Source organism: Streptomyces sp. NPDC048664, from assembly GCF_040650555.1.
Taxonomy (GTDB): Bacteria; Actinomycetota; Actinomycetes; order Streptomycetales; family Streptomycetaceae; genus Streptomyces.
Genome location: NZ_JBEZHK010000010.1, coordinates 114,906 through 172,576, shown reverse-complemented (window position 1 = coordinate 172,576; position 57,671 = coordinate 114,906). Strand labels below are relative to the sequence as shown.

Here is a 57,671-nt window from a genome sequence, read left to right as displayed (position 1 = left end):
CGGGAAACGGACGTCGCGCCGGGGGCGTGCGCTGCCGGGCGGGCCCGGTCGGGTTCCTCGACCGTAGGGATCTCCCCACACCGATCCGGCCACCGGGCGTGGAAGGATGTCCGAACCCACACATAACGAGGAGATGACCGCGTGCCTGGCACAAACCTGACTCGCGAAGAGGCTCGGCAGCGGGCGACGCTGCTCAGCGTTGACTCGTACGAGATCGATCTCGACCTCTCGGGCGCGCAGGAGGGCGGTACCTACCGGTCCGTGACCACGGTGCGCTTCGACTCGGCCGAGACCGGCGCCGAGTCCTTCATCGACCTGGTGGCCCCGACGGTCCACGAGGTCACACTGAACGGCGACACGCTCGACCCTGCCGAGGTCTTCAAGGACTCGCGCATCACGCTCCCCGGCCTCCTCCAGGGCCGCAACGTGCTACGGGTCGTCGCCGACTGCGCGTACACCAACACCGGCGAGGGCCTGCACCGCTTCGTCGACCCGGTGGACGAGCAGGCGTACCTCTACACCCAGTTCGAGGTCCCGGACGCCCGGCGCGTCTTCGCCTCCTTCGAGCAGCCCGACCTCAAGGCGACCTTCCAGTTCACCGTGAAGGCACCCACCGGCTGGACCGTGATCTCGAACTCGCCGGCCCCCGAGCCCAAGGACGACGTCTGGGCCTTCGAGCCGACGCCGCGGATCTCGACGTACATCACCGCGCTGATCGTCGGCCCGTACCACGCCGTCCACAGCAGCTACGAGAAGGACGGCCAGTCCGTCCCGCTCGGCATCTACTGCCGCCCCTCGCTCGCCGAGTACCTGGACGCGGACGCCATCTTCGAGGTGACCCGCCAGGGCTTCGAGTGGTTCCAGGAGAAGTTCGACTACGCGTACCCGTTCAAGAAGTACGACCAGCTGTTCGTGCCCGAGTTCAACGCGGGCGCCATGGAGAACGCGGGCGCGGTCACCCTCCGCGACCAGTACGTCTTCCGGTCCAAGGTGACCGACGCGTCGTACGAGCTGCGGGCCGAGACCATCCTGCACGAGCTGGCCCACATGTGGTTCGGCGACCTGGTCACCATGGAGTGGTGGAACGACCTGTGGCTGAACGAGTCGTTCGCCACCTACACCTCCATCGCGTGCCAGGCGTACCACCCGGACTCCCGCTGGCCGCACTCCTGGACCACGTTCGCCAACTCCATGAAGACGTGGGCGTACCGCCAGGACCAGCTGCCGTCGACGCATCCGATCATGGCCGAGATCAACGACCTGGACGACGTCCTCGTCAACTTCGACGGCATCACGTACGCCAAGGGCGCGTCCGTCCTCAAGCAGCTCGTCGCGTACGTCGGCATCGACGAGTTCTTCCGCGGCGTGCAGGCCTACTTCAAGCGCCACGCGTTCGGCAACACCCGCCTGTCCGACCTGCTGGGCGCCCTGGAGGAGACCTCCGGCCGCGACCTGGGGACCTGGTCGCAGAAGTGGCTCCAGACGGCCGGCATCAACGTGCTGCGCCCGCAGATCGAGACGGACGAGCAGGGCGTCATCACCTCCTTCGGCATCCGCCAGGAGGCCCCGGCCCTCCCCGCCGGCGCCAAGGGCGAGCCCACCCTGCGGCCCCACCGCATCGCGGTCGGCTTCTACGACCTTGACGAGGCGAGCGGCAAGCTGCTGCGCGGCGACCGGATCGAACTGGACGTCGACGGCGAGCTGACCGCCGTGCCGCAGGCCGTCGGCCGGCGCCGTCCGGACGTCGTCCTGCTCAACGACGACGACCTCTCGTACGCCAAGGTCCGCCTGGACGAGGCGTCCCTCGCCTTCGTCACCGAGCACCTCGGCGACTTCGAGGCGTCCCTGCCGCGCGCCCTGTGCTGGGCCTCCGCCTGGGACATGACGCGTGACGCGGAGCTCGCGACCCGCGACTACCTCTCGCTGGTGCTGTCCGGCATCGGCAAGGAGTCCGACATCGGCGTGGTGCAGTCGCTGCAGCGCCAGGTGAAGCTCGCCATCGACCTGTACGCCGCCCCGTCGGCGCGCGAGACGCTGCTGACCCGCTGGACGGACGCCACCCTTGCCCATCTGCGTGCCGCCGCGCCCGGCGGCGACCACCAGCTGGCGTGGGCGCGTGCCTTCGCCGCCACCGCCCGTACGCCGGAGCAGCTGGACCTCCTGGAGGCGCTGCTGGACGGTTCGGGGAGCGTCGAGGGCCTGGAGGTCGACACCGAGCTGCGCTGGGCGTTCGTGGAGCGGCTCGCCGCCGTGGGCCGCTTCGACGAGGCGGAGATCGCGAGCGAGCTGGAGCGGGACAGGACCGCGGCGGGCGAGCGGCACGCGGCGACCGCCCGTGCGGCCCGGCCGACCGAGGAGGCCAAGGCGGAGGCCTGGGCGTCGGTCGTGGAGTCCGACGCGCTGCCCAACGCGGTGCAGGAGGCGGTGATCGGCGGCTTCGTGCAGACCGACCAGCGTGAGCTGCTGGCTCCTTACACCGACCGGTACTTCGCGGCGGTCAAGGGCGTGTGGGACTCCCGCTCGCACGAGATGGCCCAGCAGATCGTGGTCGGGCTCTACCCGGCGGTCCAGGTCAGCGAGGCGACGGCGGCGAAGACCGACGCGTGGCTGGCCGCCACCGAGCCCGTCCCGGCGCTGCGGCGGCTGGTGCTGGAGTCGCGTGCGGGTGTCGAGCGCGCGCTCAGGGCGCAGGCCGCGGACGCGGCCGCCGGCTGACGGTGACCCCGAGGGGCGTCCGGCGCGTGCCGCCGGGCGCCCCTCGGGGTGCGTGCGCCGGGTACGTCCGTACGGGTGAACCGGCGGGCGGTGGACGGGGTACGGGGTACGCGAAAGCCGGGGGAGTCCGGGGACACCGTGCGGGTGTCCGGACTCCCCCGGCTTCGGCGCGTCAGGGGCGGGTGGTCAGCCCCGCTTCGGCTGCTTGGGGGACCTGTCCAGGACCATGACGAGACCCGCGATGGCCAGGAACAGCACGATCGGGATCACCACGTAGAGGCCCAGGGTCTGAGCCGCGCTCAGGCCGGTGCCGGGGTCGTCACCATCGTCGTGGGTCAGCGCAAGCGCTGGGGACGACATGAGCAGCATCATCAGCGTCGTACCGGCGGCCAGGGCGCCGGCGCGCAGGGCGTTCTTCTTGTCCACAGTGCCAACGTAGCGAACGGCTGAACGGGGCGCGCGTCCGGGGGGCGGTTTCGCGGGGACCCCGCGCTCCTGGCGCGTGCCTCCCGCACGTCTTCGGCCGCCCGTGCGTGGGTGGGATTGCGCAGTTCCCCGCGCCCCTGTCGGGTGTGGCCCGTGCTTCGTCAGCTGCCCGTGCGTGGGGATTCGCGCAGTTCCCCGCGCCCCCATCATGTGCGGACCGTGCCTCGTCGGGTGCCTGCGCGTGGGTGGGACTGCGCGGTTCCCCGCGCCCCCTTCAGGGCTTCAGGGGCGTTCGGTTCTCAGGACGGAGGTCAGGGCGTGCAGCCTCGGGGAGGCCGCCAGGTCTTCCAGGGTCGTCGGGCGGCCTTCGGGGTCGGCGATCGGGAGGCGCCAGTTCGGGTACTCGGCCCAGGTGCCGGGGAGGTTCTGGGGGCGGCGGTCGCCCACGGCGTCGGGGAGCCAGAGGCCGATCAGCCGGGCGGGGGTGCGCAGCAGGAAGCGGTGGACGGCTTGGATCTCCCGCTCCTCCGAGACCGCCGAGACCCCTCCGCTCGCCCCCTTCAGCAGCCCGAGCCGGGACAGCAGGGCCAGCCACTCGCCGGTGTCGGCCGCCGCGGCGGCCCGTTCCTCGTCCAGCGGGCGGGTCAGCAGTCCGAGCCGGTCGCGGAGTTCGACGTGCTCGCCGCTGAGCCGGGCGGCGGTCGAGGGCAGGTCGTGGGTGGTGGCGGTGGCCAGGCAGTCCGCCCGCCAGCGCTCCGGCGGCAGCGGCTTCCCGTTGCCCTCCCAGTCGCGCTCGAACCACAGGACGGACGTGCCGAGCACCCCCCGCTCGTGGAGCGCCTCGCGCACGCCCGGCTCCACCGTGCCGAGGTCCTCGCCGATGACCAGCGCCCCGGCCCGCGAGGCCTCCAGGACCAGGACGGCGAGCATCGCCTCGGCGTCGTAGCGGACGTAGGTGCCCTCCGTGGGCGGCCGGCCCTGCGGCACCCACCACAGCCGGAACAGGCCCATGACATGGTCGATGCGCAGGGCGCCCGTGTGTCGCAGCAGGGCGCGCAGCAGCCGCCGGTAGGGGGCGTACCCGCAGGCGGCGAGGCGGTCGGGGCGCCAGGGGGGCAGCCCCCAGTCCTGGCCGCGGGCGTTGAAGGCGTCCGGCGGGGCGCCCACCGACATGCCGGCCGCGAGGTGGTGCTGCTGGGCCCAGGCGTCCGCGCCGTCCGGGTGGACGCCCACCGCGAGATCGTGGACGAGGCCGACCGCCATGCCGGCGTCGCGCGCGGTGCGCTGGGCGGTGGCGAGCTGGGAGTCGGTCAGCCAGGCGAGCCGGCTGTGGAAGTCGACACGCTCCATCAGCTCGGCTCGCGCGCGGGCGGTCTCGGGCGAGCGGGGGTCGCGCAGCCGGGTGGGCCAGGTGTGCCAGTCGGATCCGTAGACCTCGGCGAGCGCCGACCAGGTGGCGTGGTCCTCCAGCGCCTCGCCCTCCTCGGCGAGGAAGTCGGCGTAGGCGGCGCGCCGCCCCGGGCCGAGGGGAACGTCGTGCACGAGTTCGAGCACCTGGCGTTTGAGGTCCCACACGGCGTCCCGGTCGATCAGCGCGCCCTTGTCCAGGACGGCCTCCCGCAGGCGCGCGGCACGCTCCAGCAACGTGCGCAGGCGGCCTTGGGCCTCGATGTGCGGGAACTCGGGGACGTCCTCGACGCGCAGGTGCACGGGGTCGGGGAAGCGGCGGGAGGAGGGGCGGTAGGGGGACGGGTCCGTGGGAGTGCCGGGCACGGCCGCGTGCAGGGGGTTGACCTGGACGAATCCGGCGCCGAGCGCACGGCCGGCCCAGGCGGTCAGCTCGGTGAGGTCGCCGAGGTCGCCCATGCCCCAGGAGCGCCGGGAGAGCAGGGAGTAGAGCTGTACGAGCAGCCCGTAGGAGCGGTCCGGGGGCGCGGGAAGCCTCTGCGGGGCGGCGATCAGGTGGACCTCGGCGGTGCGTCCGTCCGGGGCGCTGAGGTGCAGGACGTGCACGCCCGGCGGGAGGTCCTCGGCCGAGGTGCGCGACTCGCCCTGCTCGGTCTCGATCCGCAGCCGGGTGCCGTCCGGGAGGTCGGCGAGCGCGGCGGGCGGCCGGCCGGCCCAGGACACGACGGTCGGCGGGAGCAGCCGCTCCCGCGTCTCGCGCTCGTGCGCGTCGAGGGCGGCGCGCACCGCGTCCGGGGTGCCCGCGTCGACACCGAGCGCGGCGAGGGCGGCGGTGACGGCGGCGTCCGGGACGGCGACCGTGCGGTCCGGGGAGGGGCGGTAGGAGGTGGCGACGCCGTGCAGCGCCGCGAGCCCGGCCAGGGGCGTCGCGTCGCGCGCGGGGTCGGCCGGCGGCATCTAGTACCCCGTGGGGTCCGGGCCCGCGGCGGCGGGGGGCTCGCTGGTCAGCGGGGTGAAGTCGGCGAGCGGGGGCTCGCTGGTGAGGGGCTCGGCGTCGGGCAGCGGGGGCTCACTGGTCAGCGGCGCCTCGGCGCAGGCGCTCTCCGCGCTCAGGACGCACAGCAGGGTGTCCAGGTCGTCGAGGGTGGTCGCGGACAGGTCCGCGCCGGGTTTGGACTGGGCGGGCAGTAGCGGGTGCACCGTGGCGGTCACGCGGGGCCTCCTGGTCGTCGTACGACAGTTGCGGGTGAGAGGAGCCCTACCCCGTGGGCGCCCGTGCAGGCGTCCGGGGGCGGACAACGTGCGCCGGTTCACACACACCTCCCCGGTCGGCGTACTCGAAGCGGCCCTCCGGTGACCGACGGCACCACCATAGCCACCCTCGGTGACATCGGGGAGCCCCGCGGCGCGTCGGCCGGTCGCGGCGGGCCGGGCAGGCACACCGCCCGGGCGGCGCGGGGCGCGCCACGTGCCCGGACGGCCCGCCCGCGTCGAACGGGCCCTCCGGGTGTGCGAAAGCCCGGACCGTCAGGCGGAGATGCCGTCGATCCGGGCCAGGGCGTCGTCCGCGCCGTACGGCTGCAGATAGGGCAGCCAGCGCGGGTCTCTGTGCCCGGTCCCGATGATGCGCCAGGCCAGGCCGGTGGGTGGGGCCGGTTTGTGATGGAGCCGCCAGCCGATCTCGAAGAGGTGCCGGTCGGCCTTGACGTGGTTGCAGCGGCGGCATGACGCCACCACGTTGTCCCAGACGTGCTGACCACCGCGGCTGCGCGGAATGACGTGGTCGACGCTGGTTGCGACGCCACCGCAGTACATGCACCGGCCCCCGTCGCGGGCGAAGAGCGCGCGCCGGGTGAGAGGAACGGGCCCCCGGTAGGGAACCCGCACGAATCGCTTGAGCCGGACCACGCTGGGTGCGGGGACAGTGACGGTCGCGCTGTGCATGAAGGCGCCGGACTCCTCAAGACTTACAGCTTTGTTCTCAAGGACGAGGACGAGCGCGCGGCGGAGCGGTACGACGCCGAGTGGCTCGTACGACGCGTTGAGGACCAGGACGTGCGGCACGGATGCCTCCTTGTACGCCGGCGGCGCGTGGCTCGCGCCGGGACGATCTGCAGCCAGTCTCTCCTCATGCCTGGTGGACGCGCCACCATGTCCCGGTAACGGGCTGGGAGTGTTTTCGACCACACCTGATGCATCCCCCGAATCGCGCCCCCTTACGTCCCCGGCGCCCGACCGGGCTTCCCGGGCGTCCCCCGGGTGAGCACAGTCTCTTCTCCGAACTTCGCCATGATCCGCACACGATGCCCCGTTAGTGTGGTCCTCCTGCCCGTCCGGTGATCCATCCGTGACCTCGGCGCCACCACGTCGACGGTCGCACCGCACCGCACCTGCCGGCGGCAGCCGCACCACCTGGAGGTTTCTGCCGTGTCCCTGCCCGCCCTACTGGCCGCCGGCGCCACTCCGTCTCCGTCGCCCTCGCAGACGACGGCTCCGGCGGTACCCACGTTCCAGGACGCGCAGAAGAGCGCGACGAACGCCGCCGGCTGGGTCGAGCAGAACTGGTCGACGTGGCTCGCCATCGGCCTGAGAGTGCTGCTGATCCTGGTGGTCGCGGCCGTGCTGCGCGTGGTGGTGCTGCGGGCGATCACCAAGCTGATCGACCGCATGAACAGGACGGTGCAGGGGGTCGACGGCACGGCCTTCGGCGGCCTGCTGGTGAACGTGGAGCGACGCCGGCAGCGCTCGCAGGCGATCGGCTCGGTCCTGCGTTCGATGACGTCGTTCCTGATCCTGGGCACGGCGGCGCTGATGGTGCTGGGGAGTTTCCAGATCAATCTGGCCCCCCTGCTCGCCTCCGCCGGGGTCGCGGGTGTGGCGATCGGTTTCGGCGCGCGCAACCTGGTGACGGACTTCCTGTCCGGGGTGTTCATGATCCTCGAGGACCAGTACGGCGTCGGCGACAGCATCGACGCGGGCGTCGCGTCCGGCGAGGTGATCGAGGTCGGGCTGCGGGTGACGAAGCTGCGCGGCGACAACGGTGAGATCTGGTACGTCCGCAACGGCGAGGTCAAGCGGATCGGGAACCTCTCGCAGGGCTGGGCGACCGCCGGGGTGGACGTGACCGTCCGTTCGAGCGAGGACCTGGACCGGGTGAAGGCGACCCTGGACGCGGTCGGCGAGGAGATGAGCAAGGCGGAGCCCTGGAACGAGCGCCTCTGGGGCCCGATCGAGGTGCTCGGCCTGGACAGCGTGCTGCTGGACTCGATGGTGGTCCGGGTGTCGGCCAAGACGATGCCGGGCAAGTCGGTGTCGGTGGAGCGCGAGCTGCGCTGGCGGATCAAGCGGGCCTTCGACCGGGCGGACATCCGTATCGTGGGCGGCCTGCCGACCGTGGCTCCGGAGGAGGAGCCCGTCGACCCGACGGCCTCGGTGGCGGCCCCCTCGGTGTACGCGAACGCGGCTTCGCCCCAGGTGGAAGCGGCTTCCCCGATCTCCCCGCCCCGACCGGCGGCGCGCTAGCCGCCCCCAGGGCCTGTCTGACAATTCCTGTCGTCCGCCCGAAGGGCGGGCCGCGCGGCGCCTGGTGCGTGCGACCGCAAGGCGCCGGAGCGCCCTCGTGGCGGAGCCACGTGGGCGTTTCGGCAACGCCGCGAGCGCGCGTGCCAGACGCCGCACGGCAGGCAGGAATTGTCAGACAGGCCCTTGCGACACGAAGGAGGAGGCGGCGTCCGGGCAGACCCCGGACGCCGCCTCCTCTTGACGCTCGCGGGCGCGCGGCCCTACGTTCCTCGCACCATCCGACAGGAAGATTTCCTGACAGCGCCGAGCGGGCCGTGAACGCCCGCGTCGCCCTGGATCCGCTGCCGGCGCACGCCCGTTCAGCCGTACCCCCCTCGGCAAGCCCACCGGCCTCTTCCGACCGACCGCCTCCCCCGTCGCCGGGGTCGACCTCGCCCCCGGGCGCGTCCGGCAGCCGCCTCGCGCTGAGAGCCACCGGGTGCCCGTCCCGGGGTGTCACGTTCACCGGAGTGAAGGGCTGACGGCAATGAAGCTCACCGTGGTCGGCGGAGGTTCGACCTACACACCCGAACTCGTCGACGGGGTGGCCCGGTTGCGAGCCACCCTGCCCGTGGAGGAGCTGGTCCTCCTCGACCCGGACGCCGACCGCGTGGAGTTGGTGGCCGCCCTGGCCCGGCGGATCCTCGCCCGGCAGGGCCACCCGGGGCGCGTCGTCGCGACCCAGGACCTGGGCCGGGCGGTGGAGGGCGCGGACGCCGTGCTGCTCCAGCTGCGGGTCGGGGGCCAGGCGGCCCGGGAGCAGGACGAGACCTGGCCGCTGGAGTGCGGCTGCGTCGGCCAGGAGACCACCGGCGCGGGCGGCCTCGCCAAGGCGCTGCGCACCGTGCCGGTGGTGCTCGACATCGCCGAACGGGTCCGCCGCGCCAACCCCGAGGCCTGGATCATCGACTTCACCAACCCCGTCGGCATCGTCACCCGCGCCCTGCTGGACGAGGGCCACCGCGCGATCGGCCTGTGCAACGTCGCCATCGGCCTCCAGCGGAGGTTCGCCGCGCTGCTCGACGTCCCGCCCGCCGACGTCCACCTCGACCACGTGGGCCTCAACCACCTCACCTGGGAGCGAGCCGTACGCCTCGGCGGTCCCGAGGGCGAGGACGCCCTGCCGTCCCTGCTCGCCGAGCACGGCGAGCGGATCGCCGGGGACCTGCGGCTGCCGCGCGCCCTGCTGGACCGGCTGGGCGTGGTCCCGTCGTACTACCTGCGCTACTACTACGCGCACGACGAGGTCGTGCGGGAGCTCGCCACGAAGCCCTCGCGCGCGTCGGAGGTCGCCACGATGGAACGGGAGTTGCTGACGATGTACGCCGACCCCGCCCTGGACGAGAAGCCGGCGCTGCTCGCCCGGCGGGGCGGCGCGTACTACTCGGAGGCGGCCGTCGACCTCGCGGCGGCGCTGCTCGGCGGGGGCGGATCGCCGTACCAGGTGGTCAACGCCCGCAACCGGGGCACGCTGCCCTTCCTGCCGGACGACGCCGTGATCGAGGTGCAGGCGGCGGTGGGACCGCGCGGGCCGAGCCCGCTGCCCGTCGTGCCCCGCGTGGACCCGCTCCTGGCGGGGCTGATGGCGAGCGTGACCGCGTACGAGGAGCTCGCCCTGGACGCGGCGCTGCGCGGCGGCCGGAACCGGGTGTTCCGGGCGCTGCTCGCCCACCCCCTGGTCGCCCGGTACGGCTCCGCCGACGCCCTGACCGACCGGCTGATCGCGCACAACCGGGAGCACCTCGCGTGGGCGTGACGGGGAGCGTGCTCGCCGTGGACGCGGGGAACAGCAAGACCGACGTCGCCGTCGTGGCCGCCGACGGGCAGGTCCTCGCCGTCGAGCGGGGAGGGGGCTTCCAGCCGGGCGTCGAGGACGTCGAACGGGCCGTGGACGGGTTGGGCGAGGTCGTCGCGCGGGCGTTCGCGCGGGCTGGCGTCGACACGGTCGGGCACGTCTCGGCCTGCCTCGCGGGCGCCGACCTGCCGGTGGAGGAGGAGCGGCTGGCCGCGGCGCTGCGTGCCCGCGCGTGGGGGGCGACGGTCTCGGTGCGCAACGACACCTTCGCCGTCCTGCGGGCGGGGGTCCGCGCGCCCCGGGGGGTCGCGGTGGTGTGCGGCGCCGGCATCAACTGCGTGGGGATGCGTCCGGACGGGCGCATCGCGCGCTTCCCCGCGCTCGGCCGCATCTCCGGCGACTGGGGCGGAGGGTGGGGGCTGGCCGAGGAGGCCCTGTGGTGGGCGGCGCGGGCGCGGGACGGCCGGGGCGAGCCCACCGAACTGGCGCGCACCCTGCCCGCGCACTTCGGGTTCGGTTCGATGGACGCGCTGATCGAGGCGCTGCACCTGGAGCGGGTCGAGCGTGAGCGGCGGCACGACCTGACGCCGGTGCTGTTCGCCACGGCCGCCGGGGGCGACCCGGTGGCGTGCGCGATCGTGGACCGGCTCGCCCGGGAGGTGGTCGCGATGGCGGTGGTCGCGCTGACCCGGCTCGACCTGCTCGACGAGGTCGTGCCGGTGGTGCTGGGCGGGGGGATCCTGGCCGCGGGGCACGCGCGGCTCGACTCCGGCGTGCGCGCGCTGCTGGCCGCGCGGGCGCCGCAGGCGGAGATCCGCGTGGTGACGGCCCGTCCGGTCCTGGGGGCGGCGCTTCTGGGCCTGGACGCACTGGGCTCCCCGCCGGACGCGGCGGCGAGGCTGCGGACGCACTTCGCGCGCTGACGCGCCGACCGGCCGCACTCCGAACCGGCCGACCTCCGAACCGGCCGACCTCCGAACCGGCCGCGCTGCGAAGGGAACCGGACGTGCGCGTTCGACGTTTTCATGTGCGGGGGGCGGAATGCCGCAACGCTGCGATCTGATCAAGATCGCACGAAGCCCCGTGCGGATATCGGTACCGACGGCGATACTTGCCCCGGCACACCCACGCCCGCACCCGAACACGGGCGAAGGTGGCCGCGGGATGACCATGGGGGAGGTCGAGTGACACAGCCGCAGCAGGGCACCGGCATCGGCATCGCGCCGGCCGCGACACCCGTGGCGCCGCCCGCCCCGCCACGCCGTCCGGCCTTCGTCGAGGGCGTCGAGCACGTGCGCGCCGCCGCGACGACCGAACCCGGCCGACTGCGCCTCATGGGAGCCGTCCTCGCCCTGCTGGTCGTCGCGTTCGGCGCCGTCACCGCCTGGCAGATGGGCGAGCGGGCCGACGCCGCCGACGACGTGCTGCACCGCAGTCAGCCGCTGAGCGCGGGGGCCGCCGACATCTACCGCTCCCTGGCGGACGCCAACACGACCGCCTCCAGCGGCTTCCTGTCGGGCGGTCAGGAGCCGACGGCGACCACCGAGCGGTACGAGAGGGACATCAGGACGGCCGCCGCGGGACTCGTCACGGCGGCCGCCGGCACCGACCCCGGCTCTCCCTCCGCGCACACCGTCGCCCAGCTCAACGAGCTGCTCCCCCGGTACAAGGGCCTCGTCGAGCGGGCCCGCGCCAACAACCGGCAGGGCTTCCCGGTGGGCGGCGCCTACCTGCGCGCGGCGAACGACGTGATGCAGCGGCAGATGCTGCCCGCCGCGCAGGACCTGTACACCAAGGAGAACCAGCGGCTGCGCTCCGACTACGCGAACGCGACGCCGTATCCCTGGGGCGCGATGGCGGTGGGCGTCCTCGCGCTGGCCGCGCTCGCCCTCGCGCAGCGCCGTACCTACCGGCGGACGAACCGGGTGCTGAACCACGGCCTGGTCGCCGCCACGGCCTCCTGCGCCGTCGTGCTGCTGTGGCTGGTCGCCGGACACAGCCTGGCCCGCGCCGGGCTCGACGCGTCCTACGACCACGGCATCCGCTCGCTGGACGTGCTGCACGACGCGCGGATCGCGTCGCTGAACGCGCGCGGCAACGAGAACCTCACCCTGGTCAGCCGTGGCGCCGAGACCAGGAAGCTGCCGGACGGCACGGTCCAGGACGCCTACGACTACGCCTTCCAGCGGGAGATGAGGACCCTCTCCACCTCCCTCGACCAGGCCTCCTCGCTCGCCGACGCCCCCGAGGGCAGGAAGCCCGTGGCGGACGCCGCCGCCGACATGAAGGTCTGGCTGCAGCGGCACGGCGACGCGCGCAAGGCCGACGACGAGGGCGACTACCAGGCCGCGCTGGACAAGGTCGTCGGGACCAGGGCGGACCAGCCCACCGGCGAGTGCTTCGACGGCGTGGACGCGAGCCTGGCGCGGGCGCTGGACCGCGAGGAGAGCGAGTTCCACCGGTCGGCGACCTCCGGAAGAGCCGCGCTGACCGGGCTCCCCGCGGGCGCGACCCTTCTCGCGGTGCTGGGCGCGGCGGGCGCGCTGCTCGGCATCGGGCGCAGGCTTTCGGAGTACCGGTGAGCAGGGGAGCGGCGATGATCGCACGGCGTCTGAGGGCGAGCCTGAAGGGCTGGGGCGGGGTGGGCGCGATACTCCTCGCCTGTGTCCTCGCCGTGGGCCTCACGCTGCTGCTGCCACTGGCGCACCCCCGCCCCGGCGGCGGCTCCACGGGCACCGGCGGACCCCGCGTCGCCATGGCCGACCAGGCCAAGGCGGGCTCCTGCGGGGCGCACCCGGAGCGGTTGAGCCCGCCCCCGTCCGGTGACGAGAGCGGCCCGGCGGTCACCGCCATCAAGGCACGCGGCTATGTGTCGGTGGGCGTCGACCAGAACAGCTACCGCTGGGGCTATCGCGACCCCAACAAGAAGGGCAGCGACCTCGAAGGCTTCGACATCGACCTCGCCCACGAGATAGCGCGGCGGATCCTCGGCGACCCGGGCGCCGTGCGCTTCCACGCGATACCCACCAACCAGCGCGTGTTCGCCGTCCAGCACCACCAGGTGGACATGGTGGTGCGCACCATGACGATCACCTGCGACCGGCTCGACGACGTCGCCTTCTCCGACCCGTACTTCACGACAGGCCAGCAGGTCCTCGCGCCGAAGGCGTCGGACATCACGGGATACGACGGCTCCCTGGCCGGCAAGCGGGTCTGCTCGGCCCAGGGTTCGACGGCCGCCGCCGCGCTGGCGCAGGACCAGAGGTCCGGGAAGCTGCCCGCGTCCACGGACATCTCCACCGCCGTCCCCAACCAGCTCGACTGCCTGGTCGCGCTGCAACTCGGCGAGGTCGACGCGGTGGTCACCGACGGCGCGCTCGCCGCGAGCCAGGCCGCCCAGGATCCGACGGTCGAACTCAAGGGGAAGCCCTTCACGACCGAGTACTACGGAGTGGCGATGAACAAGGACGACGTCGACCTGGTACGCCGGGTCAACCAGGTGCTCGTGGACTACCGCGCGAGCGGCTGGGGGGCCTCGTACGCCAAATGGCTCTCGCCGACCCTGGGCGCGGACTCGGCGTCGTCCAGACCGCCGTCCTCCTGAGGACCGAACGACCTGGTACCACTGGAGAGTCACCGAGCGGCCCGGCGCACCGGACACGCGCGCGGGACACGACGAGACGAGGGGTGATCGATGGGCGCCACGGGACCCACCGGTCCGGTGCTGGACCGGGACGAGGTGGACCGTGCGCTGGCGCGGCTCGGCGCGGAGCACGAGGCCATAGAGACCTCGCTCCTCGCCCTGCAGGACCACGCGGGCCGCAGGCTCCTCGAAGGCGCCGAGCTGACCGGCGTCACCAAGGAGCGCTGGGCGTCGGCCGAAGCCTCGATCACCCTGCTGTGGACGTACTTCGACGCCTACACCGCCGCGTTGCGTCGGGCGCGGGAGATCCGTGCCCGGCGGCGCTGGTCCAGCCGCGAGGATCTGACCGAGCTGACCGAGCTGCTGCACGGCGCGGGCGTGACCGTCGCGGACGGCACGGCGGTGTCCGCGGGCGCGGTGTCGCTGACGGGCACCGGAAAGCTGAGCGAGCAGTTCACGCTGGCGCGGCTCGTGGAGCGGATGAACGAGCTGTACGCGGCCTCGCTCGACCTGGTCGTCGCGGCCGACGCGGTGTGGTCGGCGCTGCCCGCCCGGATCGATTTACTGGCCGCGGAGTTGCAGCGCACCCGCCGGCTCGCGCACTCGGTGGGGGTGCGTCCCGCGGAGCACCCGGCGGGGGACGACCTGGAGCGCATCACGCGCGTACTGACGAGGCTGCGTCAGGAGGTCGTCTCCGATCCGCTCGCGTACTGGGTTCCGGCGCAGGGGAGTTCGGCCCCGGGCGGCGGCCGTCCGGACACGGCGACGTACGACCGTGAGGCCCGCGCCCTGGAGGAGGTGCGCCGCGAGATCGACGCGGTGCTGACGGTCCGCCAGGACGCGGAGACACGGCTGGTGAAGCTGCGCGACCTGCTCAGCCGCGCGGACCGCACTCTGGCCGAGGCCCGCAGCGCCCGCGGGGAGGTTCTCGCGAAGATCGCGGCCTCGGAGGTGCCCGCGGTCAGCGGCCCGCCGACCGCGCTCCAGGAGCAGCTCGCGACGGCCGCCGAGTACCGCAGGCACGCCCAGTGGCACCGCCTGTCACCGCTGCTGGAGTCGCTGGAGCAGCGGGCGGAGGACGAACTGCTGCGGGCCCGCGAGTCGTTGACGGCCGTCACCGCGCCGCTCGCGGTCCGCGCGGAACTGCGCGGCCGACTCGACGCCTACAAGGCGAAGGTGGCCCGGCACGGTCTCGCGGAGGACCCGCTGCTGATCGAGCGGTACGACGCGGCGCGCCGCATGCTGTGGAGCGCGCCCTGCGATCTGCGGGCGGCCGAGGGGGCGGTGCTGCGCTACCAGCGGGCGGCTGCCGAGCAGTTCGGCCAGCGTGTGCCCCACCAGGACGCGCCGGACGACCGGAGGGGGGAAGCGTGAGCCAGGAAGGGCAGACCTGTCAGCGGCCCGGCTGCGAGGGGTCGTACGAGGACATGGGCGGCGGCGAGCTGTACTGCGACACCTGCGGGCTCGCCCCGGTCGTCGCGGCCAGGGGTGCCACCGGGTCCGAGCGGAGCGGGGCGTCCGAGGAGACGCGAGGGTCGCACGGCTCCAGGGAGTCGCGGGGATGGCAGGAACCGCGGGAGGGCATGATCGCCTCACCGGCGACGGGGATCACCGGGGGCGGCCCCGACTCCCGGGGTTCGTCCAGCCGTGCCTCCTCGCGCTCCTCGCAGTCCCGGCGTTCGGTGTCCGGGCGGCTGACCGGCAGGTCCACGAGCCAGTCGGTGTCGGTGCGCAGTTCGGGTTCGGCGTCCGGTGGTTCCGGGCGCGGCCGGCTCGGCCTCGGCCTCGTCCAGGTGCCGGACGTCCCGCGGCCCGATCCGCACGCCATGGCGCTGGAGAACCCCGAGGTACCCGAGCGCAAGCGTTTCTGCTCGCGCTCCGACTGCGGGGCCCCGGTGGGGCGTGCGCGCGGCGAACGGGCGGGGCGCACGGAGGGGTTCTGCACGAAGTGCGGCCACCCGTACTCGTTCGTGCCCAAGTTGCGGGCCGGCGACATCGTGCACGGCCAGTACGAGGTCGCGGGCTGTCTGGCGCACGGCGGGCTCGGCTGGGTCTACCTCGCCGTGGACCGCGCGGTCTCCGACCGGTGGGTGGTCCTCAAGGGCCTGCTCGACACGGGCGACCAGGACGCGATGGCCGCGGCGATCTCCGAGCGCCGCTTCCTCGCGGAGATCGAGCACTCCAACATCGTGCGCATCTACAACTTCGTGGAGCACCTCGACCAGCGCACCGGCTCGCTCGACGGCTACATCGTGATGGAGTACGTCGGCGGCAAGTCGCTCAAGGACATCGCCAACTCGCGCCGCGCGGCGGACGGCAGCAGGGATCCGCTGCCGGTGGAACAGGCCTGCGCGTACGGCATCGAGGCGCTGGAGGCCCTCGGACATCTGCACAGCCGCAATCTGCTGTACTGCGACTTCAAGGTCGACAACGCCATCCAGACGGAGGACCAGCTCAAGCTGATCGACATGGGCGCGGTACGCCGGATGGACGACGAGGAGTCGGCCATCTACGGCACGGTGGGATACCAGGCGCCGGAGGTCGCGGAGATCGGCCCGTCGGTGGCGAGCGACCTCTACACGGTCGCGCGCACCCTCGCGGTGCTCACCTTCGACTTCCAGGGCTACACGAGCTTCCACGTGGACTCCCTGCCCGACCCGGGCACCGTCGAGGTCTTCGGACGGTACGAGTCCTTCTACCGGCTGCTGGTGCGGGCCACCGACCCCGATCCGGCGCGCCGGTTCGCGTCCGCGCAGGAGATGTCGGAGCAGTTGACGGGGGTGCTGCGCGAGGTCGTCGCGCTGCAGACGGGCCGTCCGCGGCCCGCCCTGTCGACGCAGTTCGGCCCCGAGCTCAAGGTCACGGACACGGAGCTGTTCCCGAAGCCGGACGGTGACGTCTCGCGGCTCGGGGCCAGAGGGGTGCCGGCGCGGCGTCGGTGCGGGATCGCGGCGGGCGCCGGACGTCCGGCGTCCGGCGTCGTCATCCCGCACCAGATCGCGCCGTCGGGCGCGCGCACGGACCCGGGCCCGCACGGCGCGACCGCGAGCGCCCTCCCGGGAGCGGGCGGCGCCGGCGCCGCCTCGTCGGGTGCCGCCGTGGTCAAGCCCGTCGACACCGCCGCCGCGGCGCTCACGCTGCCGGTGCCCCTCGTCGACCCCGGCGACCCCAACGCCGGTTTCCTCGCCGGCCTCATGGCCTCCGCGCCCGCCGAGCTGATCACCGCGCTGCGGGCGGCCCCGGCGAGCTCCCCCGAACTGGGTCTGCGCGAGCTGCGCGCCCGCCTGGAGATGGGCGACACGGACGCCGCGGGCCGGGCGCTCCAGGCGCTGGCCACGGACCACCCCGAGGACTGGCGGGTCGTCTGGTACCGCGGGGTCACCGCACTGGTCACGGGCGACCACGAGGACGCCGCGCTCTCCTTCGACGCGATCTACGACGCCTTTCCCGGCGAGCCCGCGCCGAAGCTGGCCCTCGGCCTGTGCGCCGAGGTCCTCGGCCAGCTCGACAACGCCGCCGAGTACTACGGCCTCGTCTGGACCACCGACCCCAGCTATGTCAGCTCGGCCTTCGGGCTGGCCCGCGTGCAGTTCGCCGCCGGGGACCGGCGTGGCGCCGTACGCAGCCTGGAGTCGGTGCCGGAGGCGTCCATCCACTACACCGCCGCCCGTGTCGCCGCCGTGCGGGCGCGGTTGCGGCGGCGTGCGGACGCGGACCCCGACCCGGCCGTCCTGGACGACCTGGTGGCCGCCGCGGGCCAGGTACAGGCGTTGGAGTCGTACGGCCTGGACGCCGTACGGCGCGAGCGGTTGTCCACAGAGGTCCTCGGCTGTGCGCTGGACTGGGTACTCTCCGGTAGCCAGGGTCCGGCCGGCCGGGGTTCCGCGTCGGCCTCCGCGGACGGCCGGGCGCTGCTCGGCAGTCCACTGGACGAACGCGGCCTCCGGTTCGGCCTGGAGCGCTCGTACCGGATGCTGGCCAGACTCGCCCAGGGCGGCGAGGAGAGGATCAACCTGGTGGAACGTGCAAACCGTTACCGCCCCCGGACGTGGGTGTGATCGATGTCCCAGATGCCCCAGCCGACGGCGCTTTCGCGGTGCCCCAGTTGCGAGGAGCCCCTTGAGGAGGGCGACCGCTTCTGCGGCGCCTGCGGGTACGACCTCTCGGTGGTGCCCGCCCCGCCCGAGGACACCCCTACGCTCACCATGAACGGCACGCGAACGCCCGCTCCCCGGAGCGCGGAGCCCGCGGGCGCCTGGCCCACCGCCGCGCCCGCGAGCGCCGCGAGCGCGGCCGCCCCCCTGCATGTGCCGGCCGACATCCCCGGCACGGACTCCGGCGGCTCCGACCTGTCCGAGCCGGCCGACCCCCACCTCGCGCCCGCGCCCGCGCCGGACGAGTCCAGGGGCGTACGGCTGGACCGGCCCGCGGACTCCACGGGCGCCGGGGCCGAGGCGGACTACCACCTCGCGGCCCCCGAGCCCGTCGACCCGCGCACCGCCGGCCCCCTCGCGCCCCCCGCCGGCACCAGGGTCTGCGTGGCCTGCCGCGCCGGCACCGTGGACAGCGACGGCTACTGCGAGCACTGCGGCCACGCCCAGCCACGCGAACGCGACCATGTCGAGCAGGAGTCGGGCACGATCGCCGCGGTCAGCGACCGGGGTCTTCGCCACCACCGCAACGAGGACGCGTTCACCGTCTCGCAGGCGGCGCTGGCCGACGGGACGCCCGCCGCCATCGCGATCGTCTGCGACGGCGTGTCCTCGGCGACCCGCCCCGACGAGGCCTCCCTGGCCGCGGCCCGGGCCGCGAACGAGACGCTGCTCGACGCCCTCCCGCACGGCACCCACCCCCAGCAGGCGATGCACGACGCGATCATGGCCGCGTCGTACGCCGTCAACGCGCTGGCCGTCGAACCGGAGACGGCCCAGGAGCACTCCCCGCACCAGAACGCGCCCGCCTGCACCCTCGTCGGCGCCATCGTCGCCGCCGGTCTGCTGGTCGTGGGCTGGGTCGGCGACAGCCGCGCCTACTGGGTCCCGGCCGACCGCTCCGCTCCCCCGGCCCGCCTCACCGAGGACGACTCCTGGGCCGCGCAGATGGTCGCCGCGGGCCTGATGGGCCAGGCCGAGGCGTACGCCGACGAGCGTGCCCACGCGATCACCGGATGGCTCGGCGCCGACGCCTACGAACTGGAGCCGCACACCGCCTCCTTCAAGCCGGACCGGCCGGGCGTGGTGGTGGTGTGCACCGACGGGCTGTGGAACTACGCCGAGGCGGCCGAGGAGATGGCCGAGGTGGTGCCGCCCGAGGCGGCGAACCGTCCGCTGCACGCCGCTCAGGTACTGGTGGGCCACGCCCTGGACGGCGGGGGCCACGACAACGTAACAGTGGCGGTCCTCCCGTTCCCCGCCGCGCCGCAGGGGGCAGGATCCGCCTGAGGGAAGCGGCCCGGCCCCGGGCGCGGGCCGCCCACGGACCGGAGGGGACCGGTCCGCGTTCAGTCATCGCCCCACGACGTTGGGGTTCTTGAGGGGGATCGGACGAGTCATGGCCAACTTCTCGAAGTCGAGTGTGCCGCGGTTCTCGGTGGACGTGTACCAGAACGAGTACCTGCCGCAGGGCGGCAGCGAGGTCAACGCCATCGTGACGGTGACGGCGACCGGCGGCGGCACGGTCGGCGGCGCGGTCGCGGCGCCCCACCTGTACACGCCCGGGAACGGCCCGAGCGCGGCCGTGGCGATCATGGTGGACTGCTCGGGTTCGATGGACCACCCGCCGACCAAGATGCGCGGCGCGCGGGAGGCCACCGCCGCCGCCGTCGACACGCTCCGCGACGGTGTGCACTTCTCGGTGATCGGCGGCACCCATGTGGCCAAGGAGGTCTACCCGGGCGGCGGCAGGCTCGCCGTCGCCGACGCGACGACGCGCGACCAGGCCAAGCAGGCGCTGCGGGGGCTCGGCGCGGGCGGCGGCACCGCGATCGGCACCTGGCTGCGGCTGGCCGACCGGCTGCTGTCGTCCGCGGACGTCTCCATCCGGCACGGCATCCTGCTCACCGACGGCCGCAACGAACACGAGTCGCCCGAGGACCTGAGGGCCGCGCTGGAGGACTGCGCCGGCCGTTTCACCTGCGACGCGCGGGGGGTGGGCACCGACTGGGAGGTCAAGGAGGTCACCCAGATCGCCTCCGCGCTGCTGGGCACCGCCGACATCGTCGCCGACCCGGCCGCCCTGTCCGCCGACTTCACGCACATGATGGAGACGGCCATGGGCAAGGAGGTCGCCGATGTCGCGCTGCGGCTGTGGACACCGGTCGGCGCGCAGGTCGCCTTCGTCAAGCAGGTGGCGCCCGCGGTGGAGGAGCTGACCGACCGCCGGGCGGAAGCCGGTCCGCGCGCCGGGGACTACCCCACCGGCTCCTGGGGCGACGAGTCCCGCGACTACCACGTGTGCGTCCGGGTGCCGGCCGCCGCCGTCGGCCAGGAGATGCTGGCCGCCCGGGTCTCGCTGGTGATCCCGCAGGGCGAGGAGGGCGCCGCGCTGAGCCTGGGCGCGCAGGGGCTGGTACGGGCCGTGTGGACCGACGACATGTCGGCGTCGACCTCGATCAACCCCCAGGTCGCGCACTACACGGGCCAGGCCGAACTGGCGGAGGTCATCCAACAGGGCCTCGATCTTCGCAAAGTGGGCGATTTCGACGGCGCGACGGCCAAGTTGGGACGTGCCGTCCAGTTGGCCGGCGCCTCGGGGAACGCGGATACTGCGAAACTGCTTGCGAAGGTGGTGGACGTGGTCGACGCGGCGACAGGTACTGTGCGACTGAAGACAAAGGTCGCCCAGGCCGACGAGATGACTCTCGAGACCCGGTCCACGAAGACCGTTCGTGTGAAGAAGTGACCTGAACGTCCGCCGACAGCGAGCCCGGCCCGAAGGGTCGGAGAACCACACCGGTCCGAGGGGCCGGAGAAGGAGAGGGGGAAGCGCCGACATGCCGACCTGCCCGAACGGACACCAGTCGGGTTCCGACGACTGGTGCGAGGTCTGCGGTCACCGTATGGCCGGTGCCGTACCCCCGCCGCCACCCCCGCCGCCCGCCGGATACGGCTACCCGCCGCCCGGCTCTCCTCCGCCGCAGGCCGGCGGCCGGCCCGGGGGGCGCCCGCTGTCCGCCGTGCCGGACCTGGAGCCGGAGCTCTGCCCGCAGTGCCGCACGCCCCGGGAGGGCGGTGCGCCGTTCTGCGAGGAGTGCCGGTGGAACTTCCTGACCAACACGGCGACCTCCTACACCCCCGCCGCGCCCCGGCCGCCCGCGCCGGGTCCGGGGGTGCGTTTCCAGCAGGGCGGCGGGCAGACCGCGCCCGGGATCGACCCGTTCGACTACGAGCGGTCCCGGCCCTCGCGCGTGAACCGGCCCGCGGAACCCATTCCGCCGGGCCCCTTCGGCGACGAGCCGTCCGGGCTGACCGGCTTCGGCGCCTCCGCCTCGCGGCCGCCCGCCTTCGGTGAGGGCCCCTCGCGGCCGTCGCCGTTCGGCGAGAACCCCTCCCGTCCCGGGGGCTTCGGGTCGGACCCCGCCTCCGGCTTCGGCGCGGACCCCTCGCGTCCGGCCCCGCCGCCCGCGCCCACGTCCGGCGGCCCGGGTGGTCCCGGCGGCTTCGGCGGCCCTGGCGGCTTCGGCGGCCGTCCCGGCGGCCCTGGTGCTCCGGGCGGCCCGCAGCAGACCGGTGCGCCCGGCGCGCCCTCGGCGTTCCACGGCGGTCCCCCCTCGGCGTTCCAGCCCCCGGCTCCGCCGCCCGCGCAGGGCGGCGCCCAGCAGGGCTTCCCGCCCGCGCCGACGCAGCCCGGCGCTTCGGCGTTCGGCGGGGGCGACGACGACTGGCTGATCCCACCGCCGTCGTCCTCCGGCGCACCGCAGAGCGGCGGCTACGGCTACCCGGGCCCGGGGTCCGCCCAGGCCTCTGCGCCGCCCTACGAGCAGCAGCAGGCGCCGTACGAGCAGCAGTCGGCGACCTGGACCGCGACCATCGGTCCGGACCGCGAGTACTTCATGGCGATGATGCACCGCTCCGGCCCCGAGGCGGCGGGCCTCAACCTGCCGGCGTACTCCCCGGAGCAGCAGCGCACGCTCACCGGCGAGCAGATCACCATCGGCCGCCGCCGGCACTCCACCGGGGACACCCCCGACATCGACCTGGCGGTCCCCCCCGAGGACCCGGGCGTCTCGCACCAGCACGCGCTCCTGGTCCAGCAGCCGGACGGGTCCTGGGCGGTGGTCGACCAGAACTCGACGAACGGCACCACGGTCAACGGCGGCGAGGAGCCCATCCAGCCCTTCGTGCCGGTCCCCCTGCGGGACGGGGACCGGGTGCACGTGGGCGCCTGGACGACGATCACGATCCACCGCGGCTGAGACACGACTGCCGCCGCCCCTGTCCGCACCGGCGGACAGGGGCGGCGGTCCTAAGCCCGGAGTCCTCCGTCGCCCTGTCTGAGACCATGGAGCACGTGAGAGAGATTCGGCGCGGCACACTTCAGGAGCAGACCTTCTACGAGCAGGTCGGCGGTGAGGAGACCTTCCGCCGCCTCGTGCACCGTTTCTACGAGGGCGTCGCCGAGGACCCGGTCCTGCGGCCCATGTATCCCGAGGAGGACCTGGGCCCGGCCGAGGAGCGCCTCACCCTGTTCCTGATCCAGTACTGGGGCGGCCCGACGACGTACAGCGAGAACCGCGGGCATCCGCGCCTGCGCATGCGGCACGCGCCCTTCACCGTGAACCAGGCCGCGCACGACGCCTGGCTCAGGCACATGCGGGTGGCCGTGGACGAGCTCGGCCTCTCCGCGGAGCAGACGACGACGCTGTGGAACTACCTGACGTACGCCGCCGCGTCGATGGTGAACACCCCGGAGTGAGGCGCGCGCCGGGGCCGGAGTCGGGCAGGATCAGCGGACGCTGACGTCCAGGGCCCCGAGCCCCGCCCTGCGGACGGCGACCGACCCGTAGGGCATGCGCAGCCGGAGCCAGGCACCCGAGGAGAACAGACCGAGCGGCTCGACGCCCGGCGACCGGGGGGCGGGGCGCAGGAAGCCGAGCGACTGCGCCGCGTGCAGGGCCCGCACGGGCAGCCCGGTGTCCGCGACCGTGCGGGACCAGATCTCCCGGCCGATCCGGTCGAGTTCGGCGCGTGTGCGCCGCTCGGGCGCCAGCTCCTGTGTCCGGGCGCGGAACTCGGCGACGGCTGCCCCGACGGTGGCCCGCAGGGCGTCGGGCGCGGGCAGTCCCGGCTCGGGCCGCCAGCCTCCGCGCGGTGGCAGGATCCCGGCCCACGCAGGGCCCGTGACCGCCGCCGGGACGGCCGCGGTCGCCGCGCGCTCGTCCACGCACTCCAGCAACTCGCCTGCGGAGACGGTCACGTCGAGCCGGTCCTCCAGCCCGTTCTCGTACGGCTTGGCGAGCCGTACCGAACGCACCGCGAGCACCTCGAACGACGGCGGGCGCCCGAACACCGCCAGCGCGGTCCCGCTCGCCTGGAGCCGTACGGAGGCGGCGCGGTCGTAGTGGATCAGCCGGGCGAGGAAGGCGGCGAGGTCCGCCGCCTCCCCGTCGTCGGCGAGTGGGAGCACCGTCCGTCCCGTCATGCGGCGACGGCCTCCTCGTCGCCGTCCCGGTACCCGGCGAGGAACTCCCGCTCCTCGGCCGTGATACGGCGTGGCCGCTGGGCCTCGAAGTCGAACGGCACGATCACGGTCGAGGCGCGGACGTAGACCTGGTCCGGGTCCTTCACCTCGTAGGCGAGGGTGAAGGACGCGGCCCTGATCTCGGTGACCCACAGCTCGATGTCCACCGGCGTGTGCCGGTGGACCAACTGCCGCCTGTAGTCGATCTCATGGCGTGCCACCACGGACCCCTGCTGGAAATCCTTGTCCGGGCGGAACAGGAAGTCGATACGGGCCTCCTCCAGATAGCGGAGGAACACCACGTTGTTGACGTGGCCGTACGCGTCCATGTCCGCCCAGCGCAGCGGGCAGCGGTAGAGATGCCGCAAGATCGATCAGCCTCGCGTCAGCTTCTTGTAGGTGGCTCGGTGCGGACGGGCCGCGTCCGGGCCGAGGCGCTCGATCTTGTTCTTCTCGTAGGACTCGAAGTTGCCCTCGAACCAGAACCACTTGGACTCGCCCTCGTAGGCGAGGATGTGGGTGGCGACACGGTCCAGGAACCAGCGGTCGTGGGAGACGACCACGGCGCAGCCCGGGAACTCCAGAAGGGCGTTCTCCAGGGAGGACAGGGTCTCGACGTCGAGGTCGTTGGTCGGCTCGTCGAGGAGCAGCAGGTTGCCGCCCTGCTTGAGGGTGAGCGCGAGGTTGAGGCGGTTGCGCTCACCGCCGGACAGGACACCGGACGGCTTCTGCTGGTCCGGGCCCTTGAAGCCGAACGCGGACACGTACGCGCGCGAGGGCATCTCGACCTGGCCGACGTTGATGTAGTCCAGGCCGTCGGAGACGACCTCCCACAGTGTCTTCTTCGGGTCGATGTTCTCGCGGCTCTGGTCGACGTACGAGATCTTGACGGTCTCGCCGACCTTGATCGAACCGGCGTCGGGCGTCTCCAGCCCCTGGATCATCTTGAACAGCGTGGTCTTGCCCGCGCCGTTCGGACCGATGACACCGACGATGCCGTTGCGCGGCAGGGTGAAGCTGAGCCCGTCCACCAGGACCTTCTCGCCGAAGGCCTTGTTGAGCTGGTCCACCTCGACCACGACACTGCCCAGACGCGGGCCCGGCGGGATCTGGATCTCCTCGAAGTCCAGCTTCCGCATCTTGTCCGCCTCGGCCGCCATCTCCTCGTAGCGGGCCAGACGCGCCTTGGACTTGGCCTGGCGCCCCTTGGCGTTGGAGCGGACCCACTCCAGCTCGTCCTTGAGCCGCTTCTGCCGCTTGGCGTCCTTCTGGCCCTCGACCTTGAGGCGGGTGGCCTTGGTCTCCAGGTACTTGGAGTAGTTGCCCTCGTAGCCGTGCAGACGGCCGCGGTCGACCTCGCAGATCCAGCCGGCGACGTTGTCCAGGAAGTACCGGTCGTGGGTGACGGCGACGACCGTGCCCTCGTACTTGGCCAGGTGCTGCTCCAGCCAGTTCACCGACTCGGCGTCCAGGTGGTTGGTGGGCTCGTCGAGCAGCAGCAGGTCGGGCTGCTCCAGCAGCAGCTTGCACAGCGCGACGCGGCGCTTCTCACCACCGGAGAGCTTGGTGACGGCCCAGTCCCCGGGGGGGCAGCCGAGGGCGTCCATGGCCTGCTCCAGCTGGGAGTCCAGGTCCCACGCGTTGGCGTGGTCCAGGTCCTCCTGGAGCCTGCCCATCTCCTCCATCAGCTCGTCGGTGTACTCGACCGCCATCTGCTCGGCGATCTCGTTGAACCGGTCGAGCTTGCCCTTGATCTCGGCGACACCCTCCTGGACGTTCTCCAGAACGGTCTTCTCCTCGTTCAGCGGGGGCTCCTGGAGCAGGATGCCGACGCTGTACCCGGGGGTGAGGAAGGCGTCACCGTTGGACGGCTGCTCAAGACCGGCCATGATCTTGAGGACCGTCGACTTGCCGGCGCCGTTCGGGCCGACGACGCCGATCTTGGCACCTGGCAGGAAGCTCAGGGTGACGTCGTCGAGGATCACCTTGTCGCCGTGCGCTTTGCGCGCCTTGCGCATGGTGTAAATGAACTCAGCCAAGAGAAACCGTCCGGCAGCTTGAAATCTGGCAGTGGGCAGATACACCCCATCTTGCCGCACCGCCACCCCCGGGCGGAAACCCGTCCGACCCGAGGGCCCTGACCTGGGCTTTCGCTGGCGGCCCCGGGTGGTCGGAAGGTCACCTTCGGTGGGCTGCGCCGCCCCTCGGGCCGTCGGAGGCCGGTTTCAGTCCAGGGGCAGGGACACCAGGTCGTCCGTGCGGGGCGTCCCCTGGACCGGGCCGGGCTGCTGCGGGACCGGGCCCGGCTGCCGGGTGACCAGGCTGAAGGGCTGCGGGAGCCGGTCGGACGGCTGCCGCGTGGGCACAGGCGGCAGGGACGGGACCGCCGGCTCCTCGACCGAGTCGAGGTGCGCGAAGACCACCACGTTGGACTCGTAGTCATGGGCGGTGTGGTTGTAGATGCCGCCGCAGGTGATCAGGCGCAGCTGGGAGGTGGACGTGGCGCCGTAGACCCGGTCGTCGGGGAAGTTCGCCTTGCTGAAGGTCTCGACGGAGTCGACCTTGAAACGGGCGACGCTGCCGTCCGCCCGGTCGATCCTCACCTGGCTGCCCGCCTTGAGGAAGCGCAGCAGCACGAACACCGCGGGACCGGTCTTGGTGTCGACGTGCCCCACCACGATCGACGCCCCCCGCTGCCCCGGGACCACCCCGTCCTGGTACCAGCCGACCAGGTTGGTGTTGTTCACGGGCGGCGCGTTCAACTGCCCGGTGGCCGCGAGGGACAGCCCCATGAAGGGGGCGTTCACCCCGATGGTCGGGATCAGGAGCCGCTTCGGCTCCCACAACGCGCGTTGCGTCGCCCCGTTCGGCACGGGCCGCGCCGGGTTGGCCATCGGCGGGACGACGGCCGAGGGCGAGGCGCCGTCCGTGGCCGCGGGGGCGACCGCCGGCGGGGTGACGTCCACGGGGGGAGGGGTCTGGGACGGCGGGACGATGTCCGCGGGCTGGGCGACGGCCGTCGGCGGAGTCGGTGGCTTGAGGTCCTCGGGGCTGCTCAGCGAGTGGTGGATGAGCAGGGCGCCGAGCCCCACCGCCGCGGCCGGCCAGAGCAGAGCACGGCCGGTGGTGGGCCTGCTCCGGGTCTCACCCGGCACGGTCGACTGCGTCAGGGCCATCGGGCAATGCCTTTCGTCGGCGGGGGTCGGACATCGGCGGGCCGAACGGCGGGCACCTGGACCGCAGCGGCGGCCGTCGTCACCCTTCGCAGAGCGACAACGGCCGCGACCACACGGAAGCCGGTGCTCACCAGCCGGTCAGGCCCCTACGGCACCCGACGCGCCCCGGCGGCGCAGCATGTACGCACCCGCCCCGAGGCCTCCGAGCAGCAGCACCGAGCCCGCGGCCAGACCACCGCCGGACTGGGCCAGACCGCCGCCACCGGCGTGCACGCCACCGCGCGGCGAGCCCGCCTGGCCGTGGTCGTGCCCGTGGTGGTGGCGACCGTGGTGGTCCTCGTCGCCCTGCTGGTCGTCACCCTGCTGGTCGTCGCCCTGGCTCCCGTCCTCGGCACCCGCCATGGGGTCCGCGGCGCTGTCCGAGTCGGCCGACGGGTCGTACCCCGAGTCGCCGTCATCGGCCTTGCGCATGGCGAGCGCACCGCCACCGGCACGCACTCCACCGCTCGGCTGCCTCGCGTCGTGGTGGTGCCGGCCGTGCTCGCGGGCGCCCTCGTCCTCGCTCCCGCCCAGCCCCTGGTCGTCGCCACCCGACGCCTCGTCACCGCGCGCCTCGTCGCCACGACCCTCGTCACCGCGACCCTCGTCCCCACGGCCTTCGCCGCCGCGACCCTCGTCACCGCGGTCCTCGTCGCCGGCCGGGCCGTGCCTGTGCGCGCCCCTTCCCTCGTTGCCCTTCGCCTCGTCGCCGTTCGCTTCCTGGCCTCTCGCGTGCTCGCCTCTGGACTCCTCACCCCTGGACGTCTCGTGTCTCTGGCTGTGGGAAGAGCCGTCGTCAGAAGCCCGCAGCTGAACCGCCGAAGCGGCGTGCGCGACGGGCGCCGAGAACGCGACGGCCGCGGCGATCGCCACGGAGGCGAACATGGTCCGGGTCACTCTCATCAGCGGTAGTCCTTTCGCTGCCACCGCGAAGGCCGACACCACGCCGGCACAGCGGATTCGCAGCAGCACCGTGATCACCATCAACCCGATGACCACGCCCCACCACCGCAGGACACGAAAATAGTGTCGGCTCGTACTCCCTCCGAGTGCCTCCAGGCCGAAAAGTAACCCGGTCGGCGGCACCCCCTTCAGCAGCAGCCCCCACCCCGAATGGCCGTCCCGTCGAACCGCGGTCGGGCGCCGACACGCTTCACCCATACGTTCGATGACACGACATCAGTTCCTTTCGCAACTCATCGCCGCCGGACGGGGACACTCCCACCCAGGAACAACCCAGAGCCTGACACTCTGTGATGTCAGTCGTGCGTCGGCGACTGCCTGCGACGGAGCAGGACGAGGACCGCGCCACCGATGACGACCAGCGCGATGGCCGTGCCGGTGATGATCGGGGTCGTGCTCGACGTGCCCGTCTCAGCGAGGTTGGTGTCCGGGGCAGCCACCCCGCCCACCGTGGCGGGACTGGGCTGACTGAGTGTCTGCGCGGCGAGACCGCCGGTGCTGGTCTTGGTCTCGCAGTCGAACACCCCCTTGAACCACTTCTGGCCGCCGCCCGGTTCCTTGATCATGAAGTCATACGCCTGGTCCTCCTGCAACGGGATCGTCACCGTCCGGGTCCCGCCCGCCGCGATGGCGTACTCGGCACCCATCAGGGCGAACCTGAAGGCGTCGTCCCCCTTGTTCACCCCGGTGATGTCCACGCCGCCCTTGGCGCAGTCCTTCCACGCCGACAGCGCGGGTATCGCGCCCTCCTCGGCCCAGTCCGCCGTCGCCGTGGCGGAGACGGTCGACTCGCTGGAGCCCGCGAGTATCTGCGTCTGGCTGCGGGCGTCGGAGGCGAAGGCCCGGCCGACCGGCACCGTGGTCGACGCCTGCACGGTCATCTCGGCCGCGCCGTCCCGCGCGCCGGTCGGCACCGCGAAGTAGACGCGGCTGCCGTCGACCGCCGACGTGACCTTCCTGCCGTCGTTCCCCACGATCTTGACGCCCGCGGCCGCCAGGTCCGTCGGGGGGGCCACCGCGACGCTGTCGGCGTTCGTGTGCACCGTGACCGGGCCGAGGCGCTCACCGGGGTGGCCGGAGACCGCCGGCGGGGTGAGCGTCAGGGACGCCGCCGGTTCGGGGACGGCGACGGCCCGCTTCTCCAGGTAGTCGGCGAGCCTCTCCGCCTGGGGGTCGACCGCGTCCACACGCGCCCCGTCCGAGTACCGCCATATCGCCACCTGCGTGCCGGCGGCCGCGTCCTGCTCGGTGAGGCCCTTGGCCCCGGCCTTGGCGGCGAGCGCCGCCAGGTCGTTGACCTGCGGGTAGGAGTTGTCCAGGATCCAGCGGATCTTGCCTGCGTTCCTGTTGCCGTTCAGGGAGGTGCCGCTCCAGGACGTCTCGTGGTACTTGGCGTCCCGCTGCGCCGGGCTCTGGATGTCGACGCCGTACGTCTGCAGGGTGCCGCCGCCGTCCACGGACATCTCGAACAGGCCCGCGGAGACCGGCCGGTCGGTGCCGTCGTCGTGCACGACGGCGGAGCCGAACACCTTGAGTCCGTCCAGGGTCGCGCTCGCCCCGCCCTCGCTCTGCGGCACCCCGTCGGCGACGGCCGCTCCCGCGGTGGCCATCAGCCCGGCCGCGACGAGGCCGGACACCAGGGGCGCGGCGGCGAGGCGAGCGGCCCCTCGCCTGCGCACGAACCGCACAGAGAGCGAAGAAAACACAGAATTCCCCTTCGAGCAGGACCCGTTGACGTGGGGGGCGGGGTCCCACCAGCAGAATCAGAAGCCCCAAGAGCTACCTCCGGCATCCTAAGGACGCGGCGCGCCGCCCTCCCCGGTCATGTCGTCGGATAACCGATCCGACTCGGAATCGTTATCGCCCACACCGCCTGTGAACTGCGCTTATCCATGAATGACATAGGGATCGTCCGGGCGTTGAACGATTCATGGGACCCATCGGATGCATGGGGCGATAAGCGGACAGTCACCCTCTACTGGGCCGCCGGGCGGAGGAGGCGCCCCCACATGACGTCACGTCACGCCTGCGCCCTCCAGGTGCGGTTGCGGCACCGGGTCGTGCCGGTCGCCGTCGACCGGCCCCGGCGGACCGGGCGGGGCCGTCTCCCACTCGGGCTCCGGCTCTGACCGCGGCGCGACGTCACCCCCGGCTCCCGCGTGGACTCCGGACTGCGGCTCGGTCCGGTTCGCGCGACGGAAGGCCGAGGTGCCCCGCGACAGGTCGTGTCCGATCGCCGCCGCGTCCAGATCCGCCGACAGCCATCCCTGACCGTCCCGTTGCTCGGTCCGCACCCTCAACCGCCCCTGGACGACCAGCGGATCACCGACGGACACGGACGCGCCGACGTTCGTGGCCAGGGAGCGCCGCGCCCACACCGTGAAGAAGTTGGTGTGCCCGTCCGTCCACTCGTTCTTCTCGCGGTCCAGGTAGCGCGCCGTCACCGCCAGCCGGAACCGCGCCGTGGGGCCGGTCGGCGACTCCCGGTACACCGGTTGCGTCGCGACGTTGCCGACGACACACACCGTCGTCTCGTTCATGTGAGGTTCCCTCCCTCGCCCCGCCGTGCGCGCCGGGGCTCGACGCGTACGGGCCCGTCCCGTACGGATGCGTCCGCCACGGCGGTCGTGCGCCGTGGCAGACCGCCGTCCGTACGACGGGTCGTGGGCCCCACGGTCGTGAGCCCCACGGCCCGTCGCGAGATCAGACTGCCTCCGTCGGCTCGAACCCGCTGAGCCCTGTGGGCCACCCCCGGCCTGTGGACAACCTGGTCACCCGAACGATCGGCTCCGACGCCACACCGCACGGCCCCGCTCCGTCCCGCCCCCGTCCCGCCTCAGCCGCGTGCCTCACCGCCGCCGGTCCGCGCTCACGTCCCCGGACCGGCGCCTGCCACCTTCACGAACTCCTCCCGCACCTCCCCGTACCGCAGCACTTCCGCCGCCACCGGGTCCAGCACATGGGCACGTCCGCACCCGGCCGCCGCCTCTCTCAACCGCCGCCCCGCCTCGACGCCGTGTCTGCGGGCCGGACCGCGCGCGGCCATCCCGCAGCCCCACTCGACCACGGGACCCCCGGCGGTGCCCGCCGCCACCAGCAGCGCCGCGAGCGTGAACTGCGACGGCAGGAACCCGACGAGCTGGGCCACGATCCACAGCACGCCGAGGACCTGCAGCAGCGCCATCGCCGCCTGGACGACCGTGGCCGCGGTCCACCAGCCGGGGCGCGGCGGCCGCGCCTGCGGGGCGGCGGCGACCGCCGTCAGCTCGTCCAGCGCCTGCGGCAACCCGTGCGCGCCGCGCGACGCGGCCTCCCGCACCGCCTGCGCCCACGGCGCCGGCATACCCGCCGCGGCCTGGTCCGCCACCGTCCGTACGGCCTGCTCCACGCGCTGGCGGTCCGTCCCCTCGCCCTGCACGGGCATGCGTACCAGCAGCCTGCCCGTGGACGGTTCGCGCCGTTCGCGGCACCACCGCCACAGCCGCAGCCACGGAGTGCCGCACGCACGGCTCGCGTTGCGCAGCCACTCGCGCTCGGCCGCCTCACCGGCGGCGGTCGCCCCCACCGCCTCCGTGAGCCGCTCGGTGAACTCCTCGCGGGCCTCCTCGCTGAGCCCGCCGCGACCACCGGTCGCGTAGACGGACCGCAGCCGAGCGGCCGCTGCGTCCACATCGGCACGGATCCGGCGCCCCGCCGCCCCGCGATCGGCCACGAACTGACCGAGCAGTTCACGCAGTTCGCCCACGCCGTCCCCGGTGAGAGCGGACAGGGCGAGCACGGTCGCACCCGGCTCGCCGTACTCGCCCAGCGCGATGCCGTCGCCGTCGAGCAGCCTGCGCAGATCGTCGAGGACCTGCTCGGCCGCCTCTCCCGGCAGCCGGTCCACCTGGTTGAGGACGACGAACATGACTTCGGCGTGTCCCGCCATGGGCCGCAGATAGCGCTCGTGCAGGACGGCGTCGGCGTACTTCTCCGGGTCGACGACCCACACGACCGCGTCCACCAGGGCCAGGACGCGATCCACCTGGTCCCGGTGCTCGACCGCCGCGGAGTCGTGGTCCGGCAGGTCGATCAGGACGAGCCCTTGGAGCTGCGGCTCGCCGTCCGGCGTCTGCACGGGACGTCTGCGCTGCCGCCCCGGGATGCCGAGCCGCTCGATGAGCGAGGCCGCGCCGTCGCCCCAGGTACAGGCGATGGGCGCCGCCGTCGTCGGCCGACGCACACCGGTATCCGAGAGGGCCACCCCGGCCAGCGCGTTGAACAGGGTGGACTTTCCGCTGCCGGTGGCTCCCGCGATGGCGACGACGGTGTGCTCGCCGGAGAGTTCGCGGCGCGCGGCGGCCTCGTCGAGCACACGGCCCGCCTCGGCCAGGGTGTCGCCGTCCAGACGGGTGCGCGACAGGCCCACCAGTTCCCGCAGTGCGTCCAGCCGTGCGCGCAGGGCCTCCTCGTACACGAGCGGCTCGGACGTGCGCGGCCCCGGGGAGCGGGGCTCCACGATCGTGATCGCCTCCGGCGTGTCGGCCGCCTCAGGCAGGCGTCGGGCGATCAGTCCGTCGTCCCAGGCGGTCGCCGTCCCGGCGCCGCCCGTGCGGTCGCCCTCCGCGGCGCGGGCGTGTCCCTGCCCGTCGTCGTTCCTGGCGCCCGGGTCCGCGTCGTCCTCCACGCGCGCGTGGAGGACGACGTCCTGGTGGTGTTCCGCGTGGACGCGCGGTGCGTCGTACGGCTCGCGCGCGTACGGGACGTCGTCGCCCACGCGCGCGTGCGGTGCCCGTTCCGGTGATCGGGCCGCTCGGGCACCGCCCCGCGCGCCCCCGTCCCCCGTGTCCGCGGCCCCGCCGTGCGCCTCGTCACCGTCGCGGACGCCGTGCTCGCGCTCCGCGTCCGCGGGTCCGTGTCCATGTCGGTGCGCGTCGGCGGGGGTGCGCGAGGTGGTGCCGCGCTCAGCCGCCGTCCGATCGTCGGCCCGGCTCTGGACCCGGGCCTGAGCCCGGGCCTGGGCCTGGGCCTGGTCCCGGCCGTCGGCCCCCGACCGGCGCTCGCCCCCGGGGTGTTCGTGATCCGTGCGGTCAGTGACGCCAGCCACCGCGGTCACCTCTCCTTCTGCAGTACGGACAGTGCCGCGATGAGTTCGGCCTGGTGCTCGGCGTTGACGTCCAGGGCGTCCAAGGGGGCGAGGCGGCGCTCGCGTTCGGTCCGCAGCGCCCTGTCGACGTACTCGGACAGCAGCCGCAGGGCGCGGTCGCGCAACCGCAACGCGGCCTGCACCCCGAGCCGTTCGGCCAGCTCCTCACCGGCCGCCCCGGCCCGGCGCCCACCCAGCAGTGCGGTGGCGGCGAGGGCGGTCACCGACTCGGCGTCCTGCGCGCCGCTCTTGTCCAGGTCGCGCACCTGCTCCTCGGTGTACTCCTCAAGGACGCGCCGCCAGCGCCGTACCGTCACCCCGATACGGTGCTCGGCGCTCTCCGGCTCGGGGTCACGGTGCGTCAACCCCGGTGTTCCCGCGCCCGGCTCACGGCGCCACGCCTCGTCGATGTGCTCGTCGGCGGCGGTGACGGCGCACAGCAGCAGGACACCCAGGCTCTCGGTGAGAGCGTCCAGCAGTTCACCCGCGGTGGAGTCCAGGGGATAGCCGCGCCACCGCCTCAGGGCGTCGCCCGCGAGGACGGCACCGGACTTCAACCGGCTGCGTACGCGCGCGTGCTCACGGTCGTAGGCGGACTCGACGGCCGCGGTGAGGCGGAGGGCGGCGGCGTACTGCGCGGCGGCGGCACCGGCGAGTTCGGGCATCCGGGACCTGAGCGAGTCCAGGACTCCCTGCGCGGTCCGGGAGAGCGCCGCCTCGCGGGCGGCGGGGTCGTGCACCTGGTAGGTGAGCCAGGCGCGCAGAGGGGCGACGGCCGTGGCCGGCAGGAGGCCTCCTCCCCAGGCGGACTCGGGCAGTTCGGGCACCGTGAACCGGGGCACCTCGCCGAGTCCGGCCTTCGTCAGGAGGGCGCCGTACTGCCGCGACACATCGGACACGACCTGATGCGGCACGCGGTCGAGCACGGTGATCAGGGTCGCCCGGTGCGCCTTGGCGGTCCGCAGCAGATGCCAGGGCACGGCGTCGGCGTACCGGGCGGCGGTGGTGACCAGGACCCAGATGTCGGCCGCGCTGATCAGTTCGGCGGCCAGGACCCGGTTGCCGGCGACCAGCGAGTCGATGTCGGGTGCGTCCAGGAGGGCGAGGCCGCGCGGGAGGCTGTCCGCGGTCTCGATCCGCAGGACGCGCTCCTGGCTCCCGACGATGTCGTGCAGATCGTCGTCGGTCTCCTGGTGAGGAACCCAGACGCGGGTGAGGTCGGGCAGCACGCGCATGCCGCTGAACCAGTGGTGGTCCTCGGGATGGCACACCAGGACCGGCGTGCGGGTGGTGGGCCGCAGCACGCCGGCCTCGCTGACTCTTCGCCCCACGAGCGAGTTGACGAGGGTCGACTTGCCGGCACCGGTGGATCCGCCGATGACGGCCAGCAGAGGCGCTTCAGGCTCTCTCAGCCGGGGCACCAAGTAGTCGTCGAGCTGTGCGAGAAGTTCGTCGCGGTTGGCACGCGCGCGGGGAGCCCCCTGGAGGGGCAACGGGAAGCGTGCGGCAGCGACACGGTCGCGCAGGACGGAGAGTGTGTCGAGCAGCTGAGGCCGTACGTCCAAGGTCACCACATGCGAAGAATGCCCAATTTTGGCGTCTTTCTGAAGCATATGGCGGTGCCTGCGCGCCGACAGGACACATGGGATGGAAGGGATGACCGGGACACAGGCATAACGAGTGCACAACACCCGGCGCGCCGGGTGCGAAAAGCCGTGCACGATTCGCACCTGCCTGCGATTATCGGGATCGCTTCACTGAACCTCCACATCGAGCCACGGAGGCGAAGCGACAGGGACAAGGAACCCGGAGCCCTATCCTTGTGCCCGGCAAGGTCACGGCTGGGCCCACACCCGGGCACCATGACAGACCACCACACCGGCCCCCGTAGCTCAGTGGATAGAGCAGGCGCCTTCTAAGCGCTTGGCCGCAGGTTCGAGTCCTGCCGGGGGCGCCGCGTCCTCACAGCTCAGAGGAAAAACCCGTAGCCCGCCACACGACTGCTCGTGGCGGGCTCTTCGTCGCTCGGGCGGTGGGGCTCAGCGGAGGCGGCGCGTCGACTCGCCCTTCAGGAACGCCTCGAGGTCCTCCACCCTGCCCTCGACGGACGCCCGGTTCGCGGACCGCGGCGCGGAGCCCTCAGTGGCCCTTGAGCGGAAGGCCGCCGAGCAACCGGGCGGGGCCCTTCGGGCCGTTGAGGTCGTTCGTGGCGGTCTTCACGGCGCTGAGCGGCGAGTGCCTGTTCTCGGTGTCCAGGCCGTCGGACCGGTGCGAGAGGGGGTTCACGCCGAGCGACTTCTGACTGGTGACGGTCTGCAGGGCGCCGCCGACGCTGGTGGGGGCGGTGTCGAGGGCGAAGGCGGGGGCGCAGACACCGGTGACGGCGAGGGAACCGGCGACGACAGCGGCGGCCTTGAAGGACTTCATCGTCTTCCTTTCTGCGGCGACTCACGTCACCGGGAGATGGGTACCGCGAGACGGGTACGAACTGGCTAACGAGCCCCCGGACCCACGGAAACCCCGCATGGGCAGGATTCCTGCCGCCATGCGGGGTCGTCGGGTGCCGTCACGCCACGGCGGCCGGGCTCAGGCCGACTCGTTGGAAGGAACCCCCGTGACGGTCGGCATGGGAGGGAGCGGGGGCATCGGCGGCAGCGTGGGCAGGTCGGGAAGGCTCGGCACGCGGCCTCCGGCCACGCCGGACAGGACGACCTTGACCAGGGAGGTCAGGACGTTCGCGGCCGCGGGCAGGACCCGGCCCGTGTCTCCCGCGGTGACCGTCGCGATCAGCTTGTCCACGGCGTCCTGGAGGGCGGCGAGCGCATTGGCCTGCACGGGTGAGAGCGTGGGCGAGGGTGAGCCGGCGGTTCCGGAGGCCTTGGCGATGGCGTCCCTCACCGCCTTGCCGAGCTTCGCGGCCCGGTCCGCGGGCAGCCGCCCGTCGTGGGCCTTGAGCACGGCGTTGAGCAGATCGGCGACCGGGGGTACGACACCTCCGGCGTCGGCCAGATCCCGGATCCGCGCCCGGAGCCCGTCGACGGAGCCGACGGGGGCGGTCACCTCGGTGCGGCCGCGCGGCGAGGTGTCGGCGGCGACGGCGGCGGATCCGGCCGTGCCGAGCACGAGCACGGCGCAGAGGGCGGAGGAGGCAAGGCGTCGCACCGGCAGATCACGCATGGGGGTTCCCTTCGTAGTGAGCCTTCGTGCTTGCGTTCACCGTGAAAGGGGACAAAGACTCCTGCAACCGGGCGAACGCCCTCCGTAGTCGTGGGGCTCCGCGGTCTCGCGCGTCTTCCCAGGTGGGGGGCCGTTCGAACGCGTCATGGGACGCTCCGCCCGTTCGGGGTACCGCCGGTCGGCCGTACGTTTCCCACAGGCGGGTACGCCAACCGGCCGCCTCCAGGGGAGAGCGGCCGGCAGAAGGGGCGGCCGGGGTCCTTCGTTCGGATCAGACCGGACCGGGGAGCGGAGCCCCGCCCGCCCGGTGTGATCCGCACGAGAGGCCCTGAGGCGTCAGCCGTTGACGCAGGAGTTGCCGAACGCGGGGTTCAGCAGACCGACGACGTCGATCGTGTTCCCGCACACGTTGACCGGGACGTGCACCGGGACCTGCAGGACGTTGCCCGACAGGACGCCCGGAGAGTTGTCGGCGGCACCGTTGGCACCGCTGTCGGCGGCGGCGATGCCGGCGGCGCCCGCCACAGCCGCAGCGGCAACGGAGGTCAGGGCCAGGCTCTTCGCGATACGCGACATGGAGAGATACTCCTTGGATCGTCACAACAGCCGGGCCGAATGCCCGACGCAGAGTCAACTGCGGGGTGCCCGCCCGGGTTGCGCCTCCTTTGGAGTGATGTCCGACAGCCCCGCGCTTTACGCGTTCGACACTCCGCGCGCCCCTGTCCGCGCCTTGTCCGAATGTCCGGACAAGGTGTGCACGGCCGCCTCCGGCGCGGATCGCCGGCGCCCTCACATGTGTCTACGCGGAACCCGAAACCGCAGACACTGTGTCGGGCCCGCCCGGGGCGTATGCCTGGTGTGATGGACCCATGGCCGGGACCGCGCCCCGACCGCCCACGGTCCGGCGCGAGACGCACGACCGGGACGTCCCGGCCCGACGCCGCCATCTGCGAAGGAGTACTGGGCATGACGAAGATCGTCAACCACTGGATCGGCGGCAAGTCCGTCGAAGGCGCGTCGGGCACGTTCGGACCGGTGACGGACCCGGCGACCGGCGCGGTCACCACGAAGGTCGCCTTCGCGAGCGTGGAGGAGGTGGACACGGCCGTCGCCACGGCCAAGGACGCGTACCGGACGTGGGGCCAGTCCTCGCTCGCCCAGCGCACCTCGATCCTCTTCAGGTTCCGGGCGCTGCTCGACGAGCATCGCGACGAGATCGCCGAGCTGATCACCGCCGAGCACGGCAAGGTCCACGGCGACGCGCTCGGCGAGGTGGCGCGCGGCTTGGAGATCGTCGACCTGGCCTGCGGCATCAGCGTCCAGCTGAAGGGGGAGCTGTCCACGCAGGTGGCCAGCCGGGTGGACGTGGCCGCGATCCGGCAGCCGCTGGGCGTCGTCGCCGGCATCACGCCGTTCAACTTCCCGGCGATGGTCCCGATGTGGATGTTCCCGATCGCCATCGCGTGCGGCAACACCTTCGTCCTGAAGCCCTCCGAGAAGGACCCGTCGGCGGCCGTCCGCCTGGCCGAGCTGCTGGCGGAGGCGGGCCTGCCGGACGGCGTGTTCAACGTCGTCCACGGCGACAAGGTGGCCGTGGACCGACTCCTCGAACACCCGGACGTCAAGGCGGTGTCCTTCGTCGGCTCCACGCCGATCGCCCGCTACATCCACACCACCGCCTCCGCGAACGGCAAGCGCGTCCAGGCGCTGGGCGGCGCGAAGAACCACATGCTGGTCCTGCCGGACGCCGACCTGGACGCGGCGGCCGACGCCGCGGTCTCCGCGGCGTACGGCTCCGCGGGCGAGCGCTGCATGGCCATCTCGGCCGTCGTCGCCGTCGGCGCCATCGGTGACGAGCTGGTGGAGAAGATCCGCGAGCGGGCCGAGAAGATCAAGATCGGGCCGGGCGGCGACCCGTCCTCGGAGATGGGCCCGCTGATCACCAAGGCGCACCGCGACAAGGTGGCCTCCTACGTGGCGGGCGCGGCCGAGGAGGGCTCCGAGGTGGTCCTGGACGGCACCGGGTACACCGTCGAGGGCCACGAGGACGGCCACTGGATCGGCATCTCCCTGCTCGACAGGGTGCCGACCTCGGCGAAGGCCTACCGGGACGAGATCTTCGGCCCCGTGCTGTGCGTGCTGCGCGCCGAGACCTACGAGGAGGGCGTGGCCCTCATCAACGCCTCGCCGTTCGGCAACGGCACCGCGATCTTCACCCGGGACGGCGGCGCGGCCCGCCGCTTCCAGCTGGAGATCGAGGCGGGCATGGTCGGCGTGAACGTGCCGATCCCGGTGCCGGTGGGCTACCACTCCTTCGGCGGCTGGAAGGACTCGCTCTTCGGCGACCACCACATCTACGGCAACGACGGCACCCACTTCTACACCCGCGGCAAGGTCGTCACCACGCGCTGGCCGGACCCGTCCGAGGCTCCTGCGGGCGTCGACCTCGGGTTCCCGCGCAACCACTGAAGGTGACCCCGCGCCCCACCGGCGCCCGTCGGGCCGTTCGCCATGCGGACGGCCCGACCTTTTTTTGTCGGCCGCCCTTCGATTCCCGCGCAGCCGGGATCAAACGGGTGACGCAGGTCGGAAATCACAATTCCCTTCGAAAGCAAGGTCACATTCCCAACAGGCTTGATGAATGAACCAGTAGGGCTCGATGTCCTGGGAAACGGGTGTGGCCCGCGTCGCACTACGACTACGGATTCCGAAGGTGAACGGCCATTGACGGCACGGTTTTCGTCGGGGTTCCATCAGCGCCGGGAGCGGACGAGAAGACGTACGACGAGAGCCGCCGGAGGCGATAGCGCTCCCACCGCACATCTGCCGCACGAGTCGATCGGAACCGCCGCATGACCGACACGCTCCGCCCTGTCGAGAACGCCGTCATCGAGGTGTCGGACAGCCCCCAGAAGCTCAAGCGTTCCATCGGCGTCGTCGGCGGCACCCTGCTCACGCTGTCGTGCGTGACACCCGCCTCCACCCTCTTCGTGGTCGTCCCCGACCTGTTCGGCTCCCTGGGCACCGCCACCGCCCTGGCGATCGCCATCGGCTCCCTCCTCTGCGTCGCCGTGGCGTTCTGCTACTCGGAGCTCGGCACCCTGATCCCCAGCGCCGGCGGCGAGTACGCCATGGTCTCGACGCTGGCCGGGCGGCTCGCGGGCTGGCTGGTCTTCGTCCTGTCCCTGCTCGTCGTCATGATCGTGCCGCCGGTGATCGCGATGGGCACGGCGGACTACCTGGCGCCCCTCGTCCACCTGGATCCGGCGATGACGGGGGCCGGGGTCATGCTGCTGGCGACCCTCGCCGGACTGCTCGACCTGCGGGCCAACGCCTGGATCACCGGCATCTTCCTGGTCCTCGAGGTCGTGGCGGCGGGAGTCGTCGCGGTCCTCGGCTTCGCCCACGGCGAGCGCGGCGCCGGCAGCCTCGTCTCGATGCAGGTGACCGGCTCCGGGGGCCACACGGACACCGTGACGGCCATGATGGTGGTCTCCGGGCTCGCCATCGCCCTCTTCGTCACCCAGGGCTTCTCCACGGCTGTCTACCTCTCCGAGGAACTCGAGCACCCGCGCCGCACCGTCGCCCGTACGGTCCTCGCCACCCTCGCCATCTCCTCGGTCATCATCCTGGTCCCGGTCGCCGCGATCACCATGGGCGCCCCCGACCTGAAGGCGCTGACGGGCGGCGACCTCAGCACCATGGTCACGGCCTGGTCCAACTCGGCCGTCGGCACCTTCGTCAGCCTCTGCGTGGCCCTCGCCATCATCAACGCGGGCATCGTCATGGTGATCCAGAACTCCCGTGTGCTGTTCGCCTCGGCCCGCGACAAGGCGTGGCCCGAGCCGGTGAACAACGCGCTGTCCAGGCTGGGCCGGTTCGGCTCCCCGTGGGTCGCCACGCTGCTGGTCGGCGTCCCCGGCGCGCTGCTGTGCTTCGTCGACCTCGACACGCTGTACGGCGTCACGGGCGTCTCCGTGACCGGCATGTACCTGCTCGTCGCGGCGGCGGCCCTGCTGGCCCGGCGCGGCCGGCACGCGACGACCCGGGCCTGGCGGATGCCGCTGTGGCCCGCCGTACCGGTCCTGCTGATCGTGGTCCTCGGCTACGTCCTCACCCAGCAGGACACGAGCTACCTGCTGTGGACGGGCGGCATCATGGCGGTCGCGACGCTGTACTGGCTGCTCTACCTCCGTCCGCGCCGCGCCACCCGTTGGCTGGTGTCGATCCCGGACGACGCGCAGGCCTGACACGGCTGCCAGGGCCGGGGGCACTCGCGCCCGAAGAACCGTATGCGGCCGCGTGCGGCGTACCGCGGACGCGGTACGCCGCACGCGGCCGTACACCCCCGGGAGGGGCCGGAGTTCCACCGGGCGGCCGCTGAGGATGTCGGTGGCGGCCTCTACCGTGGTGCCATGAACCTTCGACTGCCCGCGATCCGGCGGCTGCTGGGGCTCGCGGCGCCGCGCCGGTGGGCCGTGGCCGCCGTGGCCGCGGTCGTCCTCGTGGTGGCCGGTGTCGGGACCTGGACGGCGGTCGCCTCGGGCGGAACGCCCGCCGTGCACCGCACCGACCGGGTCATGGACATGGGCGGCGGGGTGCGGATCGACACGTCGTACTTCACCTCCTCCGCCGCCGGCCGCCGCCCCGCCGTCCTGCTGGCGCACGGCTTCGGCGGCAGCAAGAACGACGTCAGGGGCCAGGCCGAGGACCTCGCGCGCGACGGGTACGCGGTGCTGACCTGGTCGGCCCGCGGCTTCGGCAGGTCCACCGGCAGGATCGGGCTGAACGACCCCCAGGGCGAGGTCCGCGACGTCTCACGGCTGATCGACTGGCTGGCGAAGCGGCCCGAGGTCCGGCTCGACCGGCCCGGCGACCCCCGCGTGGGCGTCGCGGGCGCCTCCTACGGCGGGGCGATCGCCCTGCTGGCCGCCGGGTACGACCACCGGGTGGACGCCACCGCCCCGGCGATCACGTACTGGAACCTGGCCGACGCCCTGTTCCCCGACGGCGTGTTCAAGAAGCTGTGGGCGGGCGTCTTCATGAACACCGGCGGAGGCTGCGCCCGGTTCACCCCCGAGCTGTGCCGGATGTACGAGCGGGTCGCCGAGTCCGGGAAGCCGGACGCGCGGGCCCGCGCCCTCCTGGAGCGGCGCTCCCCGTCCGCGGTCGGCAGGAGCATCAAGGTGCCCACGCTCCTCCTCCAGGGCCAGTCCGACTCGCTGTTCCCGCTCGGCCAGGCGGACGCGGCGGCCCGGGCGATCAGGGCGAGCGGCGCGCCCGTGGACGTCGACTGGATCGCGGGCGGCCACGACGGCGGGGACCTGGAGACGGCCCGCGTCCAGGCCCGCGTCACGGCCTGGTTCGACCACTACCTCAAGGGCGAGAAGAGCGCCGCCACCGGTCCCGCCTTCCGCGTCAGCCGATCCGGCGGGATCGACTCCACGGACGGCACCGCCCTGCTGCGCGGTGCGAGCGGCACGGCGTACCCGGGGCTGGACGGCGGGCGTCACGCGATCGCCCTCAGCGGTCCGCGGCAGAGCTTCGCGAACCCGGCCGGGGCGAGCCCGCCCGCGGTGTCGGCGCTGCCCGGCCTCGGCGGGGCGGCGGGACTGTCCCAGCTGTCGTCGCTGGGGGTCGGGGTGTCGCTGGACTTCCCGGGCCAGTACGCGCACTTCGACTCGCGGCCCGTGCGGGACACCCTGTGGATCACCGGGTCGCCGACGGCCACGGTCCATGTGACCTCCACGAGCGACGAGGCCGTGCTCTTCGGCAAGGTGTACGACGTCGGGCCGGGCGGCGCCCGGCCCGTACTGCCGTCCCAACTGGTCGCGCCCGTCCGGGTGACGGGAACGAAGGGCGCGGGCAAGGACGTCACCCTGACCCTGCCCGCCGTCGACCACGAGGTGCAGCCGGGGCACCGGCTTCGGCTGGTGCTCGCCTCGACGGACCTCGGCTACGCCTCCCCCGCCGCCCCGGCCACCTACACGGTGTCCCTGAAGAGCGCCCTGGAAGTGCCGACCGCGCCGGGGGTGACGACCGCGGCGGCCCCGCTTCCCGCCTGGGTGTGGTGGCTCCCCCTGGCCGGAGCGCTGCTCGCCCTGGCCCTGTCGGCGACCGGCCGCCGCCGCAGGACGGCACCGGCACCCGACCCGGCACTGGCCGCCGTACCCCTGCAGATCACGGGCCTGAGCAAGCGGTACGCGAAGTCCGCCGACCGGTACGCGGTGCGGGACCTGTCCTTCCGGGTGGAGCCGGGCCAGGTGCTGGGCCTGCTGGGACCGAACGGCGCGGGCAAGACCACGACGCTGCGCATGCTGATGGGCCTGATCACGCCGGACGGCGGGGAGATCCGGGTCTTCGGCCATGCGATCCGCCCCGGCGCCCCCGTGCTGTCCCGGGTCGGTGCCTTCGTGGAGGGTGCCGGGTTCCTGCCGCATCTGTCCGGCCGGGAGAACCTGGAGCTGTACTGGCGGGCGACGGGACGCCCACCCGAGGACGCCCGCCTGGACGAGGCACTGGAGATCGCCGGGCTGGGCGACGCGCTGGCCCGGGCGGTGCGCACCTACTCCCAGGGCATGCGTCAGCGTCTGGCCATCGCCCAGGCGATGCTCGGCCTGCCGGACCTGCTGATCCTGGACGAGCCGACGAACGGGCTCGACCCGCCGCAGATCAGGGAGATGCGCGAGGTCATGATCCGGTACGCGGCGGCGGGCCGCACGGTGATCGTCTCCAGCCATCTGCTGGCCGAGGTCGAGCAGTCGTGCACCCATCTGGTGGTCATGGACCGGGGACGGCTGGTGCAGGCGGGCCCCGTGGACGAGATCGTGGGCTCCGGCGACACCCTGCTCGTCGGGCTGGCGGCCATGGTCACGGACCCGCTGGTGGAGAAGGTGGCCGCGCTGCCCGGCGTGGAGTCGGCGGTCCGCGCGGAGGGCGGCCTGCTCATCCGGCTCGCCCCGGCAGCGGCGCCGGAACCGGCCCTGTCCGCGGCGGGCCCGGTGCCCCCGCCCTCCGCGACGTCCCCGCAGGACATGGCGGAACCGGTCGGCGTCCGGCCGCTCGTCGTCGAACCGCTGGTCACCGAGCCGGTGGGCGTGGAACCGGTGGCCGTGGAACCGGCCGGGGCCCTCGGGTCCGCTGCCGCCGCCCGGCTTCTGGCCGAACTCGTACGGCTGGACGTCCCGGTGGCCTCGCTCGGCCCCCACCGGAGGCTGGAGGACGCCTTCCTCACCCTGATCGGAGGTTCCGCATGAGTGCGCTCGCCGAACGGCCGGAGACGGCGGACGGATACCGGCCCCTGCGGACGCTGCCCCTGCGCGTGGAGCTCGTCCGGCAGCTGAAGCGGCGCCGCACGCTCGTCATGGGCGCGATCCTGGCCCTGCTCCCCTTCGTCCTGCTCATCGCCTTCGCCGTCGGGGGCGACCCGGGCAGCCGCAACGGCCGGATCACCCTGATGGACACGGCGACCGCCTCGGGCGCCAACTTCGCCGCGGTGAACCTCTTCGTCTCCGCCGGGTTCCTGCTGGTCATCCCGGTCGCCCTGTTCTGCGGTGACACCGTCGCCTCGGAGGCGAGCTGGTCCTCGCTGCGCTATCTGCTGGCCGCGCCGGTCCCCCGCGCCCGACTGCTGTGGTCCAAGCTCACGGTGGGACTCGGCATGAGCCTCGCGGCCATGGTGCTGCTGCCCCTCGTCGCGCTCGCCGTCGGCACCGCGGCCTACGGCTGGGGGCCGCTGCAGATCCCGACGGGCGGCTCCCTGCCGGCCGGCACGGCCGCCCAGCGGCTCGCGGTCGTCGTGGCGTACATCTTCGTGTCCCAACTGGTCACCGCCGGACTGGCCTTCTGGCTGTCGACGAGGACGGACGCACCCCTCGGGGCCGTCGGCGGGGCCGTGGGCCTGACCATCGTGGGCAATGTGCTGGACGCGGTCACCGCCCTCGGCCACTGGCGCGACTTCCTCCCGGCGCACTGGCAGTTCGCCTGGGCCGACGCCGTGCAACCCCGTCCGGAGTGGGCGGGCATGATCCAGGGCACGGCGATCTCCCTCACCTACGCACTCGTGCTGTTCGCTCTCGCCTTTCGCGGCTTCGCACGCAAGGACGTCGTCTCCTAGTTCCCTTCCGGTCGCCTCTTCAGCGATGCTCCTGTGCGCTTTCCTTATGAATTCAGGGGTGGCATTCGGGTGAAATCCGCGGCATATCGATTAGCGGAGTTGCTTCGGCCGCCCATTCCTCGTTTCACAGGGTGCAGGTCGTGCGGCGAGCTGTTCACGCCGTGCTCGCTCGGCTTCTGCCGTCACAGGGGCACGACCGCACAGAAGGGAAACTTACGTGAACCACAAGAAGAGCGCCGCGGTCGCCGCAGGCGCCATCATGGCCCTCGGAATGGCTGCCCCGGCGATGGCCGACTCGGGGGCCACCGGCTCCGCCGTGGGCTCCCCCGGCGTCCTGTCCGGGAACCTCATCCAGGTCCCCGTGCACGTGCCCGTCAACGTGTGCGGCAACAGCATCGGCCTCGTCTCGCTGCTGAACCCGGCCGCCGGAAACGCCTGCATGAACGGCTGACCACGCGGTCGCCGCGGCTGATGTCGAATTTCACCAGCCCCCCGGCCGTGTCAGGGCCGACCTTGGACCGCACTCCGCGGCTCCGGGGTCGGCCTCCCCCCTTCTTCTATCTCTACCAGCAGGAAGATCAGTAGATTGCGACAGACCCTGAGCAGGGGAATGGTCGCGGCAGCCGCCGCGACGGGCATCCTGTCCCTTTGCGGCAGCCCGGTGTTCGCGGACTCCAGCGCCGACGGCACCGCGACCGGATCGCCAGGCGTCGCCTCCGGCAACACCATCCAGGTCCCCCTGGACCTCCCCGTGAACCTCTGCGGCAACACGATCAACGTGCTCGGCGCTCTGAACCCGGCCTCCGGCAACGCCTGCGGCAACGGCTCCGACATGGAGACGCCCCCGGACACCGGCGTCGCCGGCCTCCCGGACGACCCCGACTGCCCGGACACCCCCGTCACGCCCGACAACCCGGGCACGCCCACGACGCCGGTGACGCCCAGCACGCCGAGCACGCCCACCACGCCGACGACCCCCAGCACGCCGAGCACGCCCACCACGCCGACGACGCCCAGCACCCCGGCGACCCCCACCACCCCGGTCACTCCGGCGGGGAACCCGGACGGCAGCCACCCCGTGCAGCAGGCGAGCACGCCGGACACGACGCCTCAGCTCGCCGAGACCGGTAGTGAGGGACTGCTCGCGGCCTCGGCGGTCAGCGTCGCGATGCTGGCCGGCGGACTCGTGCTGTACCGGCGCGGCCGGGCCACGTCGCAGCGCTGACGCACCGGGTGCCGGACGCATCGGCCGTCCGGCACCGTGCCCCGCATCGCGCCTCCTCCGCGGTTCGCGGCCCGAGGGTGGCACCCGTTCCCACGGGTGCCACCCTCGGGCCGTTCGCGTTGCCGCTGACCTCTCACCCTCGAACCCGCACTCGTCGCTGAGGCCGAAGCCACCGGGGCCGAATTCGACGTGCGTGTCACAAAGAACTCCCTTGTGTCACACATGTCTCGCATACGCGGGTCTTCTGTCACACCCGCTTCACAGCCCCAGTCCCCTTCGCGGACCACGTCGTTGAGGGAGCACAGGGTTCGTGATCACCAGCGCAGCGTCCGGCTCCCCAGACGGCTCACCCTGCCGCCGCCGCGATGCCGCGCGGGGAGGTGCCATTGATGACCGAAAGCCGCCTGTGGTCCTACAAGGAGATCGCCGCGCACATCCAGGTGCAGCCGGACACCGTGAGGTCCTATCGAAAGCACGGGCTACTGCCACCACCTGATCATGTGGAGAGCGGAAAGCCCTACTGGTACGCCGACACGGTCCGAGCCTGGGTGGCGTCCCGCCCCAGCAACCGGGGCCGCGCACACCCTTGAGGATCGCCATGCCCGCCGAGTGGCCCGCCTCGCCCAGGGAAGCGGGCCACTCGGTCCCTTCGCAACAGGCCCTAACCGCGCGCGCCGGCCGTGTCCCGGTCGGGTTCGCGGTTCAGGTCCACACCGCGCTCCCGGTCGTCCGGCTTCTCCTCGACCTTCTCCTCGACCGCCGCGACCGATTCCTCGTCGCGCAGGCCGAAGCGCTGGTGGAAGGCCCGCAGCGGTGCGGGAGCCCACCAGGTAGCCCGGCCGGTCATCCGCATCACCGCCGGAACCAGCAGACTGCGCACGACCATCGCGTCCATCAGGACCGCCAGCGCGATCCCCAGGCCCAGCATCTTGGTGTTGGTCACCCGCGAGGTGCCGATGGCGACCATCACCACCGCCAGGATGACCGCCGCCGCGGTGATCAGGCCGCCGGTGCGCTGCAGTCCGAAGCGGACCGCCTCGCGGTGGTCGCCCGTGCGGTCGTACCCCTCCTTGATGCGCGAGAGCAGGAACACCCCGTAGTCCATGGAGAGTCCGAAGGCCACGCAGAACATCAGGACCGGCAGGGTCGTCTCGATCGAGCCCGGGCTGGTGAAGCCGAGCAGACCCGACAGGTGGCCGTCCTGGAAGACCCAGACGACGGCGCCGAACATCGCCGTCAGGCTCAGCGCGTTGAGCAGCACCGCCTGGACGGGGATGAGGACGCTGCCGGTCAGCAGGAAGACCAGGAGGAGGGTCACCGCGGCGATGAAGCCCGCCGCCCAGGGCAGCCGATCGGCTATCGCGTGCTTGGAATCCACCAGGACCGTGGCGGTACCGGTGACGGACGCCTCGAACGGGGCGGGGACGGCACGCAGATCACCGACCAGCCGCTGGGCGTCCGCGTCGACGGCCTCACCCCTCGGCTGCACCGTGAAGTACGCCTTGTCGCCCTGGACGAGGGGTCCGTCCACGCGCACCACCTCGGGAAGCCGGGCGACCCGGTCCTTGTAGGCGGCGTACTGCGCGGCGGTCGCACGCCCTTCGGCCAGCACCTCCAGGCCGCCGCCCGGGGTCCCCGGGAATCCGTCGCGTATGTGCTGCTGCACCACATGGGACTCGGCGCCCGAGGGCAGCTGGCGGTCGTCCGCCGTACCGAACTTCACGCCCAGGAAGGGAAGTCCGAGGATCACGAGGCCGGCCGTGGTGGCCGCGGCGAACAACGGGGCGCGCCGCATCACCAGCGTCGCCACCCTGCTCCAGCCGCCGCCCGCCGCGGGCTCGCGCCGGGGACCGCGCCGGAACAACCGCCTCAGATCCAGTGCGTTCACCCGGTGGCCCAGCAGCACCAGGGCGGCGGGCAGCAGGACGAGCGCGGCTCCGGCGGCCAGCAGCACCACCGCGATGCCCGCGTAGGCGAAGGAGCGCAGGAAGTACTGGGGGAAGACCAGCATCGCGGCGAGCGAGACGGCGACGGTCAGGGCCGAGAACAGGACGGTACGGCCGGCGGTGCGCAGGGTGGCGGCGACGGCTTCCAACGGGGTCGCGTCGCCGACGAGTTCCTCACGGAAGCGGCGGACGATGAACAAGGCGTAGTCGATGGCGAGGCCGAGGCCGAGCGCCGTGGTGAGGTTCAGCGCGAAGACGGAGACGTCCGTGAACGAGGTGATCCCCCGCAGCACCGCGTTGGTGCCCAGGATGGCGACGATGCCGACGCCCAGGGGCAGCATGGCCGCGACGGCGCTGCCGAACACCATCACCAGCAGGACCAGTGTGATCGGCAGGGCGATGATCTCGGCGCTGGTCAGGTCCTCGCGGATGGTCGTCTCCATCTCGGAGCGCACCGCGACCGGGCCGCCGATCCTGACCACCACCGGGCCGCGCGTGCCCCGGTAGTGGGGGGCTATGCGGTCCAGGGTGTCGTTGGCGGCCTTCTCCTCGCCCGTGATGTGTGCCGCTATCAGCGCCTCGTGTCCGTCCTTCGCCCGTAGTGCGGGCGCGCCCGACCGCCAGTAGGAGCCGACGCCGGTGACTCCTGGCTCACCGGCGAGCCGTGCGGTCAGCCGCTTCGCCTCCGCCGCGACCGCCGGGTCGTCCACCGATCGGCTCCCCGCGTCGAGGAGGAGCAGCAGATTGGGCTGCGAGGCGGGGAACTCCCGCTCCAGTGCCTGGGTCGCGTAGGTGGACTCGGCGGCCGGGTCCTGCCAGCTGCCGCTGCCCAACCGGTCGGCGACCCCGTTTCCCGCGACCACCGCGAGGGCCGCGAGCAGCAGGGCGAGGAGGAGCGACAGGCGCGGGCGCGCCGTCACGAACCGCGTCCAGCCGCCGGGCCGCGCCCGCGGCTCGTCGCCGCCGGCCCGGTCCGGGCTCCCGCTCCCCTCCTCCGGACGTCCGGCCCCCTGGCCCGGCCCGGCCCCGGCCCCGGCCCCGACGGCCTCGCCGGTCCCCCCGGCGGCCCGGTCGTTGACTTCGGTCATGATGCGGTGTGCCCTTCACCGAGACCCCGCATCCCGTACATCCGTGCAGGCAGCATGGGTCGTCCATTGCCATAGAATGGCAAACACGAATGGTCGCTCGCGTTTCCTAAGAATGCGAGCGGTCGCTCACGTTTGTCAATCGCGTTCCGAGAGTTGGGGATAACGCGTGCCCAGGAGCCAGCAGACCGACGGACCGGCGACCGAGCCGGCCGAGCGGCGGGAGCCGCCGCGAGAACAGCGGGAGCCGCGGGAGCGGCAGGAGCCACCGGGATCACCGGAGCCACGGGAGGCGCGGGAGTCGTCCGAGGCGCGGGAGCGGGCCGAGTCGCCGGAGCAGGCCGAGGCCAGGCCGCGCCGGCGGCAGGCCCGCGGCGAGCGCCGTATCGCGCAGCTCCTCCAGGCCGCCGCGGCCGTCTTCTGCCGTACCGGCTACACCGCCGCGAGCACCAACGCGATCGCGCGCGAGGCGGGCGTCTCCCCGGGCACGCTCTACCAGTTCTTCCCGAACAAGGAGGCGATCGCCGTCGGCCTCGGGGAGCAGCTGCTCCAGCAGTGGCAGGAGTCGTCGGAGCGGGCCCTCGCCGACGCCCACCTCGCGCTCCCGCTGGACGAGATGCTGGACGCGGCACTCGACCCGCTGATCGCGTTCAACGTCGAGAACCCGGCCTTCGGTGTGCTGCTGCACGGCCCCGACACCCCCGGGGCGATCGCCCAGGAGCACAACGCCGTGCACGACGCCTCGCTCACCCGTATCGAGGCGCTGATCGCGGGCTATCTGCCGAGCGCCGCGCCCGACGAGCGCGCCCGCACCGCGAACATGCTGCTCGGCCTGTTCAAGGCCGGACTCGATCTGATCATGTCGCACGAGGGCGGGGAGCGGCAGGCGTACATCAGCGAGCTCAAGACCGCCATGCACCGGTATCTCAGCCCCCTCCAGGACGGCACCCCCCGCTGAGGACACACGCCCCGCCGACCCCGCGCGACACTCCACCCCCACCCACCATCCCTTGGAGTAATACCCCCTAGGGGTATAGTCTGGCTCTCCGCAGACCTCACACGCCCCGAGGAGTACGACATGACCGCGCACACCGACGCCCCCGGCTCCGTGACCGCCGTCTACAAGGTGAGCGGCATGAGCTGCGGGCACTGTGAGGGCTCCGTCTCGGGCGAGCTCTCCGAGATCTCCGGCGTCAGCTCGGTCGCCGCCGTCGCGTCCACCGGCGAGGTCACGGTGGTCTCCGCGGCGCCCCTCGACGACGAGGCCGTGCGCGCCGCGATCGACGAGGCCGGCTTCGAGCTCGTCGGCAGGGCCTGAACCGCCAAACACCTGCTCCCGCGCCCGGCCGTGCCGACCAGCTGATACTGGCTCCGCACGGCCCGGCCCGTTGTCTGGAGTCCGGACATGACCAGCAGCACGACGTCCACCCCGATACAGGAGACCGCGCCGGGTGAGGCCGGAGCCTCCGAGGCCGAACTCGTGATCGGAGGCATGACCTGCGCCTCCTGCGCCGCCCGGGTCGAGAAGAAGCTCAACCGGATGGACGGCGTCAGCGCCACGGTGAACTTCGCGACCCAGAAGGCGAAGGTCTCCTACGGCCCCGGGACCTCGGTCGCCGATCTGATCGCCACCGTGGTGAAGACCGGGTACACGGCCGAGCGACCGCCGCCCCCGCCGACGGCGCGGCCGGTGTCCGAACAGGCCGGCGACGGAAGGACGACGGCACCCGAGGGGTCCGCCGCGGACCCCGGGGCGCCCGAGGACCGCGAGGACCCCGAGGCGGCCGCGCTGCGCCGCCGACTGACCGTCTCCGCCCTGCTCGCCCTGCCGGTCGTGCTGCTCGCGATGGTCCCGGCCCTGCAGTTCGACAACTGGCAGTGGCTGTCGCTGACCCTCGCCTCGCCCGTCGTCGTCTGGGGCGGACTGCCCTTCCACAGGGCGGCGTTCACCAACGCGCGACACGGCGCGGCCACCATGGACACGCTGGTCTCGGTCGGCACGCTGGCCGCCTTCGGCTGGTCCCTGTGGGCGCTGTTCCTCGGTGACGCGGGCATGCCCGGCATGCGCCACGGTTTCGACCTCACCGTCTCCCGCACCGGCGGGTCCTCGGCCATCTATCTCGAAGTGGCCGCCGGGGTCGTCGCGTTCATCCTGCTCGGACGCCATCTGGAGTCCCGCTCCAAGCGGCGCGCGGGTGCGGCGCTGAGGGCGCTGCTGGCGCTGGGCTCGAAGGACGTGGCCGTGCTGAGGGACGGGCGCGAGGTGCGCGTCCCGGTGGGGACGCTGGCCGTGGGCGACCGGTTCGTCGTGCGCCCCGGCGAGAAGATCGCCACGGACGGCACGGTCGTGGAGGGGGTCTCGGCTGTGGACGCGTCCATGCTGACCGGGGAGTCGGTTCCGGTCGACGTGGCCGCGGGCGACGCCGTGACCGGCGCGAGCGTGAACGCCGGCGGCCGGCTGGTGGTGGAGGCGACCCGGGTCGGGGCGGACACCCAGCTGGCCCGGATGGCCCGGCTCGTGGAGGACGCGCAGAACGGCAAGGCGGAGGTGCAGCGGCTCGCCGACCGGGTGGCCGGGATCTTCGTACCGGTGGTGCTGCTGATCGCCGCGGCCACGTTCGCGGCGTGGATCGGCGTCACCGGTGACACGGTCGCCGCGTTCACGGCGGCGGTCGCGGTACTGATCATCGCCTGCCCCTGCGCGCTGGGGCTCGCCACGCCGACCGCCCTGCTGGTGGGCACGGGGCGGGGCGCCCAGCTCGGCATCCTCATCAAGGGGCCCGAGGTGCTGGAGTCCACGCGGCGGGTCGACACGGTGGTCCTGGACAAGACCGGGACCGTGACCACGGGCCGTATGACGCTCCAGGAGGTCGTCGCCGCCGGAGAGGCCGAGCAGGCCCCGGCGGCCACCGAGAAGGACGTCCTGCGGCTCGCGGGAGCCCTGGAGCACGCCTCCGAGCACCCCGTCGCCCGAGCCGTCGCCCAGGGCGCCCAGGAGCGCGTGGGCGACCTGCCGGCACCGGAGCACTTCGAGAACGTCCCGGGGGTCGGCGTACGCGGCCGCGTGGAGGGGCACGAGGTGACCGTGGGCCGGTTCCCGGGCCCCCTCCCCCCGACGCTGGACCGGGCGAGGACCCGGGCCGAGGCGGAGGGCCGCACGGCCGTCGTGGTCGCCCGTGACGGCGTGGCGATCGGCGTCGTCACCGTCGCGGACGCGGTCAAGGAGACCAGCGCCGAGGCGGTACGGAACCTGCGCGCCCTGGGCCTGCGGCCGGTCCTGCTGACCGGCGACAACCGGGCGGTCGCCGCCTCGGTGGCCCGCGCCGTCGGCATCGACGCCGCCGACGTGATCGCCGAGGTGCTGCCCGAGGAGAAGGCCGCCGTCGTCCGGAGGCTTCAGGGCGAGGGCCGCACGGTCGCCATGGTCGGTGACGGGGTCAACGACGCCGCCGCGCTCGCCACCGCCGATCTCGGCCTGGCGATGGGCACGGGGACGGACGCGGCCATCGAGGCGAGCGATCTGACCCTGGTGCGCGGGGACCTCCGGGTGGCCGCGGACGCGATCCGGCTGTCACGGCGGACGCTCGCCACGATCAAGGCGAACCTGGTGTGGGCCTTCGGCTACAACCTGGCGGCCCTGCCGCTGGCCGCCGCCGGTCTCCTCAACCCGATGATCGCGGGAGCGGCGATGGCGTTCTCCTCGGTGTTCGTGGTGACGAACAGCCTGCGACTGAGGAGATTCACCTGACGCGGGACCGGGAGTCCCTCTAGAGTCCAACGCGTGCCTCACATAAGCTCTTCACAAGGCTCGCGCATCTTCCTTACGCTGGGTCCTCGATCACCTTTTCGAGGCGGTTGCGTAACTTCAGGGGATATGCGAGAGACGCAGATCACATTGGTGTGAACGTAACCAGTGGAAGGGTTCGTGAGTCTAAGTTGGCGATGTCAGAAGCGTCTTGGGGGGCGTGACTGACATCTTGGGGATGTCTTGGGGGACGTTCCCGGGAACTGCGTTGCCGGGGCACGTACACCGGGGAGCTTTGAGCGGCCCTCCCGACCGTACGGGTCCCGGCAGACCGCACCGCGGTACGGCACACAGTTCGTTGTTCTGCTCGTTTTGCTCGCAGCGATTCAGGCGCTGTCCCGCAGACGCCCGGCCGGATCCCGTGGGGGGAATCCGCACCGGGACATGGGAAGGCGCCCCGGTCGTCGGCCCGTGGGGGGACCGCCGTCGGGGCGCCTTCCGCTTTTCCCGAGTCGTCTCGCGCGTCTCCCGCGCCCCGCACACACCCCGCGCCGTGGGCGCCGAGGCCTCGGCCGGGGCGTCAGGGGCGCCGCTGACGCCGTACGCACCAGGTGGGGCACGGCGCTCGCACGACCCCATCAGGCGTACGCCGCGCCACGACGGCGCACGCCTCACCTACGGGGATCCGCTCGCCGCGGATCCGCTCAGCGCTCCTCGACCGGAACGAAGTCGCGCTCGACCACACCCGTGTAGATCTGACGCGGGCGGCCGATCCGGGAACCGGGCTCCTTGATCATCTCGTGCCACTGGGCGATCCAGCCCGGCAGCCGGCCCAGCGCGAACAGGACCGTGAACATCTCGGTCGGGAAGCCCATCGCGCGGTAGATCAGACCGGTGTAGAAGTCCACGTTCGGGTAGAGCTTGCGCTCGACGAAGTAGTCGTCGGACAGCGCGTGCTCCTCCAGCTTGAGGGCGATGTCGAGGAGCTCGTCCTCCTTGCCCAGCGCGGAGAGCACATCGTGCGCGGCGGCCTTGATGATCTTGGCGCGGGGGTCGAAGTTCTTGTAGACCCGGTGGCCGAAGCCCATCAGGCGGACGCCGTCCTCCTTGTTCTTCACCTTGCGGATGAAGGTGTCGACGTCGTTGCCCGAGTCGCGGATGCCTTCGAGCATCTCCAGGACGGACTGGTTGGCGCCGCCGTGCAGCGGGCCCCACAGGGCGTTGATGCCGGCCGAGATCGAGGCGAACATGTTCGCCTGCGACGAGCCCACCAGGCGCACGGTGGAGGTGGAGCAGTTCTGCTCGTGGTCCGCGTGCAGGATCAGCAGCTTGTCCAGCGCCGAGACGACGACCGGGTCCAGGTCGTAGTCCTGCGCCGGGACCGAGAAGGTCATGCGCAGGAAGTTCTCCACGTAGGAGAGGTCGTTGCGCGGGTAGACGAACGGGTGACCGATCGACTTCTTGTACGCGTACGCCGCGATCGTCGGAAGCTTGGCGAGCAACCGGATCGTGGAGAGGTTGCGCTGCTTCTCGTCGAAGGGGTTGTGGCTGTCCTGGTAGAAGGTGGACAGCGCGGAGACGACCGACGACAGCATGGCCATCGGGTGCGCGTCGCGCGGGAAGCCCTTGTAGAAGTTCTTGACGTCCTCGTGCAGCAGGGTGTGCTGCGTGATGTCGTTCTTGAACGTGGAGAGCTCGTCGACGGACGGCAGCTCACCGTTGATCAGCAGGTAGGCGACCTCCAGGAAGGTGGAGTGCTCGGCCAGCTGCTCGATCGGGTAGCCGCGGTAGCGGAGGATGCCCTCCTCGCCGTCGAGATAGGTGACGGCGGATTTATAGGCGGCGGTGTTGCCGTAACCGCTGTCCAGGGTGACCAGCCCGGTCTGGGCGCGGAGCTTCCCGATGTCGAAGCCCTTGTCACCGACGGTGCTGTCGACCACCGGGTAGGTGTACTCACCGTCGCCGTACCGCAGTACTACAGAGTTGTCGCTCACGTCTTCCCTCACCCGACGTAGTGCCTCATCTTCGAGGTGCCCTGACTGTCTCTACCATCCCCCATTTGGCGCAGGAGAGTGCACTCGGGGTCGACCATTGGGCTCATCGGCGGCACTGAGTGCCGTCAACCTGCTCATCCTGCCGCCCATCGACCGCATCCGGAAGTACTCTGTGACCTTCGCGACTCATTTGATCGATCATTTTTTGTCGGCCGCTTCTGGAAGGGCCTACGGTTCCGGAAGGCGCCCGGTCCTCACAGCGCGCGCGGGGCCAGCCTGAAGTCCAGTGCCGTGCAGCGCCGGCCCGCCGACACCGTGCGCACCGCCTGGCCGATCGCCTTGCGCGACCCCACGAGGACGACGAGCCTCTTGGCGCGGGTCACCGCCGTGTAGAGCAGATTGCGCTGGAGCATCATCCACGCACCGGTCGTGACCGGGATCACCACCGCCGGATACTCGCTGCCCTGCGAACGGTGGATGGTCACCGCGTACGCGTGGGCCAGCTCGTCCAGTTCGTCGAACTCGTAGACCACCTCCTCGTCCTCGTCGGTCAGCACCGTCAGGCGCTGGTCGACCGGGTCGAGCGAGGTGACCACCCCCACGGTGCCGTTGAAGACGCCGTTCTCCCCCTTCTCGTAGTTGTTGCGAATCTGGGTGACCTTGTCGCCCACACGGAAGACGCGCCCGCCGAGCCGCTTCTCGGGCAGGTCGGGGCGGGCGGGGGTGATCGCCTGCTGGAGCAGTCCGTTCAGCGCGCCCGCGCCGGCGGGGCCCCGGTGCATCGGCGCGAGCACCTGCACGTCCCGGCGCGGGTCGAGGCCGAACCTGGCCGGGATCCGCCGGGCCGCGACGTCCACGGTGAGCCGGCCCGCCTCCTCCGTGTCGTCCTCCACGAACAGGAAGAAGTCCTTCAGGCCGTCGGTGAGCGGGTGCTGCCCGGCGTTGATGCGGTGCGCGTTGGTGACGACGCCGGACTGCTGCGCCTGGCGGAAGACGCGGGTCAGCCGGACGGCGGGCAGGGGGCCGCCGTCCGCCAGCAGGTCCCGCAGGACCTCGCCCGCGCCCACACTGGGCAGTTGGTCGACATCGCCGACGAAGAGGAGGTGCGCGCCCGGGGGCACGGCCTTGACCAGCTTGTTGGCGAGCAGCAGGTCGAGCATGGACGCCTCGTCCACCACGACCAGGTCCGCGTCGAGCGGGCGGTCGCGGTCGTACGCCGCGTCGCCGCCGGGCCTCAGCTCCAGCAGGCGGTGGACGGTGGACGCCTCGGCGCCCGTCAGCTCGGACAGGCGCTTGGCGGCCCGCCCGGTGGGCGCGGCCAGGACGACCTTGGCGCGCTTGGCCCGGGCCAGCTCGACGATGGACCGCACCGTGAACGACTTTCCGCAGCCGGGGCCGCCGGTGAGGACGGCGACCTTCTCGGTGAGCGCGAGGCGTACGGCCGCCTCCTGCTCGGGCGCCAGATCGGCTCCCGTGCGCCCCTTGAGCCAGCCCAGCGCCTTGTCCCACGCCACGTCCCCGAAGCCGGGCATCCGGTCCTCCTCGGTGCGCAGCAGCCGCAGCAGCTGGGCGGAGAGGGACAGCTCGGCGCGGTGGAACGGGACCAGGTAGACGGCGGTGACCAGGTCGCCGCCGTCCGGGTCCGGGACCTTCTCCCGTACGACCCCGGGGTCCGCGCCGTCCTCCGGGGGCGCGGCGAGCTCGGCCAGGCATTCGATGACCAGGCCGGTGTCGACCTGGAGGAGCTTGACCGCGTCCGCGATGAGCCGCTCCTCGGGCAGATAGCAGTGGCCCTGGTCGGCGGACTGCGACAGCGCGTACTGGAGACCGGCCTTCACGCGCTCCGGGCTGTCGTGCGGAATGCCGACGGATCGGGCGATCCGGTCGGCCGTGAGGAAGCCGATGCCCCAGACGTCGGCGGCCAGGCGGTAGGGCTGGTTCCTGACGACGGAGATCGAGGCGTCGCCGTACTTCTTGTAGATGCGCACCGCGATGGAGGTGGAGACCTCGACGCTCTGGAGGAACAGCATGACCTCCTTGATCGCCTTCTGCTCCTCCCAGGCGTCGGCGATCTTCCTGGTCCGCTTCGGGCCGAGACCGGGCACCTCGATCAGCCGCTTCGGCTCCTCCTCGATGATCTGGAGGGTGTCGGTCCCGAAGTGCTGGGTGATGCGGTCGGCGAAGACCGGGCCGATGCCCTTGACCAGGCCGGATCCGAGGTAGCGGCGGATGCCCTGGACGGTGGCGGGCAGGACGGTCGTGTAGTTCTCCACCGTGAACTGCTTGCCGTACTGGGGGTGGGATCCCCAGCGCCCCTCCATCCGCAGCGACTCCCCGACCTGGGCGCCGAGGAGCGCGCCGACGACGGTCAGCAGATCACCGGCGCCCCGGCCGGTGTCGACGCGGGCGACCGTGTATCCGTTCTCCTCGTTGGCATAGGTGATCCGTTCGAGCACGCCTTCCAGCGTGGCCAGGCGCCGCTCCCCGGCACCCGGTCGCGCCTGCCCTGCCCGACTCGCCTCCTGGGTCATGATCCGACGCTATCGAAGAGCACCGACAGTGCGTGCCGGTACGGCGGTGGACGATGGCGCGATGGACCCCCTGCTCGCTCGTCTGCCGTCCGCCTTCTGGAGCGTCCCCCACGTCGCCGCGCGCTTCCCGGGCTCACGGGACGTGCGCGAGCGCCCCGGTCTGGCGGCGGGTGCGAACTGCCAGGTGTTCGCCTACGCGGTGCTGCGCCACTTCGGCCTGGCCGCGCCCGCGCTGCGTTCCAGCGACCTGTGGACGGACACACGCTCCACGGTCCGGGTCGGGGCCGACGCCGCCCGACCCCTGGACCTCATGCTGTTCAACGCCGGCGACGACGCGTACGGCGCCCATGTCGGGGTCCGGGCGGGCGAGGGCCGGGTGCTGCACCTGTGCGCGGAGGTGGGGCTGCCGGCGCTCTGGGAGGACGCGCGGTTCGCGGAGCGGGAGCGCTACCGGGTCCTGGTGGGCGTCAAGAGGGTGACGGCACGTCACGGGAGTGCCGGGAAGTCGGATCGCGCGGCGGGAGAGGCGTACTGACGCGGCGTCATATGCGCGCGGCCTCGAAAGCGGTCGCGATCCGCGCCGAGCGGGCCGGCGTCTCCCGGCCCGCTCCCGCCCCGCCGCGCCCCTTCCGGTGACCCCCGTCACGCGCATCACAATCCGGTCTCGACGGCCCCTCCACCCCTTGCCGAACCCTCGTGTAATCGATTCCAATCGCTGCTGTCAGTCGGCCGTGTAATCGATTCCAATCGGTTCGCGGACTCGCGTCAACGGACTCACAAGGAGGTGGTCCCGGCGATGGCGAGCATCAAGGACGTGGCCGCCGTGGCAGGCGTTTCCGTCGCCACGGTGTCCCGTGTCCTCAATGACCACCCGTCGGTCAGCGCCGCCGCGCGCGCCCGGGTGCTGGCGGCCGTGGAGGCGCTGGGCTACCGCCCGAACGCCGTCGCCCGGTCCCTGCGCACCGACCAGACCCGCACCCTCGGCCTGGTCATCAGCGACGTGCTCAACCCGTACTTCACGCATCTGGCCCGGTCCGTGGAGGAGGAGGCGCGCGCCCTCGGCTACAGCGTGATCATCGGCAACGCCGACGAGCGGCCCGACCTCCAGGACCACCATGTGCGCACCCTCCTGGACCGGCGCATCGACGGGCTCCTCGTGTCGCCGACCGACGGCGGCTCCCCGCTCATGCTGGACGCCGCGCGCGGCGGCACGCCCATGGTGTTCGTGGACCGCTGGATCCCCGGCGTGGACGTCCCCGTCGTACGGTCCGACGGGCGCACCGCCATCCACGACCTCGTCGCCCATCTGTACGCGCTCGGCCAC

At 72.6% G+C, this 57,671-nt stretch carries 43 protein-coding genes and 1 tRNA gene (1 of these 44 only partly in view); 25 read left to right on the top strand and 19 right to left on the bottom strand.

Features of this window, described 5'->3' with window-relative positions:
• Positions 1-141: 141 nt before the first annotated feature.
• On the top strand, positions 142-2,715 hold the full coding sequence (gene pepN, locus AB0C59_RS13980) for an aminopeptidase N (protein ID WP_363004022.1): 2,574 nt from the start codon (positions 142-144) through the stop codon (positions 2,713-2,715).
• 186 nt (positions 2,716-2,901) lie between these two features.
• On the opposite strand, the gene AB0C59_RS13975 is transcribed toward pepN, so the two are convergent.
• The 4 genes from AB0C59_RS13975 to AB0C59_RS13960 form a co-directional block, all read right to left on the bottom strand.
• A complete protein-coding gene (locus AB0C59_RS13975) occupies positions 2,902-3,141 on the bottom strand; it encodes a hypothetical protein (RefSeq protein WP_363004020.1) in 240 nt (79 codons plus the stop codon).
• 282 nt (positions 3,142-3,423) lie between these two features.
• A complete protein-coding gene (malQ, locus tag AB0C59_RS13970) occupies positions 3,424-5,505 on the bottom strand; it encodes a 4-alpha-glucanotransferase (RefSeq protein WP_363004018.1) in 2,082 nt (693 codons plus the stop codon).
• Positions 5,506-5,706, bottom strand: a complete 201-nt coding sequence (locus AB0C59_RS13965; RefSeq protein ID WP_363004161.1) for a hypothetical protein — start codon at positions 5,704-5,706, stop codon at positions 5,506-5,508.
• 369 nt (positions 5,707-6,075) lie between these two features.
• Positions 6,076-6,612, bottom strand: a complete 537-nt coding sequence (locus tag AB0C59_RS13960) for an HNH endonuclease (RefSeq protein ID WP_363004016.1) — start codon at positions 6,610-6,612, stop codon at positions 6,076-6,078.
• A 363-nt stretch (positions 6,613-6,975) separates the two neighbouring features.
• On the opposite strand from AB0C59_RS13960, the gene AB0C59_RS13955 reads away from it, so the two are divergent.
• The 11 genes from AB0C59_RS13955 (at position 6,976) to AB0C59_RS13905 (ending at position 22,460) form a co-directional block, all read left to right on the top strand.
• Positions 6,976-8,070 carry a mechanosensitive ion channel family protein gene (locus AB0C59_RS13955; RefSeq protein ID WP_363004014.1) on the top strand — a complete coding sequence of 365 codons (1,095 nt, stop codon included), beginning with the start codon at positions 6,976-6,978 and terminating at the stop codon, positions 8,068-8,070.
• Positions 8,071-8,596: 526 nt separating this feature from the next.
• Positions 8,597-9,865: a 6-phospho-beta-glucosidase gene (locus AB0C59_RS13950; protein WP_363004012.1), complete on the top strand. Its 1,269-nt coding sequence runs from the start codon at positions 8,597-8,599 to the stop codon at positions 9,863-9,865.
• Positions 9,856-10,827: a BadF/BadG/BcrA/BcrD ATPase family protein gene (locus AB0C59_RS13945; protein ID WP_363004010.1), complete on the top strand. Its 972-nt coding sequence runs from the start codon at positions 9,856-9,858 to the stop codon at positions 10,825-10,827. Before AB0C59_RS13950 ends, AB0C59_RS13945 begins: the two co-directional genes overlap by 10 nt.
• A 288-nt stretch (positions 10,828-11,115) precedes the next feature.
• The gene (locus AB0C59_RS13940; protein ID WP_363004159.1) at positions 11,116-12,486 is read left to right on the top strand and encodes a hypothetical protein; all 1,371 of its coding nucleotides are present in this window, start codon (positions 11,116-11,118) and stop codon (positions 12,484-12,486) included.
• Positions 12,487-12,500: 14 nt separating this feature from the next.
• Positions 12,501-13,508, top strand: coding sequence for a glutamate ABC transporter substrate-binding protein (locus AB0C59_RS13935; RefSeq protein WP_363004008.1), 1,008 nt, complete (start codon positions 12,501-12,503; stop codon positions 13,506-13,508).
• A gap of 90 nt (positions 13,509-13,598) precedes the next feature.
• Positions 13,599-14,921, top strand: a complete 1,323-nt coding sequence (locus tag AB0C59_RS13930) for a hypothetical protein (protein ID WP_363004006.1) — start codon at positions 13,599-13,601, stop codon at positions 14,919-14,921.
• Entirely contained in the window at positions 14,918-17,605 is a 2,688-nt protein-coding gene (locus AB0C59_RS13925) for a tetratricopeptide repeat protein (RefSeq protein ID WP_363004004.1), read from the top strand. The genes AB0C59_RS13930 and AB0C59_RS13925 overlap by 4 nt, the downstream gene beginning before the upstream one ends.
• A gap of 3 nt (positions 17,606-17,608) precedes the next feature.
• Positions 17,609-18,988 carry a protein phosphatase 2C domain-containing protein gene (locus AB0C59_RS13920; RefSeq protein WP_363004002.1) on the top strand — a complete coding sequence of 460 codons (1,380 nt, stop codon included), beginning with the start codon at positions 17,609-17,611 and terminating at the stop codon, positions 18,986-18,988.
• Positions 18,989-19,097: 109 nt separating this feature from the next.
• A complete protein-coding gene (locus AB0C59_RS13915) occupies positions 19,098-20,447 on the top strand; it encodes a VWA domain-containing protein (protein ID WP_363004000.1) in 1,350 nt (449 codons plus the stop codon).
• Positions 20,448-20,538: 91 nt separating this feature from the next.
• Complete coding sequence (locus AB0C59_RS13910; RefSeq protein ID WP_363003998.1) at positions 20,539-21,960, top strand: FHA domain-containing protein; 1,422 nt, start codon at positions 20,539-20,541, stop codon at positions 21,958-21,960.
• Between the two features lie 86 nt (positions 21,961-22,046).
• Positions 22,047-22,460: a globin gene (locus tag AB0C59_RS13905; RefSeq protein WP_363003996.1), complete on the top strand. Its 414-nt coding sequence runs from the start codon at positions 22,047-22,049 to the stop codon at positions 22,458-22,460.
• A 30-nt stretch (positions 22,461-22,490) separates the two neighbouring features.
• Here the strand turns inward: AB0C59_RS13905 and AB0C59_RS13900 are convergent, their stop codons facing one another.
• The 9 genes from AB0C59_RS13900 to AB0C59_RS13860 all read right to left on the bottom strand — a co-directional run bounded on the left by AB0C59_RS13900 (position 22,491) and on the right by AB0C59_RS13860 (position 34,102).
• Complete coding sequence (locus tag AB0C59_RS13900) at positions 22,491-23,186, bottom strand: hypothetical protein (RefSeq protein WP_363003994.1); 696 nt, start codon at positions 23,184-23,186, stop codon at positions 22,491-22,493.
• On the bottom strand, positions 23,183-23,593 hold the full coding sequence (locus tag AB0C59_RS13895) for a thioesterase family protein (protein WP_363003992.1): 411 nt from the start codon (positions 23,591-23,593) through the stop codon (positions 23,183-23,185). Before AB0C59_RS13895 ends, AB0C59_RS13900 begins: the two co-directional genes overlap by 4 nt.
• Positions 23,594-23,599: 6 nt before the next feature.
• A complete protein-coding gene (gene ettA / locus AB0C59_RS13890) occupies positions 23,600-25,264 on the bottom strand; it encodes an energy-dependent translational throttle protein EttA (protein WP_363003990.1) in 1,665 nt (554 codons plus the stop codon).
• Between the two features lie 186 nt (positions 25,265-25,450).
• On the bottom strand, positions 25,451-26,401 hold the full coding sequence (locus AB0C59_RS13885) for a class F sortase (RefSeq protein WP_363003988.1): 951 nt from the start codon (positions 26,399-26,401) through the stop codon (positions 25,451-25,453).
• Between the two features lie 138 nt (positions 26,402-26,539).
• Positions 26,540-27,343 (bottom strand): hypothetical protein, encoded by an 804-nt coding sequence (locus AB0C59_RS13880; RefSeq protein ID WP_363003986.1) that lies wholly within the window; start codon positions 27,341-27,343, stop codon positions 26,540-26,542.
• Between the two features lie 356 nt (positions 27,344-27,699).
• Complete coding sequence (locus AB0C59_RS13875; protein ID WP_363003984.1) at positions 27,700-29,082, bottom strand: TQXA domain-containing protein; 1,383 nt, start codon at positions 29,080-29,082, stop codon at positions 27,700-27,702.
• A gap of 336 nt (positions 29,083-29,418) precedes the next feature.
• Positions 29,419-29,943: a single-stranded DNA-binding protein gene (locus tag AB0C59_RS13870; protein WP_363003982.1), complete on the bottom strand. Its 525-nt coding sequence runs from the start codon at positions 29,941-29,943 to the stop codon at positions 29,419-29,421.
• Between the two features lie 329 nt (positions 29,944-30,272).
• On the bottom strand, positions 30,273-32,498 hold the full coding sequence (locus AB0C59_RS13865) for a GTPase (protein ID WP_363003980.1): 2,226 nt from the start codon (positions 32,496-32,498) through the stop codon (positions 30,273-30,275).
• Complete coding sequence (locus AB0C59_RS13860) at positions 32,495-34,102, bottom strand: dynamin family protein (protein WP_363003978.1); 1,608 nt, start codon at positions 34,100-34,102, stop codon at positions 32,495-32,497. The genes AB0C59_RS13865 and AB0C59_RS13860 overlap by 4 nt, the downstream gene beginning before the upstream one ends.
• Positions 34,103-34,409: 307 nt before the next feature.
• Between AB0C59_RS13860 and AB0C59_RS13855 the strand changes: the two genes are divergently transcribed.
• Positions 34,410-34,482, top strand: a tRNA-Arg gene (locus tag AB0C59_RS13855).
• Positions 34,483-34,667: 185 nt separating this feature from the next.
• Here AB0C59_RS13855 and AB0C59_RS13850 read toward each other — a convergent pair.
• The 3 genes from AB0C59_RS13850 to AB0C59_RS13840 all read right to left on the bottom strand — a co-directional run bounded on the left by AB0C59_RS13850 (position 34,668) and on the right by AB0C59_RS13840 (position 36,281).
• The gene (locus tag AB0C59_RS13850) at positions 34,668-34,955 is read right to left on the bottom strand and encodes a hypothetical protein (RefSeq protein ID WP_363003976.1); all 288 of its coding nucleotides are present in this window, start codon (positions 34,953-34,955) and stop codon (positions 34,668-34,670) included.
• Positions 34,956-35,114: 159 nt separating this feature from the next.
• A complete protein-coding gene (locus AB0C59_RS13845; RefSeq protein ID WP_363003974.1) occupies positions 35,115-35,705 on the bottom strand; it encodes a hypothetical protein in 591 nt (196 codons plus the stop codon).
• A gap of 336 nt (positions 35,706-36,041) precedes the next feature.
• Positions 36,042-36,281, bottom strand: a complete 240-nt coding sequence (locus AB0C59_RS13840; RefSeq protein ID WP_363003972.1) for a chaplin — start codon at positions 36,279-36,281, stop codon at positions 36,042-36,044.
• A 390-nt stretch (positions 36,282-36,671) separates the two neighbouring features.
• Here AB0C59_RS13840 and mmsA point away from each other — a divergent pair, with 390 nt between their 5' ends.
• The 7 genes from mmsA to AB0C59_RS13805 all read left to right on the top strand — a co-directional run bounded on the left by mmsA (position 36,672) and on the right by AB0C59_RS13805 (position 45,636).
• A complete protein-coding gene (gene mmsA / locus AB0C59_RS13835) occupies positions 36,672-38,174 on the top strand; it encodes a CoA-acylating methylmalonate-semialdehyde dehydrogenase (RefSeq protein WP_363003970.1) in 1,503 nt (500 codons plus the stop codon).
• Between the two features lie 383 nt (positions 38,175-38,557).
• Entirely contained in the window at positions 38,558-39,955 is a 1,398-nt protein-coding gene (locus tag AB0C59_RS13830) for an APC family permease (RefSeq protein WP_363003968.1), read from the top strand.
• A gap of 165 nt (positions 39,956-40,120) precedes the next feature.
• The gene (locus AB0C59_RS13825) at positions 40,121-42,961 is read left to right on the top strand and encodes an alpha/beta fold hydrolase (RefSeq protein ID WP_363003966.1); all 2,841 of its coding nucleotides are present in this window, start codon (positions 40,121-40,123) and stop codon (positions 42,959-42,961) included.
• On the top strand, positions 42,958-43,821 hold the full coding sequence (locus AB0C59_RS13820) for an ABC transporter permease (protein ID WP_363003964.1): 864 nt from the start codon (positions 42,958-42,960) through the stop codon (positions 43,819-43,821). Before AB0C59_RS13825 ends, AB0C59_RS13820 begins: the two co-directional genes overlap by 4 nt.
• Positions 43,822-44,080: 259 nt before the next feature.
• The gene (locus tag AB0C59_RS13815) at positions 44,081-44,272 is read left to right on the top strand and encodes a chaplin (protein WP_363004157.1); all 192 of its coding nucleotides are present in this window, start codon (positions 44,081-44,083) and stop codon (positions 44,270-44,272) included.
• 135 nt (positions 44,273-44,407) lie between these two features.
• The gene (locus AB0C59_RS13810) at positions 44,408-45,046 is read left to right on the top strand and encodes a chaplin (RefSeq protein ID WP_363003962.1); all 639 of its coding nucleotides are present in this window, start codon (positions 44,408-44,410) and stop codon (positions 45,044-45,046) included.
• 389 nt (positions 45,047-45,435) lie between these two features.
• Positions 45,436-45,636, top strand: coding sequence for a MerR family transcriptional regulator (locus AB0C59_RS13805; RefSeq protein WP_363003960.1), 201 nt, complete (start codon positions 45,436-45,438; stop codon positions 45,634-45,636).
• A 71-nt stretch (positions 45,637-45,707) separates the two neighbouring features.
• Here AB0C59_RS13805 and AB0C59_RS13800 read toward each other — a convergent pair whose 3' ends face one another.
• Positions 45,708-48,080: an MMPL family transporter gene (locus AB0C59_RS13800; RefSeq protein ID WP_363003958.1), complete on the bottom strand. Its 2,373-nt coding sequence runs from the start codon at positions 48,078-48,080 to the stop codon at positions 45,708-45,710.
• 166 nt (positions 48,081-48,246) lie between these two features.
• Here AB0C59_RS13800 and AB0C59_RS13795 point away from each other — a divergent pair, with 166 nt between their 5' ends.
• The 3 genes from AB0C59_RS13795 to AB0C59_RS13785 all read left to right on the top strand — a co-directional run bounded on the left by AB0C59_RS13795 (position 48,247) and on the right by AB0C59_RS13785 (position 51,825).
• Positions 48,247-49,035, top strand: a complete 789-nt coding sequence (locus tag AB0C59_RS13795) for a TetR/AcrR family transcriptional regulator (RefSeq protein WP_363003956.1) — start codon at positions 48,247-48,249, stop codon at positions 49,033-49,035.
• A gap of 120 nt (positions 49,036-49,155) precedes the next feature.
• Positions 49,156-49,395, top strand: coding sequence for a heavy-metal-associated domain-containing protein (locus AB0C59_RS13790; RefSeq protein WP_363003954.1), 240 nt, complete (start codon positions 49,156-49,158; stop codon positions 49,393-49,395).
• Between the two features lie 87 nt (positions 49,396-49,482).
• On the top strand, positions 49,483-51,825 hold the full coding sequence (locus AB0C59_RS13785; protein WP_363003952.1) for a heavy metal translocating P-type ATPase: 2,343 nt from the start codon (positions 49,483-49,485) through the stop codon (positions 51,823-51,825).
• Positions 51,826-52,526: 701 nt separating this feature from the next.
• Here AB0C59_RS13785 and AB0C59_RS13780 read toward each other — a convergent pair.
• Together AB0C59_RS13780 and AB0C59_RS13775 are read right to left on the bottom strand one after the other, a co-directional pair.
• Positions 52,527-53,816 carry a citrate synthase gene (locus AB0C59_RS13780; protein ID WP_363003950.1) on the bottom strand — a complete coding sequence of 430 codons (1,290 nt, stop codon included), beginning with the start codon at positions 53,814-53,816 and terminating at the stop codon, positions 52,527-52,529.
• Positions 53,817-54,070: 254 nt separating this feature from the next.
• Positions 54,071-56,347, bottom strand: a complete 2,277-nt coding sequence (locus AB0C59_RS13775; RefSeq protein WP_363003948.1) for an ATP-dependent RecD-like DNA helicase — start codon at positions 56,345-56,347, stop codon at positions 54,071-54,073.
• A 61-nt stretch (positions 56,348-56,408) separates the two neighbouring features.
• On the opposite strand from AB0C59_RS13775, the gene AB0C59_RS13770 reads away from it, so the two are divergent.
• Together AB0C59_RS13770 and AB0C59_RS13765 are read left to right on the top strand one after the other, a co-directional pair.
• Positions 56,409-56,882: a hydrolase gene (locus tag AB0C59_RS13770; RefSeq protein ID WP_363003946.1), complete on the top strand. Its 474-nt coding sequence runs from the start codon at positions 56,409-56,411 to the stop codon at positions 56,880-56,882.
• Between the two features lie 261 nt (positions 56,883-57,143).
• Positions 57,144-57,671, top strand: the start of a protein-coding gene (locus AB0C59_RS13765; RefSeq protein WP_363003944.1) for a LacI family DNA-binding transcriptional regulator. Its footprint extends 528 nt past the window's final position; 528 of the gene's 1,056 nt are visible here — the first part of the coding sequence; its start codon is at positions 57,144-57,146; the stop codon falls past the right edge of the window.

Coding starts and splice junctions, on each gene's coding strand:
- malQ (WP_363004018.1), bottom strand. CDS start 5,505: ATGCCGCCGGCCGACCCCGCGCGCGACGCGACGCCCCTGGCCGGGCTC.
- AB0C59_RS13950 (WP_363004012.1), top strand. CDS start 8,597: ATGAAGCTCACCGTGGTCGGCGGAGGTTCGACCTACACACCCGAACTC.
- AB0C59_RS13935 (WP_363004008.1), top strand. CDS start 12,501: ATGATCGCACGGCGTCTGAGGGCGAGCCTGAAGGGCTGGGGCGGGGTG.
- AB0C59_RS13930 (WP_363004006.1), top strand. CDS start 13,599: ATGGGCGCCACGGGACCCACCGGTCCGGTGCTGGACCGGGACGAGGTG.
- AB0C59_RS13920 (WP_363004002.1), top strand. CDS start 17,609: ATGTCCCAGATGCCCCAGCCGACGGCGCTTTCGCGGTGCCCCAGTTGC.
- AB0C59_RS13915 (WP_363004000.1), top strand. CDS start 19,098: ATGGCCAACTTCTCGAAGTCGAGTGTGCCGCGGTTCTCGGTGGACGTG.
- AB0C59_RS13910 (WP_363003998.1), top strand. CDS start 20,539: ATGCCGACCTGCCCGAACGGACACCAGTCGGGTTCCGACGACTGGTGC.
- AB0C59_RS13905 (WP_363003996.1), top strand. CDS start 22,047: ATGGAGCACGTGAGAGAGATTCGGCGCGGCACACTTCAGGAGCAGACC.
- AB0C59_RS13900 (WP_363003994.1), bottom strand. CDS start 23,186: ATGACGGGACGGACGGTGCTCCCACTCGCCGACGACGGGGAGGCGGCG.
- AB0C59_RS13885 (WP_363003988.1), bottom strand. CDS start 26,401: ATGGCCCTGACGCAGTCGACCGTGCCGGGTGAGACCCGGAGCAGGCCC.
- AB0C59_RS13880 (WP_363003986.1), bottom strand. CDS start 27,343: ATGAGAGTGACCCGGACCATGTTCGCCTCCGTGGCGATCGCCGCGGCC.
- AB0C59_RS13870 (WP_363003982.1), bottom strand. CDS start 29,943: ATGAACGAGACGACGGTGTGTGTCGTCGGCAACGTCGCGACGCAACCG.
- AB0C59_RS13850 (WP_363003976.1), bottom strand. CDS start 34,955: ATGAAGTCCTTCAAGGCCGCCGCTGTCGTCGCCGGTTCCCTCGCCGTC.
- AB0C59_RS13845 (WP_363003974.1), bottom strand. CDS start 35,705: ATGCGTGATCTGCCGGTGCGACGCCTTGCCTCCTCCGCCCTCTGCGCC.
- AB0C59_RS13840 (WP_363003972.1), bottom strand. CDS start 36,281: ATGTCGCGTATCGCGAAGAGCCTGGCCCTGACCTCCGTTGCCGCTGCG.
- mmsA (WP_363003970.1), top strand. CDS start 36,672: ATGACGAAGATCGTCAACCACTGGATCGGCGGCAAGTCCGTCGAAGGC.
- AB0C59_RS13830 (WP_363003968.1), top strand. CDS start 38,558: ATGACCGACACGCTCCGCCCTGTCGAGAACGCCGTCATCGAGGTGTCG.
- AB0C59_RS13825 (WP_363003966.1), top strand. CDS start 40,121: ATGAACCTTCGACTGCCCGCGATCCGGCGGCTGCTGGGGCTCGCGGCG.
- AB0C59_RS13820 (WP_363003964.1), top strand. CDS start 42,958: ATGAGTGCGCTCGCCGAACGGCCGGAGACGGCGGACGGATACCGGCCC.
- AB0C59_RS13815 (WP_363004157.1), top strand. CDS start 44,081: ATGGCCCTCGGAATGGCTGCCCCGGCGATGGCCGACTCGGGGGCCACC.
- AB0C59_RS13805 (WP_363003960.1), top strand. CDS start 45,436: ATGACCGAAAGCCGCCTGTGGTCCTACAAGGAGATCGCCGCGCACATC.
- AB0C59_RS13800 (WP_363003958.1), bottom strand. CDS start 48,080: ATGACCGAAGTCAACGACCGGGCCGCCGGGGGGACCGGCGAGGCCGTC.
- AB0C59_RS13790 (WP_363003954.1), top strand. CDS start 49,156: ATGACCGCGCACACCGACGCCCCCGGCTCCGTGACCGCCGTCTACAAG.
- AB0C59_RS13785 (WP_363003952.1), top strand. CDS start 49,483: ATGACCAGCAGCACGACGTCCACCCCGATACAGGAGACCGCGCCGGGT.
- AB0C59_RS13775 (WP_363003948.1), bottom strand. CDS start 56,347: ATGACCCAGGAGGCGAGTCGGGCAGGGCAGGCGCGACCGGGTGCCGGG.
- AB0C59_RS13770 (WP_363003946.1), top strand. CDS start 56,409: ATGGACCCCCTGCTCGCTCGTCTGCCGTCCGCCTTCTGGAGCGTCCCC.